General features: G+C 42.2%; 48 protein-coding genes (2 of these 48 cut by a window edge). 17 read left to right on the forward strand and 31 right to left on the reverse strand.

Annotation, left to right across the window (positions count from 1 at the left end; all coding sequences use genetic code 11):
- The 8 genes in view from AC4IFT_RS00945 to AC4IFT_RS00980 are tightly spaced (at most 27 nt apart) and all read left to right on the forward strand, a layout consistent with a single transcriptional unit that may run on beyond the window.
- A protein-coding gene (locus tag AC4IFT_RS00945) for a peptidase domain-containing ABC transporter (RefSeq protein WP_490750391.1) crosses the window boundary here: on the forward strand, positions 1-600 show its 3' end. It extends 1,593 nt beyond the left edge of the window; only the last 600 of its 2,193 coding nucleotides appear in the window; its start codon lies off the left edge, out of view; its stop codon occupies positions 598-600.
- 2 nt (positions 601-602) lie between these two features.
- The gene (locus AC4IFT_RS00950) at positions 603-1,781 is read left to right on the forward strand and encodes an efflux RND transporter periplasmic adaptor subunit (RefSeq protein WP_490735142.1); all 1,179 of its coding nucleotides are present in this window, start codon (positions 603-605) and stop codon (positions 1,779-1,781) included.
- Between the two features lie 2 nt (positions 1,782-1,783).
- Positions 1,784-3,757, forward strand: coding sequence for an ABC transporter permease (locus AC4IFT_RS00955; protein WP_490750392.1), 1,974 nt, complete (start codon positions 1,784-1,786; stop codon positions 3,755-3,757).
- Complete coding sequence (locus AC4IFT_RS00960; protein ID WP_490750394.1) at positions 3,754-5,184, forward strand: efflux transporter outer membrane subunit; 1,431 nt, start codon at positions 3,754-3,756, stop codon at positions 5,182-5,184. The genes AC4IFT_RS00955 and AC4IFT_RS00960 overlap by 4 nt, the downstream gene beginning before the upstream one ends.
- Entirely contained in the window at positions 5,181-6,434 is a 1,254-nt protein-coding gene (locus AC4IFT_RS00965; RefSeq protein ID WP_490750395.1) for a beta-ketoacyl-[acyl-carrier-protein] synthase family protein, read from the forward strand. Before AC4IFT_RS00960 ends, AC4IFT_RS00965 begins: the two co-directional genes overlap by 4 nt.
- On the forward strand, positions 6,431-7,231 hold the full coding sequence (locus AC4IFT_RS00970; RefSeq protein ID WP_490735134.1) for a MaoC family dehydratase: 801 nt from the start codon (positions 6,431-6,433) through the stop codon (positions 7,229-7,231). The genes AC4IFT_RS00965 and AC4IFT_RS00970 overlap by 4 nt, the downstream gene beginning before the upstream one ends.
- A gap of 27 nt (positions 7,232-7,258) precedes the next feature.
- Entirely contained in the window at positions 7,259-7,510 is a 252-nt protein-coding gene (locus AC4IFT_RS00975) for an acyl carrier protein (protein WP_353242109.1), read from the forward strand.
- Positions 7,511-8,251 (forward strand): SDR family oxidoreductase, encoded by a 741-nt coding sequence (locus tag AC4IFT_RS00980; protein WP_490735131.1) that lies wholly within the window; start codon positions 7,511-7,513, stop codon positions 8,249-8,251.
- Positions 8,252-8,346: 95 nt separating this feature from the next.
- On the opposite strand, the gene focA is transcribed toward AC4IFT_RS00980, so the two are convergent.
- Complete coding sequence (focA, locus tag AC4IFT_RS00985) at positions 8,347-9,204, reverse strand: formate transporter FocA (RefSeq protein ID WP_490735129.1); 858 nt, start codon at positions 9,202-9,204, stop codon at positions 8,347-8,349.
- A gap of 228 nt (positions 9,205-9,432) precedes the next feature.
- On the opposite strand from focA, the gene AC4IFT_RS00990 reads away from it, so the two are divergent.
- A complete protein-coding gene (locus tag AC4IFT_RS00990) occupies positions 9,433-10,410 on the forward strand; it encodes a LysR substrate-binding domain-containing protein (RefSeq protein ID WP_490735127.1) in 978 nt (325 codons plus the stop codon).
- Between the two features lie 60 nt (positions 10,411-10,470).
- On the opposite strand, the gene AC4IFT_RS00995 is transcribed toward AC4IFT_RS00990, so the two are convergent.
- From AC4IFT_RS00995 to AC4IFT_RS01025, 7 genes are all read right to left on the reverse strand, one after another.
- Positions 10,471-11,649: a M20 metallopeptidase family protein gene (locus AC4IFT_RS00995; protein ID WP_490735125.1), complete on the reverse strand. Its 1,179-nt coding sequence runs from the start codon at positions 11,647-11,649 to the stop codon at positions 10,471-10,473.
- Between the two features lie 574 nt (positions 11,650-12,223).
- On the reverse strand, positions 12,224-13,549 hold the full coding sequence (locus AC4IFT_RS01000) for an amidohydrolase (RefSeq protein WP_273827005.1): 1,326 nt from the start codon (positions 13,547-13,549) through the stop codon (positions 12,224-12,226).
- An 18-nt stretch (positions 13,550-13,567) separates the two neighbouring features.
- Positions 13,568-14,044: a hypothetical protein gene (locus AC4IFT_RS01005; protein ID WP_219246199.1), complete on the reverse strand. Its 477-nt coding sequence runs from the start codon at positions 14,042-14,044 to the stop codon at positions 13,568-13,570.
- A 12-nt stretch (positions 14,045-14,056) separates the two neighbouring features.
- Positions 14,057-14,845 (reverse strand): DUF3100 domain-containing protein, encoded by a 789-nt coding sequence (locus tag AC4IFT_RS01010; RefSeq protein ID WP_353242116.1) that lies wholly within the window; start codon positions 14,843-14,845, stop codon positions 14,057-14,059.
- A 728-nt stretch (positions 14,846-15,573) separates the two neighbouring features.
- Positions 15,574-18,537 carry a TonB-dependent receptor domain-containing protein gene (locus tag AC4IFT_RS01015; protein ID WP_490750398.1) on the reverse strand — a complete coding sequence of 988 codons (2,964 nt, stop codon included), beginning with the start codon at positions 18,535-18,537 and terminating at the stop codon, positions 15,574-15,576.
- Between the two features lie 24 nt (positions 18,538-18,561).
- Positions 18,562-20,013, reverse strand: a complete 1,452-nt coding sequence (locus tag AC4IFT_RS01020) for a surface lipoprotein assembly modifier (RefSeq protein WP_490735117.1) — start codon at positions 20,011-20,013, stop codon at positions 18,562-18,564.
- Between the two features lie 78 nt (positions 20,014-20,091).
- Entirely contained in the window at positions 20,092-20,838 is a 747-nt protein-coding gene (locus AC4IFT_RS01025; RefSeq protein ID WP_490735115.1) for a Slam-dependent surface lipoprotein, read from the reverse strand.
- Between the two features lie 499 nt (positions 20,839-21,337).
- Here AC4IFT_RS01025 and AC4IFT_RS01030 point away from each other — a divergent pair, with 499 nt between their 5' ends.
- Positions 21,338-21,964 carry an NAD(P)H-binding protein gene (locus AC4IFT_RS01030; protein ID WP_490750400.1) on the forward strand — a complete coding sequence of 209 codons (627 nt, stop codon included), beginning with the start codon at positions 21,338-21,340 and terminating at the stop codon, positions 21,962-21,964.
- A 36-nt stretch (positions 21,965-22,000) separates the two neighbouring features.
- Here AC4IFT_RS01030 and AC4IFT_RS01035 read toward each other — a convergent pair whose 3' ends face one another.
- The 4 genes from AC4IFT_RS01035 to torC all read right to left on the reverse strand — a co-directional run bounded on the left by AC4IFT_RS01035 (position 22,001) and on the right by torC (position 27,034).
- Positions 22,001-22,537: a GNAT family N-acetyltransferase gene (locus tag AC4IFT_RS01035; protein ID WP_490750402.1), complete on the reverse strand. Its 537-nt coding sequence runs from the start codon at positions 22,535-22,537 to the stop codon at positions 22,001-22,003.
- Positions 22,538-22,704: 167 nt separating this feature from the next.
- Positions 22,705-23,322 (reverse strand): molecular chaperone TorD, encoded by a 618-nt coding sequence (gene torD / locus AC4IFT_RS01040; protein WP_490750403.1) that lies wholly within the window; start codon positions 23,320-23,322, stop codon positions 22,705-22,707.
- Positions 23,319-25,865, reverse strand: coding sequence for a trimethylamine-N-oxide reductase TorA (gene torA, locus AC4IFT_RS01045; RefSeq protein ID WP_490735107.1), 2,547 nt, complete (start codon positions 25,863-25,865; stop codon positions 23,319-23,321). The genes torD and torA overlap by 4 nt, the downstream gene beginning before the upstream one ends.
- Positions 25,865-27,034: a pentaheme c-type cytochrome TorC gene (torC, locus tag AC4IFT_RS01050; protein WP_490750405.1), complete on the reverse strand. Its 1,170-nt coding sequence runs from the start codon at positions 27,032-27,034 to the stop codon at positions 25,865-25,867. Before torC ends, torA begins: the two co-directional genes overlap by 1 nt.
- A 136-nt stretch (positions 27,035-27,170) precedes the next feature.
- Here torC and torR point away from each other — a divergent pair, with 136 nt between their 5' ends.
- A complete protein-coding gene (torR, locus tag AC4IFT_RS01055; RefSeq protein ID WP_490735103.1) occupies positions 27,171-27,872 on the forward strand; it encodes a two-component system response regulator TorR in 702 nt (233 codons plus the stop codon).
- Here the strand turns inward: torR and torT are convergent.
- Positions 27,845-28,876, reverse strand: a complete 1,032-nt coding sequence (torT, locus tag AC4IFT_RS01060) for a TMAO reductase system periplasmic protein TorT (RefSeq protein ID WP_490750450.1) — start codon at positions 28,874-28,876, stop codon at positions 27,845-27,847. The genes torR and torT overlap by 28 nt on opposite strands.
- Positions 28,877-28,960: 84 nt before the next feature.
- On the opposite strand from torT, the gene torS reads away from it, so the two are divergent.
- On the forward strand, positions 28,961-31,717 hold the full coding sequence (gene torS, locus AC4IFT_RS01065; protein WP_490750407.1) for a TMAO reductase system sensor histidine kinase/response regulator TorS: 2,757 nt from the start codon (positions 28,961-28,963) through the stop codon (positions 31,715-31,717).
- A gap of 28 nt (positions 31,718-31,745) precedes the next feature.
- Here the strand turns inward: torS and cfa are convergent, their stop codons facing one another.
- From cfa to AC4IFT_RS01135, 14 genes are all read right to left on the reverse strand, one after another.
- Positions 31,746-32,909: a cyclopropane fatty acyl phospholipid synthase gene (gene cfa / locus AC4IFT_RS01070; protein ID WP_490750409.1), complete on the reverse strand. Its 1,164-nt coding sequence runs from the start codon at positions 32,907-32,909 to the stop codon at positions 31,746-31,748.
- Between the two features lie 444 nt (positions 32,910-33,353).
- Entirely contained in the window at positions 33,354-34,646 is a 1,293-nt protein-coding gene (locus AC4IFT_RS01075) for a cytosine deaminase (RefSeq protein WP_490733807.1), read from the reverse strand.
- A complete protein-coding gene (codB, locus tag AC4IFT_RS01080; RefSeq protein ID WP_490750411.1) occupies positions 34,639-35,886 on the reverse strand; it encodes a cytosine permease in 1,248 nt (415 codons plus the stop codon). Before codB ends, AC4IFT_RS01075 begins: the two co-directional genes overlap by 8 nt.
- Positions 35,887-36,020: 134 nt before the next feature.
- The gene (locus AC4IFT_RS01085) at positions 36,021-36,734 is read right to left on the reverse strand and encodes a substrate-binding domain-containing protein (RefSeq protein WP_490733803.1); all 714 of its coding nucleotides are present in this window, start codon (positions 36,732-36,734) and stop codon (positions 36,021-36,023) included.
- Positions 36,734-37,777: an ABC transporter substrate-binding protein gene (locus tag AC4IFT_RS01090; RefSeq protein ID WP_490750413.1), complete on the reverse strand. Its 1,044-nt coding sequence runs from the start codon at positions 37,775-37,777 to the stop codon at positions 36,734-36,736. Before AC4IFT_RS01090 ends, AC4IFT_RS01085 begins: the two co-directional genes overlap by 1 nt.
- Positions 37,778-37,943: 166 nt before the next feature.
- Complete coding sequence (gene dbpA / locus AC4IFT_RS01095) at positions 37,944-39,317, reverse strand: ATP-dependent RNA helicase DbpA (protein ID WP_490750415.1); 1,374 nt, start codon at positions 39,315-39,317, stop codon at positions 37,944-37,946.
- A gap of 163 nt (positions 39,318-39,480) precedes the next feature.
- Entirely contained in the window at positions 39,481-40,848 is a 1,368-nt protein-coding gene (locus AC4IFT_RS01100; protein ID WP_490750417.1) for a GntP family transporter, read from the reverse strand.
- A gap of 35 nt (positions 40,849-40,883) precedes the next feature.
- Entirely contained in the window at positions 40,884-41,651 is a 768-nt protein-coding gene (locus AC4IFT_RS01105; RefSeq protein WP_219246275.1) for a DeoR/GlpR family DNA-binding transcription regulator, read from the reverse strand.
- Between the two features lie 8 nt (positions 41,652-41,659).
- Positions 41,660-42,442: a 2-oxo-tetronate isomerase gene (gene otnI, locus AC4IFT_RS01110; protein ID WP_490733795.1), complete on the reverse strand. Its 783-nt coding sequence runs from the start codon at positions 42,440-42,442 to the stop codon at positions 41,660-41,662.
- Positions 42,443-42,463: 21 nt separating this feature from the next.
- On the reverse strand, positions 42,464-43,105 hold the full coding sequence (otnC, locus tag AC4IFT_RS01115) for a 3-oxo-tetronate 4-phosphate decarboxylase (RefSeq protein ID WP_490733793.1): 642 nt from the start codon (positions 43,103-43,105) through the stop codon (positions 42,464-42,466).
- A complete protein-coding gene (gene otnK, locus AC4IFT_RS01120; RefSeq protein ID WP_490750418.1) occupies positions 43,102-44,376 on the reverse strand; it encodes a 3-oxo-tetronate kinase in 1,275 nt (424 codons plus the stop codon). The genes otnC and otnK overlap by 4 nt, the downstream gene beginning before the upstream one ends.
- Positions 44,373-45,281, reverse strand: coding sequence for an L-threonate dehydrogenase (ltnD, locus tag AC4IFT_RS01125; RefSeq protein WP_490750420.1), 909 nt, complete (start codon positions 45,279-45,281; stop codon positions 44,373-44,375). Before ltnD ends, otnK begins: the two co-directional genes overlap by 4 nt.
- Positions 45,282-45,774: 493 nt before the next feature.
- On the reverse strand, positions 45,775-47,214 hold the full coding sequence (locus tag AC4IFT_RS01130) for a YfcC family protein (RefSeq protein ID WP_490750421.1): 1,440 nt from the start codon (positions 47,212-47,214) through the stop codon (positions 45,775-45,777).
- Between the two features lie 24 nt (positions 47,215-47,238).
- The gene (locus tag AC4IFT_RS01135; RefSeq protein ID WP_490733785.1) at positions 47,239-48,369 is read right to left on the reverse strand and encodes a M20 family metallopeptidase; all 1,131 of its coding nucleotides are present in this window, start codon (positions 48,367-48,369) and stop codon (positions 47,239-47,241) included.
- Between the two features lie 1,207 nt (positions 48,370-49,576).
- On the opposite strand from AC4IFT_RS01135, the gene AC4IFT_RS01140 reads away from it, so the two are divergent.
- Genes AC4IFT_RS01140 through AC4IFT_RS01155 form a run of 4 tightly spaced genes read left to right on the forward strand, consistent with a single transcriptional unit; the run spans position 49,577 to position 54,361 of the window.
- Positions 49,577-50,722, forward strand: a complete 1,146-nt coding sequence (locus tag AC4IFT_RS01140) for a trans-sulfuration enzyme family protein (protein WP_490750423.1) — start codon at positions 49,577-49,579, stop codon at positions 50,720-50,722.
- Between the two features lie 36 nt (positions 50,723-50,758).
- Positions 50,759-52,183: a Na+/H+ antiporter NhaC family protein gene (locus AC4IFT_RS01145; RefSeq protein WP_490750424.1), complete on the forward strand. Its 1,425-nt coding sequence runs from the start codon at positions 50,759-50,761 to the stop codon at positions 52,181-52,183.
- A 16-nt stretch (positions 52,184-52,199) separates the two neighbouring features.
- Positions 52,200-53,195, forward strand: coding sequence for a D-cysteine desulfhydrase (locus AC4IFT_RS01150; protein ID WP_490750426.1), 996 nt, complete (start codon positions 52,200-52,202; stop codon positions 53,193-53,195).
- A 26-nt stretch (positions 53,196-53,221) separates the two neighbouring features.
- Complete coding sequence (locus AC4IFT_RS01155) at positions 53,222-54,361, forward strand: trans-sulfuration enzyme family protein (protein ID WP_490750428.1); 1,140 nt, start codon at positions 53,222-53,224, stop codon at positions 54,359-54,361.
- A 91-nt stretch (positions 54,362-54,452) separates the two neighbouring features.
- Here the strand turns inward: AC4IFT_RS01155 and dmsD are convergent, their stop codons facing one another.
- The 4 genes from dmsD to AC4IFT_RS01175 form a co-directional block, all read right to left on the reverse strand.
- Positions 54,453-55,070, reverse strand: coding sequence for a Tat proofreading chaperone DmsD (dmsD, locus tag AC4IFT_RS01160; protein ID WP_490733775.1), 618 nt, complete (start codon positions 55,068-55,070; stop codon positions 54,453-54,455).
- Between the two features lie 279 nt (positions 55,071-55,349).
- The gene (locus tag AC4IFT_RS01165; protein WP_490733773.1) at positions 55,350-56,102 is read right to left on the reverse strand and encodes a TonB family protein; all 753 of its coding nucleotides are present in this window, start codon (positions 56,100-56,102) and stop codon (positions 55,350-55,352) included.
- Positions 56,103-56,329: 227 nt separating this feature from the next.
- On the reverse strand, positions 56,330-56,797 hold the full coding sequence (locus AC4IFT_RS01170) for a hypothetical protein (protein WP_490750429.1): 468 nt from the start codon (positions 56,795-56,797) through the stop codon (positions 56,330-56,332).
- A 251-nt stretch (positions 56,798-57,048) separates the two neighbouring features.
- The gene (locus AC4IFT_RS01175) at positions 57,049-57,519 is read right to left on the reverse strand and encodes a multidrug/biocide efflux PACE transporter (protein WP_490733769.1); all 471 of its coding nucleotides are present in this window, start codon (positions 57,517-57,519) and stop codon (positions 57,049-57,051) included.
- Between the two features lie 109 nt (positions 57,520-57,628).
- On the opposite strand from AC4IFT_RS01175, the gene AC4IFT_RS01180 reads away from it, so the two are divergent.
- A protein-coding gene (locus AC4IFT_RS01180) for a LysR family transcriptional regulator (RefSeq protein WP_490733767.1) crosses the window boundary here: on the forward strand, positions 57,629-57,671 show its 5' end (the start). Its footprint extends 818 nt past the window's final position; 43 of the gene's 861 nt are visible here — the first part of the coding sequence; it begins with the start codon at positions 57,629-57,631; its stop codon lies off the right edge, out of view.

The following is a 57,671-nucleotide window of genomic DNA, read 5'->3' on the forward strand; positions in this document are numbered from 1 at the left end:
ATTGCAGGGCTATTTAGTGCTCAGCAAGGAAAATGTTTGTCAAATGAAGAGGTTGTAAGCGTACAGCAGCTTACGCAACTTGTTTGCTTACAAAGCCAAGAGGATATTTTATTCAATGCAACTGTGTTAGATAACATCACGTTGTTTGACCCTAACTTCCGCGAAAAAGATCGCAAAACAATCGAAAACTTACTCAATAAATTGGCGTTAGGCTCAGTGGTGAGTCAGTTGCCAGGTGGTTTAAATGCGTTGATTAGGGAAAGCCACTCCGCACTTTCTCTTGGTCAACGTCAACGTTTGTTGCTAGCTCGTTCACTTTACAGTTCTCGGCCAATTCTTTTACTGGATGAACCTACCGCAAACTTAGATGAAGAAACGGCAAAAATCGTTATAGAAACAATTCAGGAACATTGCCTAAAAACAGGGAAAACCCTGATTGTTGTGACGCACAGTGAGGAAATCACGACAAGATTTGATTCAACTTATCGCATTGCTGAGGGGGAATTACATAAAAAAGGACTAATCAGAAACGATGGTGGTAATCGTGATGATGCACCTCAGCCTACAACGTCTTTGCTTGCCAGTGCAGGAGAGTTTTGATTATGACTTCTCCTCGCGTGAAACCGACAGTTTTACATTTATTTTTGCGAACTCGTGTTTGGATTGGTCTTATCGCGTTGTTGCTTGTCATTGTGTTGACGAGTCTTGTGTGGCAAGCACCGACAGAAAGCGCACAAAATCGAGTTATTCTTTCGGTTGATCGGGGTGATATTGAAAAAGTGGTCATGGTGACTGGTACGTTAAAGCCGTCTGTTCAAGTGAATGTGGGTGCTCAGGTTAATGGACAAATTAGAGAATTATTTGTAAAGCAAGGCGATAGGGTCAGTAAAGGACAATTATTAGCTGAAATAGACCCGACAATTCAGCAGTCTGAGCTTAAAAATGCGACGGCACGCTTATTGAGTGCACAAGCACAAAAGCGTGCAGCAGAAGCAACACTCATTCAATACATTAAAGCCTATCAACGCCAGATAATCATGCAGCGCGACGGTTCGGGTATTCGCAGTGAATATGAGCAAGCACAAGCACAATATGAAGCGCAATTACAGCAAGTTAGCGTTAATGAAGCATTAATCACACAATCAGAAATGGATGTGCAAACGGCTCAAGCTAACTTGAACTTTACCCGCATTGTGGCCCCAATTAGTGGTGAAGTATTGGGCATTGTTGCAAATGAGGGGCAAACTATCGTTTCTTCACAAACGGCACCTACGATATTAGTGCTGGCTAATTTAGATAAGATGCAAGTGCAGACCCGCATTTCAGAGGCAGATATTCAAAAAATTCAACCTGATCAGCCACTAACATTCTATGTAATTGCAAATCCTGAAAAACAATACGAAAGCACCATGGGTTACGTGCAACCTATCCCGCCTGAAGCCCTTGATGAGCGTAATAATAATTCGGCTGGGCAGCAAAATAGCGCGATTTATTACAATGGAACATTTGAGGTTGATAACACCGATCGCGCATTAAAAACCTCGATGACGGCACAGGTTTTTATTCGAGTTGCTCAAGCTAAAAACGCGTTGCGTTTACCTGTCAGTGCGTTAGGCCGCTCTCTGGGCCTTAATCAATATGAAGTCATTGTTATCAAAAATGAAGTTACAGAAGCTCGAACCGTCAAGGTAGGCATTAATGATCGCCATTTTGTTGAGATTCTGGAGGGTATCGCTGAAGGTGAGCAGGTTGTTGTTCAGCAAGAGAAAATAGCGAGTTAATCATGACGATAATAACACCAACGTTATCTTCATCTCGCCCTCTTATTGAGCTTCACCATGTTTATCGTGAGTTTTCGGCTGGAACACAAATTATTCCTGTGCTGAATGATATATCACTATCGATAAATCAAGGAGAAATGGTTGCCATTATTGGCGCTTCCGGCTCTGGTAAATCAACGTTGATGAATATTATCGGCTGTTTAGATAAACCGTCTCGTGGCGAAGTTTTTATCAATGGTATCCCTGTTCATGAGGCGAGCAGTGAGCAGCTTGCTGAGTTGCGAAGCCAATACCTTGGGTTTATTTTCCAGCGCTATCATTTGATGCCCTATCTCAGCGCTGAAGAAAACATTGCCATTCCAGCGCTGTATACCGCCATGCCTGAAGATGAGCGAGCGCACAGAATTCAGCTTTTAGCGGATAAGCTCGGTTTACAAGCTCGTTTGAACCATAAGCCATATCAATTATCTGGTGGGCAACAACAGCGGGTCAGTGTGTGTCGTGCATTAATTAATGGCGCGCAAGTCATTTTAGCGGATGAACCAACGGGCGCTTTGGATAGTTCGAGTGGCCATGCGTTAATGAATATTTTGCATCAACTTCATCAAGACGGCCATACCGTGGTGATTGTGACCCACGATAGAAATATTGCTGAGCAAACTCAACGTATTATCGAAATCAGCGATGGGCAAATTATCGCGGATAATCAAAACCTCTCACAAGCGCAAGCACGTGCTCAGCATAATCTTCCTTCTGTTAAAGATAATGGTCGGGCATCACTTTGGCGCGGTATTTATGAGTCTATTCGTATGGCTTGGCGTGCATTATTAGGGCACCGGATGCGCGCTTTTTTATCTATGTTGGGCATTATTATTGGCATTTCTTCTGTAGTGTCATCAATGGCGGTGGGGGAAGGCGCGAGACGTGCCATTATGGATGAAATTGGTAAGTTAGGCAGCACAACGCTTGAAATCCGTCCAGGCACAGGATGGGGGGCAAAGCGGCCAGATATGGAACGGGCATTATCATTAAATGATATTAAAAGCCTAAAACAGCTCCCATGGATTGAGTCTATTTCGCCTGTTGTCAGCAGCATGACAGTCGCTGTCAATAAAGGGCTCGATTACTCCATCATGTTAAATGGTGTTTCTGATGAATACTTTGCTGCTCAAGGTATTCAGATGTTGTCTGGAAATCAATTCAGTGTGTTAGATGTGAATGACAGTGAGCCTGTTATTGTGCTGGATGATGCCAGTCGGGATATTTTATTTGCACCCGATGAAGAGCCTTTAGGCCAAATTGTTCAAATTGGCAGTTCACCTTGGCGGATCATTGGGATTGCGCGCAAACCAGGCCCGAAAATGTCCAGCGGATATGTTATGGGGTGGGCACCTTACTCGGCTCTTCAGCAGCGAATTCTCGGTGATAAGCCCATTGAATATATCACATTACGTTTTCCTGAAACGTTAGCCACTAAACAAGTCGAAATACAGGTCGAAAAGCATTTACTGCGTGAACATGGAAAAAAAGACTTTTTTATTCAGTCTGATGACCAACTTGCTAGTGCGTTACAAAAAACCTCTGATTCTATGTCATTACTGATCACGTCGATTGCAGCCATCTCCTTATTAGTCGGGGGGGTGGGTGTTATGAATATTATGTTAGTTTCAGTCACGGAGCGAACCCATGAAATAGGCATCCGCCTTTCAGTGGGAGCGAGGCCTGCGGATATCATGAACCAATTTCTAATTGAAGCTGTCATGATCTGTTCGTTAGGGGGGCTCATTGGGATTATAGGCTCGTGGTTAGCAGGCGGCATTTTTGCGTATATCACGACTGAATTTACCATGGTATTCACACTGTTACCTGTGTTATTGGCTTGCGGCTTCTCTGCGTTAATTGGCTTAGTTTTTGGTTATTTCCCCGCTCGAAGGGCAGCCAAGCTTAACCCAACGGAGGCATTAGCACGGGAATGAAAATACAATCGCCTTATTTTGGCTCAGTGGTGCTTTTTATCTGTTTACTCAGTGGATGTGGGAGCTTTACCCGCACCGAGTACCAACGTCCTGAACTTATTTTACCTCATCAATGGGATGATAAAATTCAACACTCATCGAGTGCGAATGATGTTATGTCATCTGATAAGCAAAAAAATACCGCAGGACGTTGGTGGGAAAACTTTAATGATCCCAAGTTATCCCAACTGATTAATCAGGTTTTAGAAAATAATAATGACTTAGCATTAGCTGCAATTAAATTAAAGCAGGCTCGCAATACGGCAGGTTTAGCAAATACCAATATAACACCTGATTTTTCATTAGGGGGATCTGCGAGCAACACAAAATCAATTCGCCATGGCACCTCGCCACAAGAAAGTTATAGCGCAGACTTAACATTAAGTTATGAAATTGATTTATGGGGAAAGCTGGCTCGTATTCGTGAAAAAAATGCGTGGGAGGCTGTCGCCACCGAGCAAGATTACCATGCAACGACACTTGTGATAATCAACACAACGGCACAGCTATATTGGAATATTGCGCTATTAAATCAACAAATCAAGAACCTAACGGCAAGTCAGGAAATTGCCCAGAAAAGTCAGCAACTCATTCAGTCTTGGTACTTAGCCGGAAAAGTAAGCCAATTAGATTTATTGCAATCAGAGCAAACGATAATTAGCCGTAAGAATGAATTGCGTCGGCTTACCAAGGAACGTGAGAATTCACGTAATGCCTTAGCACTATTGTTAAATCGCCCAGCAGAGCAGCATGTGAGTGAATTATCTTCGCTTAATAGTGACCTGCGAGTTGAAATTCAGGGAATGACGCCTTTAGCGGTATTAGCTCAACGGCCAGATATTCAAGCCGCAGAGTCACGTTTGCGTTCTACACTGGCTAATTCAGATGCTGAGAAGCTGAGTTTCTATCCTACGCTGTCCCTTCAAGGTGCGCTTAATGCAGGAAGCCAGCTATTTTCTCAATGGTTTAGTGATCCTACTCGTGTTATTGGCAGCAGCCTCTCACTCCCCTTTATTCAATGGAATACCGTAAAACTGACTATTGAACAGTCAGATTTGCAGGTACAACATGCGGCAGTGTCATTTCGAAACACAGCTTATAGCGCACTCGCTGAAATCGATAATGCCATGGAGGCGCGTTTTACTGCGGATGAAATACGGACTCAGTTACAGCAGTCATTATCCCTTAGCCAGCAAAGATTAAAACTCACGGGAAACCGTTATCGCGCTGGCGCTGTTGACTATCAAACACTACTTAATGCGCAGGATGATTTGTTATCCATCGAAAACTCATTAGCGCAGAACCAATACGATTATCTTTATGCAACGTTGCAACTTTGGCTAGCACAAGGTGGTGGTAGCGTTCATCACGAGGACAACCAATCATGAACCAAAAGACCCAATTAAAACGCGTTGTTGTGACAGGATATGGTGCTGTCACTCCCCTTGGCGGAACTGCGCAGGCATGTTGGCAAGCAATCATGGATAAACAATTAGGGTACCGTTACGTTGATAAAACGGATAAAAATATCCACAGCCATTTTTTGGGGTTAATTGATGATGAACCCAATTTAAAAGGTGTACCTGCCGCTATTCGCCGTCGGTTACCAAGGCATACTCGCCTAACGTTAGGGGCAGCTCGAGAAGCTATGGAAATGGCGTTTTCTGGGCGCTCGCCATCTGAGTTTTATGACCCTCTTATGTGCGGCGCAATTATGGGGACAGGATGGGCAGGTTTAGACGAAAGCTATATGTCGGTAAGTGAGTTTGATGCAACAGGCATGACATCCCCATTCAACTGTTTTTATGCAATGCCAAATGTCACAACGGCAGCATGTAGCCAATTTTGGAATTTACGAGGATATCAAAATACGACAATAGCGGCTTGTGCTACAGGGACTATCGCAATTGGGGATGCGTTTGAAGTGATCCGTAATGGCAGGGCTTCTATGATGTTAGCGGGGGCGGGCGAATCATTACGTACAGATTGCGCTGTGTGGAATATTGACGTATTAGGTGCTTTAACACGAGAAAAAACAGACCCTACGCGTGCTAGTTGCCCATTTAGTGCGGATCGCAGTGGGTTTGTATTATCTGAAGGTGCAGCGGTCGTATGCTTAGAAGAGCGTGACAGTGCAATTGCCCGAGGGGCGGTGATATTGGGTGAAATTACTGGGTATGCAAATTATTCAGATGCATTTGATTTTACTTCACCCGCCGAAGACTGTGTAGCCCGTATTAAAACGATAGAAATGGCGTTACAGCAAGCGGGGCTAGCACCGGCTTCGTTAGATTATATCAACGCCCATGGTACTTCGACGGCGTTAAATGATTTGAATGAAACAAAATCGCTTAAAAAAGCCTTAGGGGCAGCCGCTTACGGTATTCCAATCTCCAGCACGAAATCATATAGCGGGCATTTAATTGCGGCAGCGGGGAGCTTTGAAACCATTATTTGCTTACAAGCGATGGAACATGGCGTGATGCCAGCAACCGCAAATCTTCATAACTCTGATCCACAATGTGACCTTGATTATATTCCGAATGACCACCGTTTCAAAAAAGTAGAAAGAGCGTTGAATCTCAGCTTTGGTTTCGGCGGTGCAAATGCGGCGCTGATATTGGAGAGCGCGAAATGAGAGCGCTGTATTACACATTAGCTGATGCAGCAGGGTGGGCTAAATTTTCTGGAGACTATAACCCGATTCACTTTGATCTTAAGTGGGTGCAAGCAGCAGGTGGAGAGCAACTAAGTGTCCATGGAATGCGGGCATTGCTTGATGCGAAACAATTTGCGAGTGAGCGGTTTCTTCACGACTCACAAGACGCTCAACAAAGAACAAAATCAGCGTTTATTAAATGTGCCGTACGGCTACGAAGCCCATTATGGAATGATAAATCCTATGATTTAGTTGCGCGTAATAAACTGGGTTCTGTCGCCGTTTTATCCACCGAAGAACAGCAAAATTGCCTAACTTGTCAATTATCTCCAGTTGATGGCTTAAATATGGATGTAGCGGACTGGGGGGGACATATTTCATCGGAGGATATGGCCAAATTACAGTTATCTTTTCCACTTTATCCAATGGAGATATATGAATGGCAATTTATGGATGCAATTTTATTTCAATATTTGATTGGTGATAATTCATTGTTAAAACAAAAAAGTATCTCAAAATGGCTGCCAGAAGGCGCAACCCTAAAAGATATTTTTTCCCGCTACCCCATCGTACAAACACATCAGGAAGTGATTTTTGATAGCGATCTTCTGAAAAAATGGTCCCCGATGAGTAAACCTAAACCGATGAAAATTCAAATTTTACCAGCACTAGTGATGGGGGATTTAGATAGCGGACTATTAATGAGCATCAATATTGTTGGTAGTTATGAAAATAAATTAATCAGTAATTCAATCACTTTAAAAGTGAATGCGTAAAATCGATAACAGTGAAAGGATAAAAAAATGAGCCAATATCAAACAATTTATAACAAAATTAGCGAAATGATTTGTGATGCAAAAGATTTAGAAAGTGAAGAGGTCAATGAGGATCTGACATTAGTCCAGTTAGAGTTTGATAGCTTAGATTATGTTGAATTAATGGTGCTAGTGAAACGTGATTTTAATGTTACGTTAGACGCCGATTTTTTCATTCAACACCCAAATCTTTCAATTAAAGAACTCTGTGAACATGTAGATAAGGAGTCTGAATCCTAAATGGAAAACCATAAGTGGGTGTTAGTCACTGGTGGAAGCCGGGGAATTGGTCAGGCATTAGTCGCTGAGTTATCACATAACTGGAATGTTATTTTCACTGGGCGTAGTACCGAAAGCATAGCGAGTACACTTTCTTCACTCGAAAATGGACGTCCAAATAGATGGATAAAAGGGTTTCAATGTGATGGTAAAGATGAAGAACAAGTCGAGGTGTTATCCCAATCTTTATTAGATAAGTTTGGCGCCCCTGCAGCCATTATACATAACGCGGGTATTGCTAGGGATGCATTACATATTCACCAGAATGCGGATATTTGGCGAGATGTTCTAGACAATAATTTGATTTCCATTGTGAATTGGAATCGAAAATTGGTACCTGCGATGTTAATGACAAATTCGGGTTCTATTGTATTAATGTCATCGGTTACTGGCTTAAAAGGGAATGTTGGACAAACGGCTTATGCGGCAAGTAAGGCGGCGATGATGGGAATGGCTCGCTCTTTAGCGCATGAGGTTGGGCGATTTGGTTTACGGGTAAATTGCCTTGCGCCTGGCTTGATTGAGAGTGATATGACGCGGGCGATGCCTGAAGCGAAATTAAAGTCGATGTGCAAAAATATTCCGTTACGTCGCTTAGGTCAGCCACAAGAAGTTGCCAAAATGGTAGAGTTTCTAATTGGTGATGGCAGCCAATATTTGACAGGGCAAACCTTGGTGCTTGATGGCGGCCTAACGGCATAATCAACAGAGAGTTAATGGGTCATAATATAAAATTAACTCTCTGTATTAATTCGGCCATAAATGGTGAATGTGTGTTGATGTTATTTTTAGTTTTATTAATGTTCACCTTTTTGATTTTTCAAATAAATCCACCAGTAGGTTATACCGACCAATACACCACCACCAATAATATTGCCAATGGTCACGGGGATCAGATTGTCAGTAATAAAATTACTGACAGTGAGGGCAGGGAAACTATCAGCGGAACTGTGGATTGCATCCCAAAATGTATCAGGGGCAAAGTTGCGTATGACAATGGCTAAGGGAATAAGAAACATATTGGCGATGCTATGCTCAAAGCCACTGGCGACAAACATGCCGATCGGCAGCGTCAAAGCGACAATTTTGTCGGTCAAAGAGTGACCAGAGTAACTTAACCAAACCGCAAGGCAGACCATCAAGTTACACAGTGTGCCAAGGCAAACTGCCTCAATAAACGTATGGTGCATTTTATGGTCGGCTGTTTGTAAAACATTTAGCCCCCACAGCCCATTGCTGTTCATCAACTGCCCTGAAAACCAGATAAGCGCAACAAAGAAAATTGCTCCAACAAAATTGCCAAGATAAACTAATATCCAATTACCAATCAATTGCTTATACGTAATTAAATTGCTGGCTTTTGCCATGACGGTCAGGACTGTTGAGGTAAAAAGGTCGGCACCACATACCACGACTAAAATCAGCCCTAATGAGAAGCAAAGCCCCCCAGCTAATTTAGTGAGGGAATTCGCGGGAACCGCGCCTGTTGTAACCGTGATATAGAACGTAAATGCGATAGAAATAAAGATACCGGCCATAATCGCCAAAAAAAAGCTAATATCCTTTTTTTTGCTGACTTTATAAAGGCCTGCTTGCTCTGCGACTTTAGCCATTTCCGCCGGGAGACGTAAGTCAAAGATATTATTGTCTTTCATGAGATGCTCCTTGGATAGTGCTATGGATAGAGGTAATTGCAAAATAAATGCATAACCTATGCCAAGGTTGAGCGAGTTTTATCATTAGAAAGGGCTAATGAATAGCCATTAATTTAGTGGGCTTATTTTTTTTGTGATACAATTATTGCGCGCAACAGGGTGCATGTTGTATAAAAATTATCTCTTTTTAATTCTTATTTTGATCCATTTAAACTGGATAAATCAGCAATGAACATTAGTCAGCTAAAAAGTTTTGTTGAGGTGGTAAGGAGTGATTTTAATATCACCAATGCCGCTGAAAAAATGTATACCTCGCAACCTACAGTGAGTAAGCAGCTTAAACTACTGGAAGATGAGCTGAATGTTTCTTTATTTAATCGGAAAAATAATAACTTACTTTCATTAAGCCCGATTGGAGAACAAGTTCATCAAGTGGCGTGCGATATTTTGGCGCAGTTTGATAAAATCAAAAATATCGTGTCCCACGAAGATACGACGATTAAACAAAACCTGCATATTGCGACAACACATACACAAATTCGTTATAAATTACCCAAAGTGATTGAGCGTTTTAATGCACGTTACCCCAATATTTCCCTGCATTTTCATCAAGGTGCGCCAGCGCAGTTAGCGGAAATGGTGAACAATGGCGATGTGGATTTTGCTATCGCGACGGAATCAATGCACCTTTATGATGACCTACTTGCATTGCCTTGCTATCAATGGTCGCGCAGCGTTATCGTTCCGCATGACCACCCACTTGCCCAGTGTGAAAAATTAACCATTGAGGAACTGGCTCAGTACCCGCTCATTACTTATGTATTTGGGTTTACGGGGCAATCAAAGCTGGACCAAGTTTTCTATCAAAATAAATTAACGCCAAATGTCGTATTAACGGCAGTTGATACAGAAATTATTAAATACTATGTGAAGCGCGGGGCAGGGGTAGGTATTATTTCGACAGTCGCCTTTGACCCTGAAGAAGACAGCGAGACATTACGCTGCATTGATATCAGTAATTTAGTGAAGCCGAGCTACACCCATGTGTGTATCAGTCGACATATGCACCTGAAAGACTATATGTATGACTTTATTTCCAGTTATGCTCCCCACCTTGATTTAAATTATATTCACCAATCCGCACAGTGGGTTCCAACAGATAAAAACGAGCGAGACGAGCTCTATCGTTCACTACCTGAACTCTAAGAAAAAAGCCGAATAATTTAGGTTATTCGGCTTTAGATTGCTGTGTGTATTATTTTCGTTTTAACGTGTCGCGATATTAATAAAAATCTGAGCGCCAATTAATAGGCAGTCATCGTCGACAAAATAAGGGTTTGCATGCAAGTAGTTATTAATCCCTTTCGCTTGGCTACCGCTGCCTAAAAAGTACATCGCGCCAAGCTTATCTTTTGTGGCATTGACCATAAAACTGAAGTCTTCACTTCCTGTCATTGGCTTACCATTTGGCTCAATGTTTTCAACGGGTAAGAATGCTGCTGCCGCATCATAAATAACTTTAGCCGCTTGAGGGTGGTTAACAACCGCAGGGTAGCCACTGCATTCAAGTGTCGTTTTAAAACCGCCCGCTTCACTGCGCTCAACAATCTCTTTAAAGCTCGCTTTTAAGATTTTGTCGGTTTCTTCATCCATTGAGCGAATGGTTCCACGCGCTTGGACGTGATCAGCTAATGCGTTTGGAATGGTTCCACCGTTAATCATGCCGCAGCCAAAGACCGCAGGGCTGAAAGGATCGGTTTTTTTCGCAACGATGTAATCCATATAATCGATAATACGCGTGGCTTCGCGAATGGCATCCAACCCTTTATGCGGTGTTGAACCGTGCGCAGAAACACCGTGCACATCCAGTGTCCAAGCGGAGCCATAAGAGGACATGACACCCGCGTTAAACTTGATATTGCCCGTTTCAAATGCCGCATCATTGTGTAAGCCATAAACCTCATCAACGCCGTCCATGCAGCCCATTTCAACCATTTTATTGGCACCGGGTACACGCATGTCTTCTTCCGCCATTTGGAAGATAAAACGCACGTTATGGGTTAGTTCATCACGGTTTTCACTGAGATATTTTGCCGCGGTCAGCGCGATTGTCATGTGGGTATCGTGACCACAGTTATGGGCACAACCTTCATGAACAGAGCTGTGTTCATTGCAGGTTAAATCAGGCATTTCAAGGCCATCGATATCAGTACGATAGGCAATTAAACGCTTCGAAGGGTCAATAATGAGATCTGCGGTAAAACCGGTATAACCTTCAAATAGGCGAATGTTGTAGCCAAAACTTTGCATCAGCTCGCGGCAGTATTGCGATGTTTTGAATTCTTGGCCTGATAACTCAGGAATTTTATGTAAGTCTTGGCGCGTTTTTTTGCTGAATGTCTCAAGCGCAAAGAGCTTTTCGCTAATATTGTACTTATTGGTCATTACATTATTTCCCGTATACAGAAAGCAATTTTCATGCTGTTAAAAGGGTCCCTGATGTAAGCGCGTTCGATTCGATATCGCACTGACGTAACATAACTGCATTTTATTTTCAAAATAAGCCGACTATCAGAAAAATATCTGTGGTGGTTATTGTTGATTATTATTGGTTGGATAGATTTTAACGTTAATATTCGCAAAGTATGCGTGACGGGGATCGTATTTATATCATATCAGTATTTCATGGCTCATGAAGAATAGGGATGGTGAGGGGGTGAAATAAAAATAGTAAATTTTAATTTTCATAAAATCATTAAAAATCAGTGCGTTAATTTTTTAAACTAAAAGGTGAATATTAACTTTTTTATATTCATTAAAGTTATTTGTGTTAAGGGTTTATGATTTTAATGCGTTATTTGAAATAAATTAATTGGTTTGGTAAATATAAAATTTTCAATAAGATTAAATATATTTAAAAATAAGCAGTGATAAATATAAATAAAAAGGGAGGCTAGTGGATATGTATAAGAAACACCCCTAAATACGATGCTAAAAACAGCATATTTAGGGGAGGGAATTAATTTTTAAAGGAGCTAATAAATGCGAGGTATTCCTCTTTGCTCATGAGTGGTTTGTAATTATCCATAAGGGCATCAGCGCCCGCCGCATCATCAAACAATAGGTCAATAATGGTCATCGCCATCATTTGAGCTGGGCGGATATACGCCATATCATCATCAAATACCACGTAATCTTTACCATGTAACCCACCACGTATTGCACCAATCCACGGGTGGCTCACCGGCATGATATGAGAAAGATCGCCAGTATCTGTGCTGCCTGTCATATGTTCAGCAACCCAAACATTGTCTTCACCAATTAAGTCATGCGCATTGTGTTGCAGTAAGTCATTGAGTGTGTCGTTGTTATAAAGTGGCAAGTAACCCGGTAAATCTTTTACTTCCACTTCTGCACCAACAGACATTGCCCCTGCAACCAGCGCACGAGTAATTCTTTCATTAGCATCAATCATCGCTGGGACATTTGAGGCTCTGACATAACTTTCCATACGCACATCACTTGGGGTGACATTCACCAAATCACCACCTTGGGTAATGATTGGGTGGAAACGGATATAATCTTTTTCTTGGAAGGTTTCGCGAATTGCATTTACCCCCATAATCCCCATCATGGCAGCATTGAGTGCGTTCACACCTAAATGTGGCGCAGCTGCGGCATGGGAAGATTTACCCTTGTAGTTAATCAGTTTGCCAATAAACCCGTTGGTGGTTGTCGACATCTCGATAAAACCGATATCGCGCTCAGGCTTAACACTGGTTAAGTGGATTTGCATTGCCATATCCACATCATCAAACTCACCGAGGGAAATGAGCTCGGGCTTGCCACCGATATAATTGATTTTTCCTTGCTCAATCAATTTATTACGGTAAGCAAGCTCGACATACTCCTCTGCGGGAACCGCGAAGGGAACCACGTCCCCCGCGAGGTATTCCATCGCACCTGACTTAACCAGACCAATTGTCACTGCCATCATATTGGCAATTTGCGCATTGTGACCGCAGCAGTGAGCCGCACCTGTCAGGTCATCGGCGTCTGGGTGTTCTGCACAAATGATGGCATCGAGTTCACCAATCACAGCAATACTGTGCTTGCTCCCTTTACCACCTTTCAATCGTGCTTTGACACCAGTCAAGGCCAGTTGATTACGGTAGTTGACACCTAACGCTGAAAACGCAGCTTCAACTTTTTTTGCCGTTTTGGTTTCTTTGTAACCCAGTTCAGGCTCTGCCCAAATATCATCTGCCAGCTTTTTGATAACGTCTTTGTTTGACGCGATAGCTTCGCAAACTTTGGCTTTCAATTGGTCTTTGGTCATTGTCATGGTTAATATTTCCTCTATTTAGATAACGCCACTCCATGAAAGAGTCACTTGACCAATAAGTGCAGCGAATAAGAACGTTCCCGTGAATACCGCCAGTGAGACTGGAATGATCCGCCAAGAGATGGCTTTAAATTTTTCGATATCTTTACCGAGTGAAAGACCTGCGAATGCCAGCACTGTGGTACTGATGACGGCAAGTGAAATTTTGCCTGTCATTGCGATCATTTCTTTATCGTAAGGGAATAGCGGTGAACACAGACCCGCAGCAATTAGGGATACCCAGAAAATAACGGGTAATTTACCTAATGGTGGAATTTGTGCGATTAAGTACGCCACAAATGACATACCGCCTAACAGTGCCATCGCAATCAGCGAGTCACTAAAGACTGCGCCAAAACTACCACGGCCATAGATTGAACCGCCTAGTGCATCACCCAGTGAAGTGAAGATGATAACTAATACGATGATTATTGCAATTTCTGCCATCTTTTTCATGATTTCGTATCCTTATTCTGTATCCGCTGATGCCGTTGCACGTTTTCTTTTCAGTTTGTTGTACAAGAAAGAGGCAAAAGGTAAGGAGAAGAAAATGTAGATGTACAGACCTAAAACGGAAGACATCAAGTTTGCGGATGATGAGAACGCTTGGATATCCGCAGCATGTTGTGGGTACAGTTCCAGTAATGGTGCAACAGACGCGGCTAACATCGAACCACTACCGACACCTGCACCCATGGCTAACGCGAGCGGGCTCATAATATCGAGTCCTGCAATAACGCTGGCAATAATCCCCATCCAAACAGCACCATATAACGTACCACAGATGTACATTGCCATGACGCCGCGGCCTTCTGGTGAGCTTAAACCGTATTTCGCTTCGATGATGGCGATGTTTGGTTCACGACCAATAGAGTAAGTTGCCCCGACGGCTTCACGTCCCATGCCTAACATGATGGCGAGTGGTAAACCGAGCAAAATAGTTCCGATAAAGTGGCCAACTTCCTGAAGGATCAGCGCGCCACCTGCTTGAATAATTTTTTCCCAAGATGCACCAACAGAGGTGCTTAATTTTGCAATTAAGATAACTAACGCGACACTCATAATTGAGCTAGCACGCGCCATGTTTTGTTCATTAAGAATTTTGAATTTTGGAAAACTGACAATACCACCCATCAACATGGAATAAAGCATTGGAAAAACCATCACAAGACTGATTTTAATTTGCCCTATTGCTTCCGAAAGAAGAATGATCAGTAAGCTAACCAAAAGCAACTTACTATCTTTTAATATACCCATAGTGTTACCTTTCATTGGAAATGTTTTTAAGAGTAATTCGTATATATTTATAATTAAAAAGCATTATTTGCGTATTCATACTATCCATGAAACTATTTTCCTGACAATATTCCGAAAAAGTCTCAGCCATGCCTAAAAGGCATGGTTAAAAGTCATAAATTAATATTCATTAATGAATTGAAATAAAGAGAATCATTCTCAATTTATTTTTTTATGAAATCTTCTTGTTTTTCATTAATATACAAAATTATTTTAATTTTTTAACATGTTGTTTCATAAGTGTTTTTGAATACTCACTGAATTTTAGTAAAAAACCGTTAATTCACGGAATAATGTGATTTTGTTCTTATTTTTCTATTTATTTTGAAAAAACAACCATCGATAAATTATTTATATAATGGCGGGAATTGAATTTTAAATAGTGCCAATTATAAACCTTTGGCATTTTAATTTTTATTTAAATCTGAAATGAATGTTATTTTTGGGATAATTAACTGGTGGTGATTTCGCTTATTTTTCTCAAATAAATTTGATAATTTAAAATATACCTACATTGATAGGGGTTTTTGATCAAGATCTCAAAATTGAACATTTGTTAATTGGAAAGCAAGAATAGGGTAGCACTTTAATAAATTTTCGATGAGAGGTGCTAGGTTTAGCCGTAAGAGAAAAAATATTATTAAAAGCGACTAGCCCTGCGGTTATGTAGGGCTAGTTGCGGTTAAGAGCTAAAATTGTGCATTAAGTCCTAGGCGGAAAGTTCTTCCTGGGGCTGGCATCATGCTGCGAGTTAATGGGTCAATATAGTAGCGGTCGGTGAGGTTGGTCACTAAAAATTCAACATTGACGTGTTTATCAATCTGATAGCTTGCATAGGCATCCGCGGTGAAATTAGGTGCCCAATGCATGGGGCTGTTATTCGCCATCGAATACTTGCCCGGATAACGCTGGATTAATTTCTTTTCGTCCTTGTTTTGTACACTGCTGGTGTAACGTAAGCGAGTGCCGACTTCGAGTGTTTCATCCATAAAACGCATGCCAAGGTTTGAGTTAATGGCATACTTTGGTTGAAGTTGCGTGCGCAAGAATCCTCCCGGGAAACCCGCAGTGGTACAGTGGGAGACGTTGTACTGGTTACCGATATCCAATTTGGCGGGTTCGGCATCATCACAAACTTCATTTTTTAAGCGATAATCCACGCCAACATCCATAAAGGCATTACCATTATCGTAACGAGCTTGAAGTTCAATCCCCGCCGTTTTATGTTCTTTTACTTGAATGAAATTTAGCCGTCCATCACGGTCAAAGGCATTCTCAATGACCGTATGGTAATAGCCAATTTTGACATCCGCAAAACGCTCAGCGCCGAGTAAATCTTGCAGATTACGAGAGTAACCAAATTCCATAGTTTTGCCGCGCTCAGGCTTAAAGGTCATTTTTTCTTTTCTAGCTTCACTTTCCCCTGCAAAACCAATGCTATTTTCGAAGATGCTAGGTAAGCGGATAGTCTCGATATAACGTGCATAAATACGGTCGTTATCAGTGAGGTAGATATTGGCACCAAAAGCCGGCGCCCAGCCATGGCTTTTTTGTTTCCCTGTAAATTTCCATTTTTCTTCTTCTGTTAGTTCCCGTGTTATTTCATCAGCAGGGTGCTCATAGGCATCGTTATAGACAAACACTTCTTTGCCTGTTGCTGGGTCAATTGCCCTAGCTTGTGAGTCAAATGTGCCGTTGTGGAAAGGATTAGTTTTTGTGGTATAGCGGCCATCGCTATCCGATTTCCATTTTGTTTGGAAGTTAACGTCTAAAACGCCATTTTCATCAGGTGATGAGCCATTTTCTCTCTTGGTAATGTAAACGGTATAGTTAGCATCATCTAACCCAAGTACAGAGGTTAAAATTAGGTCGTTACGATAGCCTCCAGCAAAGGGTTTATAACCCTTTGCAATGGCTTGGTCATACTCACTTTGTGTTAATATCCGCTTATAGTTGATATTTCGGGCTAGGCGTTGATCGGGGTTTTGGAAGCCTTTAACACGCTTTCGCATTTGCTCTTTTAAGTAATCATCCTCAGTCCAACCATCAATGTATTTTGCACCGGCATCCAGTTCTAACCAACTCGTTGGGCGGTAGTTGAAGTTAAAAGCGACACTGGTTTCTTGGCGGTGCCCTTTGCGGGGAAGGGCAATAAATGGGCTGGCAGTTTGTGAGGGAACCACGTCATTAGAGTCTAATTTTTCCTTTAGCATCGATCCCCGTAGGGTTAAATCAAGGTTCGATGTTAATGACATCGTATTGCTTAAGTTAAAGCCAATACGGTCATTTTCCGAGTTCGTTGCGGCGGTATTGATCAAGGAACCATCAATTTTAGGGTCTTTTCCTGGCCCATAGCCACCTTCAAATCCCCAATCCCGTTCTTTCGGCTCTCTAGGGTAGCCACCTGATGTATTGGTATCGCCAACGGAGTGAGTCATCCAGAGGTTAGCATTGAAGTCAATCCAAGGGTTATCATCAGGTTGCCACGCATATTCTGCATTGTAGGCATTCACAGTAAAGTGCGCTAAAGGCCATTGAGGAACAAGGTGTTTGCCCTCAAGTTCTTGAAAACCAATACGCGACGGCATAATTTCACCGTAAGTACTTTCACTACGGCGAAAACCAACGTGCAATGTTTGGTTTTCAGTGAGGTACAAATTGGTTTTAATTAAGTACGATTCCAACTCATTTGAGGTATTGGTGACCTCTTTACCGGGACGATAGATATTTGCAGCAAAGGGCATGTAAGGGTCTGGCCCAAGTTGTTGTTGTAAGGCTTGTTGTTCATTTAGCTGGACGGACTCTTTGTAACGGTGTGCGCCATTTTTACCCGCAAAATAATTACCTTGGCGCCGATATGCATAAGCAGCCATGACATCAAATTTTTCTTGCCGTGTTCCAACGGCAATTCGTCCTCCGTTATCTTTAAAGTTAAAAAACTGCGCATTACCACGGGATTTAGGGATGATATTGACGGCAGGATCTGAGAAAACATAGTTATTTTTTTTATAAATTTCGGGATGATCGCGGTAATCTTCGCCATAAGCAAAGTGTGAGATACGTTCTCTCGTGGAATTGCTGCTGGTTTCTAATTTTAAACTCACACCAAATTTTTCATCGGGGGCGACGACATCATCAATACCTAGAGTACGGATAGCAATACCACCGCCGACAGAGGTTTTAATATCGCCCGTTAAAGAACCACTTTTCTCAATCTCAATGCTACTGATTAAATTGGGGTCAACATAGTTACGGTTATTCGCCCCACTATAACCTCGCCAGACAGTTAAAGATTGTTCGGTACCATCGACGGTGACGGGCACGCGCTCTTGCCCTTGAATTCCGCGAACATTAGGGTCTAACGCGCCACTATTACGGGCATCTCCGCTGTAGACACCAATGGCGCTATTTAAGACATCGGCGGTACTGGTGCCCTTATAGCGTTCGACAAGATCTTTGCCTAAATAAACTTTAGATCCTTTGGAATCATATTGGTCGTCGTAGCCTTGTCTATCTCGTTCTTTGATGGTTTTTGCTGCATCTTCGACGGTGATCGTACCAAGGTGTTCTTGCTTTTCTGCAAAGGTGGTTGCAGGGAAGGTAAGTGTAGCGATGATTGCTGCTGCCACTGGGTTTAATGGGAATTTATACATTTTAGTTTCTCTATGCCATAACACTTAAAATCGGGTTTCAACCCCGACAGAAATTTCATGCTGGTGATAGGAGTAGATCCCATCAGCCGAACTGCGGTTATCACGAAAGCGGTAACTGGTATAAGGGGTAAATGTAAAAAGCGAATAGTTAGGGAAGTTGAGCCGTGCAAAATACATGGCTTCGCGGTCGTGGCGTTTCACATTCAACATGGCGTTAAAATCTTGGAACTGGCTTTCCCGATAGGTGGCTAAACCTAATAAATGGATATCAGGGGTTAATATGCTGAAAAAGCCTGCGCGAACGCCTAACTGATCATAATCATCGCTACGAACTTCTGTTCTAACGCGAGTTGCATCAGCGCCTAAAAACAAGGAGGTTTCTGCGGTTACGCCATAAATTCCCGTGAGATGTAAACTTGAACGGCTGCCATCTGCGCTGTCATAGGGCTTTTGGTAATGAAGTTGTTGGTAATCAGCCGATGCGGTGAGAATAACTTGGGGGGTAAATTGGTAGTCGCCGTCGATTCGCCCTCCTGTGCCAAGGTATCGGCGTTTCCCGTCCACGGTTTTAAGCTCAAGTTGTGGGCCTACAGAAAAGGTACTATTGGCATTATTAAACCGATATAAGGTAGCGAATGAAGTTGTATTTTCACTAAATTCCCCCTCATGAGGATAGCGGTCTCCATAAGCGGTACCTTTGATTTGTAGGGAATGGTGGCCTGCGATAGGGACAATTTTACTCAAGCTAGCATCAAGGGATAAGCCTGAAGCAGAAATAGGGTCGGCCATTTTCCATGTGCCTCCGGGCGTTTCCCACACTTTATTTTTATCAGGTACTTGGTTGATATTACTATTGTATTTATAACCAAGGGATAAACTTCCTGTCCATGAAGTTCGGTTTTCAATGGCAGCAATAAACTGTTGAATTGTTTGCTGGACACTTGCAGGTAACGCTAAATTTTCGTCATTAATTAGGTTAGTAAATAGAGCCAAAGACTCACTGTTTTGGTTATCTTCATAATAGGTGCGAGCCAGTTCCAATTTAATACGTAAAAAATGTGGGGAACGTTCTAGTATTTGCTGGTAATAATCAATTGCTTGGGCATACTTTTTTTGTGATTTTGCGACTTCAGCTTTAGCAAACAGCACCAACAATGGATCCGCATCAGATAAAGTTTGATAACGTGGTAATAAACGTTGCACGTCCTGAAATTGGCGATGATTTATCGCAAGGTAAATGGCTTGTCCAAGATCTTGGGCATTATTTTTGAGGGAGTAAGTTTGCCCATTAAGGTTGATGGACATGCCATCAAGTAACATAGGCTGGCTATCATCGGGGGCCGCTGCGCTTTTATCACGGTAACTCTGCCTATCTTTTTGCCATAATAATTGTTCGCGATCGGTATCGAGGTTGGCAGAGAATGCAGATAAAGAGGCCGTTACGAGGGTGAACGGTAATAAAAAAGAATATCGCATAGGTCAGTTTCGATGTTGAAAGTTTGCTATCAACGGCAAAATCCATTTCGCCGTTGATAGCAGAGTGTGAATTAGGGATTATTGCGCGATATTTCCACGGCTTCCGCCAAACGCCATATCTTTACTGTGATCGCTAAACTCGGTCACACCCGCAATATGTTTGGCCTGATCGCCAAAGAAGTGACCACGAGTTTTACCTACCGCTTCATTCAGGGTGGCTTCACCAGCAAAGGTGGCATTATTTTTAATTGTGGCATCAATGTTGGTTGCACCAATATTCCCAGCTAATGATTTGGTGCCAAAGTTTGCCGTAAGGGTACCCGCCGCCATTGCACCACCGTTATATTGGCTAATTCCTTTAACCGAATACTCTGCAGTACCTGCTGTTGGCATGTTTGTGGTGACATCTTTACCGGAGTAATAGGTGGTATGTGTTGTGTCAGTTGCTGCGCCCGTTGATGACCACTCGCCAAAATAGACTTCAGCATCAGCGACTTGGGCAAAGTTAAACACGCCCATTTTGTCATGTGAGGTTGATGTGTTAGGCATGGAGATAACATAAGCCTCATTGCCAGGTTGTTTTGGCGCCATTCTGGTCAAGCCTGAGAATGAAATGATTTTTCCACTGTATACCGATTGGACACCGATTCCTGGGTCGCCTACTGCGCCACCATGACCACCTGCGGTGCCTTCAGTTGGCCCAACTTTAATGGAAGGCGAATTGGGCTTGAACGGCTGGCTTTGATCAGAACCTAGCGCAGCAAAAGCACCAAAAGACATTCCGCAGGTAACGAAGGCTAGAGCGATAACATTTAACTTTTTCATCTAAATACTCCATTTTTATTAAAGGAAATAATGATGTTACGGTTTTTGAAATCATCATGATGGCTATACATTTCGCGAATCATTAAATCAAATAAAAATATAAAAGCAAATGATAATTATTCGTATTAACAATAATATAACTAGGGGTATCAATGAGATAGTATTTTGATTTGAAGCGTTAGTTGTTGATATTAAGTTGGTTTTTTTATTGTCTTTTGTTAATGGTTATTATGGTTAAGCTAAAGTTTTTTTAATGAAAAGGTTAAATTGATCACATTTTAATAATTTTAAAATGAATCATTTGTTTGAGTTAATCATTAGAGTTGCTGATATTTATTTGTTTTTAACAAGTGTGGTTATTGCGCCAGCTGTACTCCTGTTTACATAAAAATTACCGAACTTCAACGGGATTGGAGATATTCCCACAATGAATGGTTTTTATATTTCAATTAGTCTGGTAGCGTGAGGCATAATTTCAGTGAATAACTAAGGTGAATTTATGGCTCAGTGGCTACTTTTTGGTGCAGGTGGGAAAGGGGTTGGGAATATGATAGCTCAGCTTGCGATTGCAAATCAGCAGCAACTGGTGGCAGTGGTACGCAATACCGAAGCCGTTGAAAAGTTGTCATTGCAGGGTGTGCGTGTATTTGTGGGGGATGCTTGCGATGAGGCGGTTGTGACTGCGGCGTGCGAAGCGGCAGGTGCTGGTGCTACAGTGATTTCCACCATGGGGGGCTCGCAAGACTATTTGGCAAACCGTACCGTTATTGATTGTGCAGAGCAAGCGGGGATCTCCCGGATGGTATTAGTAACCTCTTTGGGGTGTGGAGATTCATGGCAGCATCTCTCTTTACGGTCAAAAGCCGCTTTCGGCCAAGCCGTAAGAGAAAAATCGCTGGCGGAATCATGGTTACAAACCAGCTCCCTTGATTTTGCCATTGTACGACCTGGCGGGTTACTCCATGGAGAGGCGACAGGAAAGTCCATTTTGCAGCAAAATATTGAAGCGCATGGGTTAGTGATGCGTGCTGATGTTGCTGCGCAGGTTTATCAACTTGCGAGACAACCCGAATTAAAAAAGCAAATTTTTAGCCTTATTCAGCCAGACCTAACTATCAGTAAATAAGGCTAGGTTATGGTTATTGGCCTGATATTCAGGCCATTACCACTGATCGCCACCGCGAAAGTCGCAGTACAGGGATTCAGTAAATTCAACCGAATTATCTTTAGACCAGCCCATCACGCCACCTTCTTCACCTTCAGAGCGAACATAAGCGCCTTGGCGTAACTCAAACAAGGCGCCTTTCCACACTTTCCAACCGAGGGCTTGATACAGGTGGAACCCTTCGTCAGAGGCTGACAGCAAGCCAAGTTGATAGCAATTGCCGATGATGGTATTGGTCATAGACATCAATTCACGGCCAATACCTTGACGGCGATAACTTTCCAGTACCGCCATCGCTTCGACATACCCCACTGAAATCGGCTTATCATTAATGGCCATATGGCGCTGAATAATCGCTACGTGACCCACGATACGATGTTGGTCATAGGCAAACACGTGCATTCCCCCCAAGGTGTGCTCAAAATCATCTCGTGTGAAATCCCCTTCAAACCCGACAAATAACATATCGAATAAAGCGTCTTTTTCGTCATCAGTGAGCTGTGAAGTGTGGTATTGCCTGTATTGAATAGTCATAAAATACCTTTGGGGAAGCGGAAAACAGAATAGGTAGTATAGGAGGGGGGGGCCGTTTTGAATAAAGTTTTGAATGCGATTAAGCGGGTATTTGCGGGATATGTAGTTAGTAGTAACCAAAAGGCCGTTTATTTAGAAAGGCAAATAAAATGGCCTTTTGGTTGAGTTTAGCTGTCTTGCTCATCCAACTGAACTAATGTAAGCAACAGTTGGCTTAATGCACCATAAAAACCGAATTCATCATAACGTTGGCAATTGTGGCTAAATGTGGGGAGCCACGACAATAAAATCGATAAGGTTTGCTGGCGTAACTGCCTGACTTTTTCATGATCAACACTGGGGTCATTTAATGAAAAATGCAGGTGACTGAGTAATTCCAAAAAGATGGAAAGATGGTCTGATGGTTCATTAAATACATCACTGGTTTCCATTCCTGCTTCTAATAACAAACACGCAATTTGTGCGTTATTTTGCCCATTACTTGGGTAAACCGAGGCATAAGGCAAGGCGGATTGTTTGTCCGACATTAAAAATAGGCTGCAAAAATCCGCAGCCAATTCTAATTGGGCATCTGGTCGATGTGCAAGGGCATCAATTTTTGCTTTTAACTCATGGGTTGTTGCATTCAATGACGGTTCTTGCTCAAGAATGGCAAACCAGCCCACCATATCGGTGGACTGAAGTTGTTCCAATTGACTGTTAGCCAATTCACGTGAGAATAGCTGTGCTAGCCATGCATAAATACAGGCTATCTGTTCTGCGGTTAACTTGCTGTTCTTGGTCATTTGTTCACCTGTGATGCAGGCACATATTCACATTGTGCCACCATTTCAATTGGTCCATCAAATGCACTGACGCTATCGATTTGCCCAGTGAATTTTTCAATTTCCACTAAGGTCGTATGCGCGCTGGTGGCTTGGGCTAATTGTGATGTACCAATATCTAACGTTAATACGTTAGGGTTGCCATATTTACACAGCGCATTGATTTCACCGCCTTTAGTGGGGTCATACCAAGCACCTTCGTGAATACGGGCAACACCTTGGGTATACAAGTCAGAAACCACGGCACCCGCTAAGACTTGCCCTCGGTCATTAAAGACTCGAACAACATCACCGTTATGAATTCCACGAGCTTTGGCATCTTGAGGGCTGATGAATACGGGTTCTTTACCACTCACGGAATAATATTGGCGTAACGCTGGCGATTCACATAATTGCGAGTGCAAGCGAAAATCAGGGTGGGCAGATTGCAAATGCAGAGGCCATTGCTTTGAACCTGGACCACCGTGGGAGCGTTCAACTTTTTCAAACCACATCGGGTGACCTTGGCAGTCATCGTACTGCATATCTGCGATGGTTTTTGAGTAAATCTCAATCAAGCCGCTTGGCGTACCCAGCGGTTCTAAATCAGGATCTTCCCTAAAGGCTTGGTGGCGAACAAACATTTGCGGATGTTCAAATTCCACATAACCGTCTTTTTCCCAAAATGCATCAAAAGCAGGTAAATGGATCCCGCGGCCTTTTCCTTGCTGGCTGCCTTCTTGCCAAATCCGTTTGAGCCAGCCCATTTGGTCTAAGCCTTCGGTGAATGCGTCTTCACGTCCAAAACGACGGCATAAGTCACGGAAAATATCAAAATCGTTGCGCGATTCAAACTGCGGCTCAACTAACTGTTTCATCGCAATAATGCCGCGATTAGAGTGGTTACCGTATTGGTCGAGGTCATTACGCTCAAATTGCGTTGTGGCAGGCAAGACAATATCGGCAAAACGGCAGGTAGATGTCCATTGATTATCAATCGAAACCACCGTTTCAAGCTTACGCCACCCCTCAATAATACGGTTAATTTGCTGGTGGCGATGGAACGGGTTAGTCCCTGCAAACACGCACATTTTTAATGGCGGTAGTTTGACGGATTTACCGTTCCAATTAATGGTTTTACCCGGCTCTAAAATCGCATCGATAAAACGCGCGATTGGAATGGTACTGCTATAGCCCTTGTAATCATTGCTGTCGTGAATTGGAGGGACTTTGGTTGAACCAGAAAAACCACTTAAAATAATTCCTTGGCGGCTAGGTGTGCCTGCGCCGTTATAGTGCCAACCGAAGCCAAACCCGCCTCCCGGCAAACCAATTTGCCCTAGCATTGCCGCTAAGACGACAATCATCCACGACCATTGCTCGCCATGTTGCATGCGCTGTACGCACCAGCCCGCAATAATTTGCGTGCGGTTGGCCGCCATTTGGCGTGCAAGCGTGCGGATGGTTTCGGCATCAATCCCACAAATTTTGGCTGCCCATTGTGCATCTTTGGGTTGCCCATCTTTTTCCCCGAGTAAATAAGGCACAAACAGGTCAAAACCAACACAGTAATCTTTGAGGAAGTTTTTATCGTGTAATCCTTCCGTATACAGCGTGTGGGCTAAAGCAAGTTGCAATGGCACGTCAGCTTGCGGGTTAATAGCAATATGCTGAACATTATCACGCCCAAGGTAATCATGGGTGGAGGTGATGATGGGGTCAATACTGATCACGTTTATTTCGCCGCTCGCCGCTTTTTCTTTGAGCTGCTCGTAATAGGCGTACACATCGTGGTCTGGGCACCACCAGTTAGCTTGCTGGTTTTTAATTAGGTCAGAGCCCCACAACACGATGGTTTTACTGTTCTCCAATACCAGTGGCCATGAGGTCTGCTGTTCGTAGACCTCCATCGAACCCACGACGCGAGGTAAAATAACCTGCGCAGCCCCTGTGGAGTAGTCCCCCCCCGTGCTGACGCTGTTACCGTGCAGGGCGATGGCACGGGCAAGCATCCCCGACGCATTATGGAACATGCCTGTTGATTGCCAGCCGCTTGCGGTTAATAATCCACTTGGGCCATAAGTTGTCTGAATACGTTCAAGCTCTTGATAGAATAAATCTAAGGCTTCATCCCACGAAACACGTACAAAACGGTTATCGCCCCGTTGGGTGGTATCGCTTAAATGGCGTTTACGCAGCCAATCAACCCGTACCATGGGGTAGCGAATGCGTGCAGTGCCATGTACGTGGTCAGGTAAACCTGCGATCATTTTGGATGGAAATTTATCACGTTCAAAGGCTTTCGCCTCGATAAACCGACCATCGACAACGGTGGCTCGAATAGCACCCCAGTGCGACCCCGTTAAAATGCCTTCTTGTACCACGGCGGTTTGCTCTGTCGCCGTTGCTGCACTGGCTTTTCGTGGGGTTAGTAATGAGGGGCCTAGCATCCCCGCCACTGTTAGCCCGCCGAGTTGGGCAAGAAAACGTCGACGAGAAGCTTGAAATGTCGGATTATTTTTCATTATTTTTCTCCGTTGTCACCGTGTGCAGCACCACCGGTATCAGATGCATTCATTTGCAGGTATTTCAATAAGGTACGTTCTTCGCGTTTATCTAAACTGGTAAAGCCAATCATGCCATTTAAGGTGCCTATCCAGCCATTAGCGTCGAAGTGGGCGATATCAGGTGCCCCGTGGCACTGATTGCATGAACCGTTATATAAAGAGTCCGCATAAGCCCAAATGGGTTTGATATCATTGACCATATCCCCTTGTTGCATCCACGCAGTGGCTTGCAATTTGCTCCATGAGGTATCTGTTGCCTCGACGGTCGTACTTTCGAGGTTTTTTACATTTTCTTGAACATCACCACGGATAGAGGCAACGAAAATACGCTTACCCGGTAATTCAGAAAGTACACGGCGGCGGCCATCAGTTTCTGTCCAACCTGTGATTTCCACTTGTAGCCAATCCCCATCGCGCTTTAACACTTTCACTTCAGATGCTGGCAGCAATGAACCTGCTGGGTCTTTATCACCTTTTTGCGAGTAAAGCGGTTTGATATCAAGGGAATATAACGTATCGCCATCGTCATTTGCTTTGGCACGTAATTCGTCAAATTGCTTACGGAAACCACTACTCATATCCGGTAATTGGTGGGCAATGCCTTTGTGGCAATCGATACAAGATTGGTTGTCTTTCGCTGCAATTTGCATTTGGCGCGCGGCTTCTGGGTTTTGTTTTGCGTGATCCATCGAATCGTAATCATGGCAGGAGCGGCATGTCGCGGAGTTATTTTCTTTCATGCGAGCCCACTCGCGTTCTGCAAGTTCAGCGCGTTTCGCTTCAAATTTTTCTGGGGTGTCGATCGAGTGAGCGATAAATGTTTGATAAATATCATTGCTCGCTTCGAGTTTACGTTTAATCATGCCGGGGAGATCGTTAGGTATGTGGCAGTCGTGGCACTCAGCGCGAACACCGGAAGCGTTTTGGAAATGAACAGATTGTTTATATTCTTCGTAAACGGTTTCCATGCTGTGACAGCTAACACAGAATTCCGTTGTGCTGGTGACTTTCATCCCCACATGAGGAACAACGATGAGTGCAACGCCGACAACAATACCGGCGATAAGTAGTGTGAGCATTGACCAACGCGCACTTGGCCTTAATAACGCTCTCCAGAGTTTCCGCATAATATCCCCTAAAATAATATGGTTTAATACAGAGGATCTTATTCAGTAAATATGAATAGCGGTACTGGTCAGGATGAACAACTTACGGCAAGATATGAACAAATATGAACAGATATGAACAGAAGAGACGAAATCGATGACATCGCATCACATTGTGGTTGTTGAAGACGAGCCCGTTACTCAAGCAAGACTACAAGCCTATTTTGAGCAAGAAGGGTATCGTGTCTCAGTCACGGGTAGTGGTGCGGGGTTACGTGAAATTATGGAGCTTCAGCCTGTTGACTTGATTTTATTGGATATTAACTTACCCGATGAAAACGGTTTAATGCTCACAAGGGCGCTGCGAGAGCGTTTTACTGTCGGGATTATTTTAGTCACAGGGCGGAGCGACCAAATTGACCGCATTGTTGGCTTAGAAATGGGCGCGGATGATTATGTGACGAAACCGCTGGAATTGCGTGAGCTCGTCGTGCGTGTGAAAAACCTGTTATGGCGCATCGACTTAGCAAACCAAGCACACCCGCAACCTATTTCCCAAGATAATTGCTACCAATTTGCTGGTTATTGCCTCAATGTTTCCATGCACACATTAGAATTTAACCAAGAAACCATTAAATTAACGCGTGCTGAATATGAAATGCTAGTCGCCTTTGTGACGAACCCAAGGGAAATTCTAAGTCGTGAGCGGTTATTACGCATGTTATCAGCCCGCCGTGTGGATAACCCCGATTTGCGTACCGTCGATGTGCTAATCCGCCGTTTGCGCCACAAATTAAAGGCGGATTTACTGGTCACTCAGCACGGGGAAGGTTACTTTTTAGCGGCGGATGTATATTGATAAACAGGGCGAAATCCCCCCGGAGAAAGTGAACAACGTAAGTGCTCACTATCCGCATTTTGCTGGGTTAAAACTAAAATCGGTGGGCTGATGTTATCCGGTACGCCATGACCTTCGAGTACATTAATCGCTTGCTCAATAACAAGTTCCCCTTGCCAAACCATTTGGTCACTGGCTGCCATGATAATTCGGCCACGTTTTAAGCCACGGTAGACTTGGTGAGATAAATAAAAAGACACAATATTGAGTGGTTTTGCAAGGTTACGTTTTTCTCCCATTGCTGCCTCCGCTGCAATGGCCGTGCCGACCACGACATCGATATCTGGGTGGCGCTCTAACATTTCATGCAATAAATTACGTTGGATTTCAAGGTCGTTATCACCATGAGCAATATCAACAATAGTCACATTACTCCCAGCTATGGCTTGTTGAAAACCATCTTCCATTTCTTGGCTGCCGCCTGCATCACGAGGGCCGGGCATTAACAAAACTTTCAATGGGTTGCCTTTGCTCCATTGAACAAGGTAACGACCAGGTTGATAACCCATTTGGAACCATGGCACACCAACGCGAGTTTTGACCATGTTATCGTGCGTGGCATTAACCACTTCAATCACAGGTAAATCACCTACTTGTTGGCGTAAGTTAGGAAATGATGTCGTGCTGCTCCCGAGCAACAATGCATCGGCCCCCCATTGTTGGCATTGGGTGATTTGTTTTTGCTGAGTGGCGAGTTGATTATAGCCGCCAGCTTCTAAAACTTTTAAATCGACGCCATAAGTTTGAGCCGCTTTTTGCATACCGTAATTGATGGATAACCAATAGGAATCTTTTAAACTTGGATAAAGGGCACATAACTTCCAGACCTTAGTAGCATGGGAAGTTTGGTGCTTTTGATGACCAAAAGATAAGTTATCTTGCCAACGTAATAGCGCTTTATCTTTATCCGCAGCATAACCCAGCACTGCGTAAAACGTGACGAACAGTAAAATAAATGCGCGCATGATAGCCTCACTGGTCATAAACCTTTATCCTAAATGCTTTCGTAAGACGAACTCAACCTTTATTAACCGCTAGGTACGTAAACCGTGAACTTATCACTGACTCGACGATTATGGATGGGCTTTGCCTTAATGGCCGCATTGACGTTCATAAGTACCCTTGTGGGTTGGTATAATCTCCGCTTTGTGAGTCAGGTTGAGCAAGATAATACTCAAGCCTTGATCCCAACCATGAATATGGCGCGTCAATTAAGTGAAGCCAGCGCATGGGAGCTTTTTTCTGCGCAAAACCTGACCAATGCCGATAATGAAAACAGCTGGCTTGCGCAAGGGCGAATGTTAACCGCACAAAGCTTAAAAATTACTAACCTATTGAAAACTCTTCGCCAACAAGGCTTTGACACCTCCGCTATCGAGCAACAAGAAAAAGAAATCGCTCAATCGTTAAGCCAACAAGGGGAGTTAGTTGGTCAACGGCTTACTCTACGAAATACACAACGACAACTGCGGCAGCGTATCATTTCAGCGGCAGGGGAAATTGCACAGCTAGCCCATGGGCAGGCAAACAATGCCGCGACCTCTGCGGGGGCAACGCAAGTCAGTTTATATGATTTGATTGAAGGGAAACGTACTTCACAAGCCCAGGCCGCACTTGACCGTTTGATTGATATCGACCTTGAATATGTTAGCCAAATGAATGAGTTACGCCTTAGTGCAATGCGTGTTCAGCAGATGGTATTAAATTTAAGTACCTTGCCATTAAATCCCAATGCAGCGGAATTAGATAACCAACTCAATCAGGCAGTGAAAATCCTCCAACGTCGGCAAAAATATATTGAAGATCCCGCTGTGCGTAACCAAGTGGCGAGTGCGTTGGAGGTTGTTAGCCGTTATGTGGAGCTGATTGCGCTGTATCGCCAAGAAAACGATATCACCACGCGTTTACAGATTTTATCGCAAAATAATATTGACCAATTCGCCCGTTTTAGCAGTGAAGTTACCCAACTGGTTGATACCATTGAACAACGTAACAAAACTGCGCTTGCGCAACTCAAGCAAGCCAGTGAGCGGGGGCAAAACTGGTTATTGTTACTCAGTATTGCGTCACTTTTTTCATTTGTTTTGATTTTATGGCGTGTGGTTTATCGACTAGTGACTAAACCGTTAGAACAACAAACTCAAGCACTTCAACGGCTACTGGAGGGGGATATTGATTCCGCATTTCCTGAAACCGCAGGGGTGAAGGAATTGGACACCATCGGGCGTTTAATGGATGCATTTCGCTCAAGTGTTCATGCGCTGAATAGTCAGCGTGAACAACTCGCCGACCAAGTCAAAGCACGGACGGCGGAATTACGGGTATTGGTGGTAGAACACCGAAAAGCACGCGCGGAAGCGGAGAAAGCCAACCAAGCCAAATCTGCCTTTTTGGCTGCGATGAGCCATGAAATTCGTACGCCATTATATGGCATTTTAGGGACAGCTCAGTTGTTATTAGAAAAGCCACCACTCAAGCAATATCGTGAAGATTTACATGCAATAACAGATTCAGGTGAGTCTTTACTGGCTATTTTAAATGATATTTTAGATTACTCAGCTATCGAAGCGGGTGGGCAGAATGTTTCTATTAGCGATGAACCTTTTGAACCTAAACCGTTATTAGAAAGCACATTATATTTAATGAATGCGAGTAATAAAAACCGCACTATCAAGATGATAGCAGATATTGCAGATGACTTACCTGCGACACTACAGGGTGACCCGTTACGCATTCGGCAGATTATTACTAACTTATTGAGCAATGCGCTGCGCTTTACACAGAGAGGGCAAATTACTCTGCGCAGTTGCCGTTTTGGTAAATATTGGTTTATTGAAGTTGAAGACACAGGGTGTGGCATAGAAAGCTCGCGTTTGGCGGATATTTTTAAACCGTTTGTGCAAGTCGATAGCCAGCGCGGTGGAACCGGCCTTGGGCTAACCATTAGTGCCAGTTTGGCTGAGGCGATGGGCGGGGAGCTTACGGTCAATAGCGAGTTGGGTATGGGAAGCTGTTTTCGCTTAACCTTGCCCCTTTGTCTTGCGTCTAAACCGATTGATAAGCCCTCTGGCTTACCAGTTAACATGAACGGCGTGAATTTATTGCTGATAGAAGATAACCCGCTGACACAAAAGATTAGCAGTGAAATGCTCATTTCGAGCGGGGCGAAGGTGACGATTGCGGGCTCTGCCGCAGAAGCGTTAGCGATACTCTCACAACAACCTTCCTTTACCGCTGCGCTGGTGGATTTTGGCTTGCCTGATATTGATGGTATTACACTGGCAAAACAGTTATCAGAGCAATATCCGCTGTTGATCCTAATAGGTTTTAGTGCCCATGTGATTGATGAAACGCTGCGACAGCGTACCAATAAAATTTTCCGCGGGATCATTCAAAAACCCGTTCCACGGGATACGCTAAATCAATTAATTACTAAATATATTTCAGGTGGTGAATACCTTGCTCCTACCACTTCAGAGAGTCCACAACAGGTCAATTTATCTCAACTGGAAAATGATGCACAATTGATGGGGTATCCTAAAATTCAAGAGTGGATAACTATCTTTAAGCAGCATTCTTTCCCATTATTGGCCGATATTGAGGGTGCTTATCAACAACAAGATGCCGAGCGTATTAAACGGTTGGCACACCAGTTAAAAAGCAGCTGTGCCAGCTTAGGGATGCAAACAGCAGCGACGATATGTGCTATTTTAGAGAAGGACCCTTTACAACCCACAGAGTTACGAAAAGAAATCGAAAATGGGGTGCAGGTGATTGAGCGATGGTTAGATAATCAATCGGCTTGATCTCATCGTCACTTCACTGCACCAAGATTTACCTTGCAACTCGTAGGCCACCTTCGACACCTTGCGGGCTCCATAAAATTTGCCATAACTGGATGTCTCGGGCTCGAAAAGCACCTGCACAGGCATTTAAGTAATAAGAAAACATTCGTTTAAAACGCGGTGTATAGTTTGCTTCTAGTTCAGGCCAAGCGGCTTGGAAACGTGAATGCCACGCCATCAGCGTTTTATCGTAGTCAGCGCCAAAGTTATGCCAATCTTCCATCACTAATTTATTTTCACTGCTTTCACCAATATTTTGCAGTGAAGGTAGGCAACCATTTGGAAATATATATTTATTGATCCATGCATCGACATTGACCTTATTTCGGTTGGAACCTATGGTGTGCAATAAAAATAGCCCATTTGGTTTTAAATTGCGTTTTACTACATCAAAATAGGTTGCATAGTTTTTTGGGCCGACATGCTCAAACATGCCAACGGAAACAATGCGATCGAATTGGTCATTAAGATTACGGTAATCGTCTAATCGAATTTGTACGTTCAGTTCAGCACATCGTGCTTGTGCGTACTTTTGCTGCTCAGCGGAAATCGTTACACCCGTTACTGACACTGAATAATGTTTTGCAGCAAAAGCCGCAAGGCCTCCCCAACCGCAACCGATATCAAGTAAGCGCATTCCCGGTTTTAATTGCAGTTTTTCGCAAATCAGTTTTAATTTTTGTTCTTGCGCCAAAGGTAAGTTTTCGGGAGTATTTTCTAACTCTTTCCAATAACCGCAGGAATATTGCATATAAGGGTCAAGCATCCGTGAAAATAAATCGTTGCCAAGGTCGTAATGTTCTTCACCAACCATGCGCGCACGTTTTGGTGTTTGTAAATTACGAATGCGTGCAATGGCAATTTTCAGTGTATCGCTGAAATTATGTGGCAGTTTTTTATCGAGCCCATGACGGAGTGCGTGGTGGAAAAAGATATCTAAACGCTCGCAATCCCACCAACCGTCCATATAGCTTTCGCCAAGCCCAATGGAGCCCTGTTGCAAGACTCGTTTATAAAATTGGTCATTATGGACGTGAATATCAAAAGGTTGGGAGCCATTAATTTCAATGCCAGCCTCGCTTAATAGCTCGCTAACAATGCGCTTCCAAGAGTCGACAGAGGTTTTTTGATTAACAGCATGTTCAGTACTCATCTGATCTCCAATTTTTAGCAAAGTGGGATTCAGAGAACTTTATTTGTGACGTATTCGCGGTACAGCAAAACAGGAATATTGACCACCACTGCATGGCAGACAGTGTATTAGCGTTATTGTTGCTATAAATAAAGCTCAAATCCAGTTTCAGATAACTCTCTAAAAAATATAAAACCTTCAGCGTGAATTTCAATCAAAATCATAATTAAACAACATAAAAGGCACTTATCACCAAAAATTAAGGTGAAATAAGGGAATATTGCCTTTATATCATTAGATTTTAGTATGGCATAGGTGAGTGACAAAATGATGAAAGATATTTTTATAAGAAAGTTTAGGGAGTTACAGGTGGGTTAATGGCTGCTTTGTTTGCAGATAATCTTAGTGGATAAAAAAGCGCCCAATTATTTATTGAGCGCTTTTAATCAGTTTAATTATTGATAATTAAACTAGCGGGGAATATCCGTAACGAACAGTTTCAGTTTCTTCGAGGTGAATCTGGGTTACCGCAGGCTGGGTATTGGCAATCACTCGGCCATCACGAATAGAGTAACGCACTGGAACTTGACGGCGAACTGCATCGAAACCATTTTCAGCGGGCAAAATTAACAGACTTGCGCGTTTGCCTTCGCTGACACCATAGTCTTGCAAGTTCAAGGTGCGTGCGCTGTATTCGCTAATCAGTTTCAGCCCATCGTTGATTTGCTGATAACCCATTAATTGGCAAACATGTAACCCCATATGCAGGACTTGCAGCATATTGGCTGTGCCAAGTGGGTACCAAGGGTCGAAAACGTCATCGTGCCCAAAGCACACATTAATATCCGCGGCCAGCATCTCTTTCACACGCGTGATCCCACGGCGCTTTGGATAGGTGTCGAAGCGGCCTTGTAAGTGAATGTTCACTAACGGGTTGGCGACAAAGTTAATTTTCGACATTTTCAGTAAGCGGAACAAACGGGACGTATACGCACCGTTATAAGAGTGCATCGCCGTAGTATGGCTAGCTGTCACACGGGAGCCCATGCCTTTCGCGTGTGCTAACGCAGCGACGGTTTCCACAAAGCGCGATTGCTCGTCATCAATTTCATCGCAGTGAACATCAATTAAACGGTCATACTTTTCGGCTAGAGCAAAGGTTTTATGGAGGGATTCCACTCCGTATTCACGGGTAAATTCAAAGTGAGGAATTGCACCAACGACGTCAGCACCAAGGCGCAGTGCTTCTTCAAGGAGTTCTTCACCATTTGGGTAAGACATAATGCCTTCTTGTGGAAAGGCGACAATTTGCAAATCAACCCATGGCGCCACTTCTTGCTTAACTTCAAGCATCGCTTTCAATGCTGTTAACGTAGGATCAGACACATCAACATGGGTACGAACGTGTTGAATTCCGTTAGCAATTTGCCATTTCAAGGTCTGCCATGCGCGGTTTTTCACATCATCGTGCGTGAGCATGGCTTTGCGCTCAGCCCAACGTTCAATCCCTTCGAATAAGGTACCAGACTGATTCCAGCTAGGTTGTCCCGCAGTTTGGGTGGTATCTAAATGAATGTGTGGCTCAACAAAAGGCGCTGAAACTAACCCACCTTCCCCGTTTAAGCTTTCTGGCAAAATTTCGCCATCCACTTGCGGGGTAATTGCAGTGATTTTTTGGTTGTCGATATCGATGCGCCATAAGCCATCACGCTCAGGTAAGCGGACATTATGGATATGTTTAATAGTTTGATTATGCACGAGTTAGCTCCGAATCCGTGGCACGGCGGCGATTGAATAAAGGGTTAAGGACAGCGTAACACAAAGCGCCACCAAGAACGGCATTAACTGGGACAATTCCGGGTAACCAATTTCCCGCAATCACGCCCGCTGCAACAGCGATTAACGCACTGACATTCACATCACGCATTTTGCTGCGATCGAATGTTTCATAACGATGACGATACATCAAATAGTCAGCAATGATTATCCCACCTATCGGCGGAATGGCGGCAGATAAGAAGGTTAGCCAGCCGACAAAGTTGTTGTATAGCCATAATGCACACAGAGTACCGACTAACCCATTCACTATGGATAAAGTTTTGCTGGATAACCCGGTGATGTTGGCAAAACCTAAACCAGAAGCGTAAAGGGCATTGTCATTAGTTGTCCAAATATTTAGGCCTAAAACGATAATTGCAGGTAATAACAAACCTTGAGCAATCATGACATCTGAAATATCGGCCATTCCCAGTGAGGCAGCGCCTGCGGCACCAAAGATAAACATCAATGAGTTACCAAGGAAGAAAGCGACTAGCGCGACTAAAACGGCAACTTTCGGTTTACGACCAAAGCGAACAAAATCCGCGGTTAGGGTACCCGCGCTGACGAATGAGCCGACTACCATGGCAAGCGCCAAATTAAAATCAATCGGTTTTGCTGGGACAACAGCTTGCAGTGCGCTCATACCCCCCATATCGGTGATCGCGAGGTAGACTGAGTAACTCCCTAATATGGCAATAGCAGGAACGGCGACGATAGAAAGGACGGTTAACGCAGAAATACCAAAAAATACGGTGACAGTCATTAAAATACCTGAAATCCCAATCAACCAGTTAATGTCCCAGCCAGTGGCTTTACCAACGGGAATAGCAAACATCGCCACACCCACACCAAACCAGCCGACTTGTGTGCCGCCAAGTAAAAATGAAGGGAGCCATGAGCCTTTAATACCGAAGGAGTAACGTGCGAGGAGGTGAGTTGTTAAGCCAGTTTTCGAACCGATAAAACCAAGAAATGCGGTGTAGATACCAAGAAGAAGATTACCAATAAAAACTGCGAGGAAGAAATCATGAAAACTAAGACCGGTACCGAGAGCGCCTCCGGTCCACATACTGGCTGAAAAGAACGTTAAGCCTAGCATCACAAAGGTTAATGCTAGTCCGCCTTTTCGCGCGGATATGGGCACGGGGCCATGGCTATAATTTTTATCTTCAGGCACGATTGTCTCCAGTTATTTTTCTCAGGCCAAAAAAATCCGACGCATTTTATAGCCAGCAAAATAAAAAGCAAACGTTTTCGTATATTGTTAAATATTTTTAATTTATCGAATCAAAAAGTATTTTCCTGAACGATTTATTGAAAGCCAGTGAAACCATGCTCAATAAAAAATTGTTGTGATTCAAACTGTAATAGGTAATTTGCGAAAATTTCAGCTTTTTTTGTTATGAGCGCCATCGCGTAAATTGCTTGGATATTATCGTGATTTGGGATTGGAAGCGTGGCGAGGTTTGGCAGTTTAGCAATTTTTTGTTGATAGTGATGATAGCCAATAAATAAGTCTGCCTGATGGGATTCGATAAGCCATTGGGATGCTAATTGGCCTGAAGGGATCGCCGGGGAGTTTTTTCCACCAACTAAGTGACGGGTGCGAGCTTGAATATCATTAGCAAGTTGAGGATGATTCAGGCGAATTTTGTCATAGAGTTGGGCAACATAATCCCCACAAGGGTCATCGTGGGGCGTGGACGTACCAATGACAACCTCTGGTGCGCTGAGTAATTGCAGCCAATTAGGGTACTTTTCGGCGAGTTGTGCCGTTGTGGTAATACCTAAACAGTTGGCAATAAAGGGCAAAGTGGCATAGGCGATATTTTGTTGCATTAACGCAAAGGGATGTGACTCATTGGCAGAAAGAAATAAATCACAATGTTCACCCGTTTCAATTTTTTGTCGTAATAAACCTGCGGGGCCAAACTCGCAGGTGATTACCGACTTATTAGTTTGCTGAAAACGTGTTAAAATGGCAGTCAACGCACCACGTAGACTGCCCGCTGCCATAATGTGCATTAATTGCTGCCTTGGTATTGAATTCGATAGAATTTTTGATACCAATCATTCACTTTTGCATCAACGTCGACATCCGCAAATTTTTGTGGGTAGAGCTTACTTGCCATCCATAATTCACCCAGCGCCATTGCTTCAGGCATTGGGTAACCCCATGCTTTTGCATATTCAGGCATTAAAAATACGCGTTTATTTTTAACAGCGTCAATCACTTGCCAACGCGGGTCATTGTTGATTTCATCGACGACGCTTGGGTAGCGGTCTTGAATGAAAATCACCTCTGGGTTCCAGCTAATCACTTGCTCTAAGGAAACTTGTTTGTAGCCTTTGATGGTGGTTGCGGCAACGTTCATTGCCCCTGCATGTTGCATCATTAAGCCTGTATATTTCCCCGAACCATAGGTGGTGAGCTCGGGATTCGCCATATAGGCACGAATACGTTGATTTTCAGGGATATTCTTTAAGTGTTGAGCCACAACATCGCGACTATCAAAGGTTTCTTTAATCAGTGTTTTTGCGTTGTCAGGTTTATTGACGATATCCCCAATCAGCGCAATACCTTCTTTTAAACCGTCATTGTAGGCTTGTTCTTCGTTGATAAGCTCAGGATTAACATTGTTTTTTGCATTGCTGCTGTTTTCTTTTTGCAACGAAATTGCCACAACAGGGATACCCATTTGGGATATTTTATCGATCATTTCTTGTGGGGCGTAATTTGTCACAAAGACCACTTGGGGTTTCAATTGGACCAAACTTTCCAGATTGACACTTTTGAGATCGCCAACGTTGGGAACCTTGACCAATTCAGGGGCAAGTCGCTCATAACTTGGCCCAAGTTGTTCACGCCAATTCCCCATGACGCCGACGATTTTATCGGTAGCATCCAGTTGAACCAGTAAATTTAATGTTTGGTGTTGGAGAACAGCTACGCGTTCAACTTGGTCGTCAATGATGACTTTTCGACCTAATTGGTCAGTAAACTCTCGTTCAGCGAAGCTGGCAAATGAGCAAGATAAAGCCAAAAAACCAATAAGATATTTTTTCATTGTTATATAACCTAATATTTCGATGTGAATTGAGTTATATAACGATTGATTTCAAGGGTCAACTATCATTTGCTGAATTAATGAGCTTAAACTTGATGTTAAATAAGAAATAAAAAGAAAATTTAGCGCCTAAATACGGTTAGACGCTAAATAAGTACTGAAAGGGCTATTTTAGTAATCGCGCTTTAACGGATTTACCTTTGATTTTACCTTGTTGCAGGTGTTTCCACGCTTGTTGAGCGACGGAACGTTTTACTGCCACATAAGCGTGAGTTGGGTGAATGGCAATTTTACCAATGTCTGCCCCATCAAGGCCGACATCCCCTGTAAGTGCCCCTAAAATATCACCTGGGCGCATTTTGGCTTTTTTGCCACCATCAAGGCATAACGTCACCATTGTAGCTTCAAGCGGTGTAATACGCAGGCCTGTGGGCTCAGGTTGCCAGTTCAGTTTCATGTTCAGCATTTCTTCGAGGGCATTTGCGCGTTGCGCCTCTTCTGGTGCGCATAAGCTAATGGCTAAGCCACTTTCCCCTGCACGGGCTGTACGGCCGATGCGGTGCACGTGAACTTCAGGATCCCATGATAATTCATAGTTAATGACCATTTCGAGGGCTTTAATATCTAGCCCGCGTGAAGCGACATCAGTTGCAACCAATACGCGGCTGCTACCATTTGCAAAACGTACCAATGTTTGGTCACGGTCACGTTGCTCTAAGTCACCATGTAGCACTAAAACGCTTTGCTTGCTGTCACTCAGTGCGTCATACACTGCTTGGCAATCTTTTTTGGTATTACAGAAAACCACGCAAGATGCGGGTTGTTCACGGCTTAATAATTTTTGTAGTAATTCGATTTTACCATGGCGTGAAACTTCATAAAATTGCTGCTCAACCGCAGGTAATTCATCAACACTATTGATTTCAATTGTTTGCGGTTCGTTCTGGATTTGCTGGCTAATACGGGCGATTTCTTCTGGCCAAGTCGCGGAAAACAGTAAAGTTTGTCGGCTCATCGGCGCATAATCTATTACAGTTTCAATGTCAGGCATAAAACCCATATCTAACATTCTGTCCGCTTCATCCAGCACTAACGTTTGCAACTCATCAAGTTGAACGGTTTCGCGGTTTAAGTGGTCAAGTAAGCGGCCTGGCGTTGCGACAATAATATGGGCAGCGTGAGCAAGGGAATCACGTTGCACGCTAAAAGGCACACCACCACATAAGGTGAGAATTTTAAGATTCGGAATTGCTCGGGCTAAGCGGCGCAATTCGTTGGCGACTTGCTCTGCGAGTTCGCGAGTCGGGCATAAAACAAGTGATTGGGTTTTAAATAATTTGGCATCAATACGTTGTAATAAACCCAAACCGAATGCGGCTGTTTTGCCACTGCCTGTTTTGGCTTGCGCACGAACATCTTTCCCGGCAAGGATAGCTGGAAGTGCGGCTGCTTGGATCGGGGTCATACTGAGGTAACCTAACTCTTGTAGGTTAGACAGTTGTTCTGCGCTCAGCGCGTTGAGGTCAGCAAATGAAGTCACAATAAAATCTCAAATAATAAAAAGGAGCTAATGGCGCCAATGATACTACCCCTGCATGGCGCTGTCTGTTTTTAATTTTTTGAAAGGGATGAGATTTAGAGTGCTAAGCAGGCTAACAAGAAAAAGCTTCCTTTACGCTAAAGGAAGCTTTGAGTTCGAATGATTACACCATCATCCAAATTAACCCTGTAAACAAGAACCCGAGTAACCCTAACAGGGTGGTTAATACGGTCCATGTTTTTAAGCCATCGCTAACAGATAACCCTAGGTAGCGGGTGACAATCCAGAAGCCAGAGTCATTCACGTGGGATAAACCTAAGCCACCGAAACAAGAAGCGAGGGTGACTAATACCAGTTGTGTGCCACTTAACCCCATAACGGCTTCACTTAATAACCCACCCGTGGTCAGAATGGCAACGGTTGCTGAGCCTTGCGAAGCACGTAAAACCAGTGAAATAATAAATGCAGCGACAATAATTGGCATATCAATCATGGCTAAAGCATCTGAGAGGGCTTTTCCTACACCTGATTCTACCAAGACCTTACCAAATACGCCCCCCGCACCAGTGATCATAATGACGACAGCGGCCGCAGGAATAGCATCACCAATAATATTGTTAGTATGCTGTAAGGTCCAATTACGTCGTAATGCTAAGAAATAGACTGCCAGAATTAGTGCAATTAATAAGGCAATAATGGGAGAGCCAATAAAGGTAAAGAACGTTCTTATTGGGTCGTCTTTTTCTAATAATGTCGATGAAACAGTTCCCAACATAATAATGAGAATTGGGATGACAATCATCGCAATAACCGTTCCCGGTTTTGGCGGGTTGGCTCTATCCGTATAAACAATATCCCCTTTACTTGGTTCATCTTTAGCTAATTGCAATTGCTCTAATACTTCAACAGATAAATGGTAGTTTTTTCGATTAATATATTTTGCAATGTAATAACCAATAATGGCGACAGGAATACAAATAACAAAACCAATTAACGTTAATAAACCCACGTCGGCGTGTAAAATACCGGCTGCTGCAACAGGGCCTGGGTGAGGCGGTAGTGCAACGTGCACGGTTAACATTACACCTGCAATAGGTAAACCGTATTTTAATGGTGATATTTTAGCGACTTTTGCAAAGCCATAAATAATTGGCGCTAAAATAATAAAGCCAACATCAAAGAAAACGGGAATACCTAAAATAAAACCTGCAATCGTTAAGGCGGCAATAGTTTTTTTCGCCCCAAGGGACTTACCGGTTTTAATCGCTAAGTTTTCTGCGCCGCCAGAGCGTTCAATTAATTGCCCGAGCATTGCCCCCAAACCAATAATAATAGCGACAGAGCCAAGAACACCACCAAGACCATCCGTCACGACTTTAACGACGTTATCTAATGGAATACCGGTGGCAATGGCAACAAATAAACTGACAATTAATAAAGCAACAAAAGGGTGAATTTTAAATTTAATTATCATTAATAGGAGTATAAGAATCCCTATTAATGCTATCATTAATAAAGAAAAAGTTGTCATATTGTGTTCTCTATCTAGGGTCTATTTTATTTTTTCTACACGTCAATCGGATAGAAATTTATATTTGTTTCTTCTAATTTTTTAATGATGTTTTCTGGCAAATGGTTGTCACAAATAATGTCATCCAATTGTTCCAAAGCACATACGCGAAACATGCCATATTTACCAAATTTACTGCTGTCTGAAACTAAAACACTCCGGCGAGATATCTCTAATAATGTTTGTTTTAACAGAACTTTTTCTTCATGAGGAGTAGAGACACCGTGCTCAAAATCCCATGAACTGGTACTGATAAACGCCACATCAATATTAAGACTTTTTAGCATCATAACGGCGATATTGCCGGCGCTGGAGTGGTTGCGCTTATCAACTTTTCCTCCAGTGTGGAATAAATTCAATTGAGGCTTATTAATCAAATACTGGACGATAGAAAAATCATTGGTCACGATGGTTAAATTAAACCGTTCCCCAAGCACACGGGCAATTTCGAATGTTGTCGTGCCTGCATCAAGGTAAACAACTTGGCCATCTTCTACGAGAGACGCAGCAAAACGGCCAATTTCACGTTTACTTTGGTAATGAAGGCGGGCTTTTTCATTCCACGGTAATTCTTGGTGTAAGGCATTGTTTAACCTCACACCACCACTGATACTGACGACTTTTCCCTCTTCCTCCAGAGCGCTGATATCACGGCGAACCGTCATATGTGAGACGTTCATTAGCTCCACCAAACTGCTAATAGAAACAGTTTGATATTCATGAAGATAACGATAAATAAAGTCTCTGCGCTCTGATGGGATCATCTTAATTCCTATTTAACCTGTATTTTCTTAAACCAAGCCAGCCCATCTTCTGTTTTACCTGCGGGGATGTATTCGCACCCTAACCAGCCCGGATAGCCCATTTCGTCTAATTTATCGAAAATCCATGGATAATTGACTTCCCCAGTATCGGGTTCATGGCGAAATGGCACAGAAGCAATTTGAATGTGGTTGAATTTACCCCATAGCCGCTCAATCGTTTTCAGTAAATCACCTTCCATGATTTGGCAGTGATAGAGATCTAACTGAATGAATACATTATCACGATTTATTTCTGGGAGCAGTGCTTCGGCTTGTTTTTGTGTTGTCAGAAAGTAGCCCGGCATATCGCGAGTATTGATAGGTTCAATCAATACTTTAATGCCATGTTCTGCCATCACATCCGCCGCGTACTGAATGTTCTGAATAAAACACGCTTTTTGTTGCTCTGGGGTAAATTGGCTATTGGTTTTTCCTGCCATCGCATGAACTTGTTTGCAGTTCAGTGCGAGGGCATATTCCAACGCTTTATGAACACCTTGTTGAAACTCATTTTCGCGCCCTGGTATTGACGCCATACCGCGTTCGCCTTCAGCCCAATTACCGGCTGGCATGTTAAACAGCACTTGCGTTAAGTTATGTTTAGTGAGCTGCTCAACAATCGCCGCGGGTTGTTCTTCATAAGGAAATAAATATTCAACACCTTGAAATCCCGCATTGGCTGCACGTCCAAAACGTTCAATAAACGGAACTTCGTTAAACATCATACTGAGATTTGCTGCAAACTTTGCCATTCTATGTTCCTCGTTATAACGTTATTTTTGTGGATAACGGTCTTTGAGTTCTTGTACATCGGCATCGGTCAGCGTTTTAAACCCAAGAGGTAATAGGGTGAGATATAAACGCGCCGTATCTTCGAGTTCTTCGGCATTAAAAAATGCTTGTCTTAGGGTCTTCCCGCCAACAACAGGGCCGTGGTTTGATAACAAAACGGCAGAATGTGTTTTGGCTAATTTGGCGATTTCCTCCCCAATTTTGGGGTCGCCTGGCGGTAAATATTCCACTAAAGGTAACTGCCCAACTCGCATCACGTAATAGGGTGTGATAGGGGGTAAGCAATTGGTTTTATCTGCATTTTCCAAGCAAGACAACGCTGTTAACCACGGTGAATGTAAATGAACGACTGCTTGGCAATCAGGGCGCTGTTCATACATTGCCATGTGCATGGAGACTTCTTTGGTCGGTTTGTCGCCATCAATCCAATTGCCTTTTGCATCTAATTTACTTAAACGCTCAGGGACAAGGTCGCCGAAACTGGAGTTAGTCGGTGTCACAATGATTGTGCCGTCTGGCAGTTTGGCGCTGATATTGCCTGCGCCGCCGCTGCTGTAGCCCCGCATGAACATCGATTTTGCCCATTCGCATAATTCAACACGCAGTGCTTGTTCTGCACTCATAAATACATCTCCTGCGCTTCTTGGAAGAAGTTTTCTTGGCCAAAATTACCTGATTTCAGCGCCAACCAATCACCGCTTAAGCGGTCTTTTACCCATGGCACGCCGGGAACAATCGGGGCACCAATACTAAGCTGTTGTGTACCAAGGCTTTGAACGACTTTCCCAGAGGTTTCCCCCCCTGCAATAATGAAGGTATTAAAGCCTTGCTGCTTTAACAGCGAAACAACTTCGCCGAACAGTTTTTCCACGCTTTCACTGGATTGTTGCATGCCGTACTGCTGTTGAACTTGCTTCAGTTTGTCCGCAGGCAATGTGGCATACAGCATAGGTGCTAGCGGGTTAGACTGATGTTCAACCACCCACGCAGATAACGTTTTGGCGTAATCTGGGTTCGATAAACATTCGCCTACATCTACTTGATGGCTTGGTGCAATGGCGGCGTAAGTATTGACTTGCGCATTCGTCATTTGCGAGCAGCTACCTGATAAAATAACGGCCTTACGCTGCGTTGCTGCTGGTTTTTCCCCTAATGCGGTATCACGTTGCCAAGCGATGCCTGTTTGCACGGTAGCGATAGCAGCGCCTAAACCAGAGCCCCCCGTTAATAACGGCAAATCTTTTGCGGCTTGGGCAATCGGTAATAGGTTTTCCATGGTGATGGCATCGGTAATGGCATAGCGTACACCTTGGTTTTGCAATGTGATTAACTGTGATTTAATGGCATCAGCCCCTTGCAAAACCGTGACTAAATCGACTAATCCTGCTTGCCCTTGGGATTGCTTTTCCATCACACGCAACAAGTTTGCGTCAGCCATTGGAGTGACGGGGTGGTCTTGCATTCCACTCTCATTAAGCAATTTACCATTCACAAACAAGTGGCCGTGGATGACTGTGCGGCCATTTACAGGCAGAGCAGGGGTGACTACCGTGATCTCCGCTTTTAGTGCCTGCATAAGGGCATCGGTCACCGGGCCAATATTGCCTTTTTCTGTGGAATCAAAGGTTGAGCAATATTTAAAAAATATTTGGTGGCAACCCGCTTGGTTTTTGAGCCATTGGCAGGTATTTAGTGAGGCGCTAATCGCTTCATCTACAGGGCATGAACGGCTTTTAAGGCTGACGACAATGGCGTCAACATCTTTTGGGATCACGGTATTTTCATCAGGTTCATTCAGTAGTTGCACCACTTTCCAACCGCTTTGCACCATAAACCCCGCGATGTCTGTTGCACCTGTAAAGTCATCTGCAATTACACCAAGTTGAATACTCATTTATCCCCCTTCTCAGGTAATTGAATGCCTTTAAAGGTTTTGATCACCGCGCTATCATCTTCACCACCAAAACCTTCATTGCTTGCTGCGGTAAACATTTGCAGTGCCGTTGAGGCCAGTGGAAGTGGGAAATTCAGTGCTTTTGCCGTTTCCATTACAAGGCCAAGGTCTTTAACGAAAATATTCACGGAGGATTTTGGTGAATAATCGCCATCTAGCACGTGCTGCATGCGATTTTCAAACATCCATGAATTGCCCGCTGCGTGGGTGACAACGTCGTACATGAGGTTTAAATCAATACCTGCTTTTGCGGCGAGCGCCATACTTTCAGCGGCAACGGCAATGTGAACACCGGCTAATAGCTGGTGAATGGTTTTCACGGTTGAGCCCATGCCGATGTCTTCACCAACTTGGTATAAGCGCTCTGTAGTTGCATCGAAAACAGGTTTGAGCGCAGTAAATAACTCAGGTTTTCCAGATGCCATTACGGTAAGTTTGCCATCGTTGGCCTTAATTGCACCGCCAGAGATTGGCGCATCCAGCATTTGAATTTGATATTGTTCGAGTTTTTGCTCAATTTGCTTGGCTTGTTCGGCGGCGAGTGTGCTATGTAAAACGACAATCGTTCCCGGGCGCAGCGCTGCTGCTAATGGGGTTTCCCCATTAAATAAAATTTGCTCAACTTGTTTCCCATTAACAACCACGAGTAAAACAGCATCTATCTCATTGGTATACTCAGCCGCATTTTTACCGACTTGTTTTGCACCGCAGGCTTTTAATTCGTCGCATGCGGCGGTGTTAATGTCAAAGCCGTAGGTTGGTACGTTATTTCTAATCAGGGATTTTGCAATACCCATCCCCATTGAACCGAGTCCAATAACGGCAACATGATTAATCGATTTCATCGTACTCTCCTGATGTTGTGAATCTTTGTTATTGTGATACATGATTACACGATAAAATTCACATTCGAATGATGGTAATCACATAAATTTTATTTTTATTGATAAGGGTTTTTATATTAATTTGTTGTTTTTATTTAATTTATTTATTTTTTGATTGTTTTTTTACTTCACATTTAAATGTGAAAAAAATTGTGATGATTATCACTTTATTCACAAAATGGCACAGTTGTTACTTTAATTAAACTGCTTTCTTTATTGATTTGTTTGTTTATTAATCAATAATGATTTTTCCTAATTAGATGATAATTAAGAAAAAATTAAAGTAATGTTTTTGAAAGAGGTAATCGGGTAGGTTAAGAAATGGTGGAGGGTTCTGTCATATTAGCGCATCACACCCTAATGGTAATCTCGGGCTTTTCCTTGCTACGCTGAAAAAATAACACCACCGCGAAGGGTGGTGTTAAATCAGTTTATTGTGGGATGGCTTTAGGGATTAAATCGGCCCTAAATTGGTCATGACGGCATAAACCAGAGCCACAATAGAAATGACAATCCATGTAAACACCAATGGCCAAATAAATTTCACCCACGTGGTATACGGGATTTTCGCTGTTGCTAACACGGCCATTAAGATGCCAGATGTCGGGTTAATACAGTTCACCACACCTTCACCTAACAGGACTGTTTGCACTGTCGTTTGGCGGGTAATTTCTAACAGGTCACCCATTGGGGTAAAGATTGGCACTAATACAGCGGCCTCACCTGAACCAGACGAAATAAAGAAGTGCATAATCGCGGCGGTTGCAAACATCGAGAGTGCAGAAAGGGTTTTTGGCAAGCCATCCATCATTGAAATAATGGCATTGACGATGGTGTCTAAGATCATGCCATCAGATAACACAATCGCAATGGCGCGTGCCATACCAACGATAAATGCACCGCCAACCATCCCCGCACAGCCTTTTAAAAAGCCCGTTGCGATACTGTTTGGTGACATACGGTTGAGTACACCGACACCCACGCCTAAGATGATAAACATGGCCATCATCTCTTTTTCACCCCAACCCCACTCGACAGCGCCAAAAATAAAACCGACTAAGCAGAATGCACTATATGATAGGGTGATGATGTGCAGCGCCGAAATTTTTGACGTTTGGTGATCAGCATCATCGGCAGCAATTTCTGGGCGCACCATACCTTGCTTGCGGCATTTTTTGGTATAGAAAGTTAAAAATAGGATACCTGCGATGACGAAGGCGATATAAATTACCATACGAAAACCAAGGCCAGATAGCAGTGGAACGTCAGCTAAGCCTTGGGATAAACCAACGGTCATCGGTGCCATAATTGAGGCGTTAAAGCCAGCGTAGGCTGCAACATAAACCAATGCCGCACCAAATTTATCATCCATTCCAACGGATTTTGCGACAAGCAACCCGATAGGAACAAATGCAATAATTGAGTTAACGACGATGCCTGTGGTGCCTAAAATAGAAAATACGACAAAGAAAATCGTAATTAACAGGAAATCATTGAGCTTCTTACTGCGCGAAATATTATTCAGTACTTTTTTGATAGCGCCAGTTTCTTCAAGAAGATGTAACGCGCCACCCGTAAAAATAATTAAAAAGATAATTGGTGCAGCTTTAACTAAACCATCGGCAATAGAGGTGAAAATTTGCCCTGGCAAAATACCGTGTTGTTCTGGTAAACGCTCATAACTGCCTGGTATGGTGTAAGAGCTAGATACTTTCGTTTCAATACCATCTTTGACCATGGTAATGACTTTGGTTTCTGATGCATATTGCCCTGCGGGAACGATCCATGTCGCAATACCCGCGATGACTAAAATGAAAAACAATAAAACGTAAGGGTTTAAACCTTCTGAGCGTTTTTTTGTTGGTGTTGGTGTGGTTGTTGACGTTGTTGCCATATTATTATCCTGTTGGATTATTATTTATTGTGTAATACGTTGTAATACATTGAAAAATAACTGCGCTCGTTCAGTTAAAGATGGAATTTCTAAATATTCTTTATCGCTGTGTTGGTAGCCACCAATTGGGCCTAAACCATCGACAGTAGCTGTGCCTACACCCGCAGTAAAAGATGCGTCAGAACCACCACCAGTTGAAACATCGATTAACTCGATATTTAAATTCGTCGCTTCTTGCTTGATGATGTCGATAAGTACGGTGCTTTCATCTGTTTTCGCCATTGGAGGGCGATTAATACCGCCAGTTAAGGTGAGTTTGATACCGTCTAATACAGGTTTGCTGCACACTTCTCTGACTTTTTTGTCGATCTCTACACCTTGTTCTTCAGAGGAAATTCGCACATCGATTTCTGCTCGTGCATTAGGTGCAACTGTATTGACTGATGTTCCACCTGAAATAAGGCCAACGTTAACGGATAAGCCTTGGTCATGGGCACTGAGAGCATGTAAGCTTTGGATTTTGTAGGATAATTCTTGAATAGCACTGATACCTGCTTCCGGGGCTATACCCGAGTGAGAGGCCTTCCCTTCGATGTTTAGCACATAAGTACCCACACCACGGCGTGCGCTGACAATGGCACCATTGGCACGAGCAGGTTCCATGACAAGGGCATAACGCTTACCTAATGCGCATTTTTCAATCACGCCACGGGATGAAATAGAACCAATTTCTTCATCGCAATTGAGTAGGATTTCGATATTTTTATAGCGTGCGTCTTGGTTGTCATACAGTTGCTTCATGACTTGGTACACCATGACATGACTGCCTTTCATGTCAATCACGCCCGGGCCGTAAGCTCTGTCACCTTCAATGCTAAATGGGCGCTCTGCAACAGTGCCTTTAGGGAAAACAGTATCTAAGTGCAGTAAAATTAAGATATCGGCCTTCACAGATGGGTAATAAATGCGGTAGTTGTTGCCTAATGACTCATTTTCAATGACTTCAACTTCAAACCCCATTGCTTGGTATTTTTCGCACCACACAGCGGCATGGTTATCGACGCCAGCCTTGTCGTAAGAGCCTGATTCGATATTGACGACCTGTTCCAGCAGTTTTAGCATGGCGGGTTCGTGCACTAAAAAATGATTAGTCATAATGGGTTCCTAATAGTGTGTTTGTCGTTAGTAAGGCTATTTTTATTGTGTTCTACGTGAGTTATTACATCTAAAAATAAAGGTTGGAATAAGTGCAATATACACAGCTTCATTTTTCTTTAAATTAAATAAATATGTGCAGCACTAGATAAAAAACTTAACCGTAATTATCCAATTAAAATAAATTAATAATTTTTGTAAGTGTTTTTTACTCTCTCCGTTATTTTCTTATGTCACAAATTAACTTAACCGAATTTAATTGTTCGATATATAACTTCACTATAGTGTGAAAGGTTAATACGCAGGATACCTATATTTGTAGGTACTTTTCGACTCTATCATACTAAATAATTTAGATACAAGTGATTGTTTGATTCTTGCTTATCTAATTGAAATTAAATGGGTATTTTAAAATTATAAAATAAATTTAATCATTTAATATAAATAATTACGGTTTTTTTTATTTTGGTTTTTTGTTTTACATGGCTGGTGTTTTTGTTTGGTTTTATTCGATTTTTCTATATAAAATATAATTCTGGGTATAAATAAACCAATGTTTTAATTCAAAGGTTGATTTTGAATTTAATAAACATAATAAACTTTATGGTTTTTAATATACAAGTTGTATGAGTATTGATCAGGTTATTTTGTGTGCATTCCTACTATTCATCATTTTTATTACGAATATAGATATTAGTGTGTGTTTTTTGTTCGTGATTTTTTAGTTGGTCGTTGGTAGACGTAGATAACGGATTAGGTTGCAAGAGAAATAGCGAAACAGTAGAAGAGAATAAATTTCTACCATATCAGTATTAAAGAGTAAGTCAGTGGAGATGATAGGTGAAATTGCAGATAAAAGTATTATTCTAATTATGATTTTTATAATAATCAGTTACATTACTCGATAATATAATTAACCTTTAATCTACAATTATTCTTTAGTTTTAATAAGTTAACGATAGTTTTCTATAGGTTTAGACGATGTTGATAAACTAAATAATGATATTGTGACGGCACACTCATTTCACTTTAATTAATCAACCTATTGTATTTTAAGGTTATTAATTTGTTTTTAGAAAAATTTTCTCTAAATTTGTATAAAGTCATCGATTTTTAGAAAAAATTTTCTATTTCCCTATGGCATATTCCTTTTAGCAACAAATATAAATAAACATTTCGTTATCTTTCTATGATTGGGTTTTTAATAATGACTAAGAATATTGCTACAGTTTTAATTCATGGTGGGAAACAGCAAGATACCGTCAATCATGCTATTTTTCCTGCAATCACAACCGCAAGTACCTTTGTTCAACAGAGTTTAACGGAGCATGGAGAATATTGTTATTCCCGTTGCAGTAATCCTACACGTTATGCTTATGAAACGTTATTGGCTGAAATTGAAGGAGGAACCTATGCAACAGCAACCGCTTCTGGAGTTGCTGCTTCAAGTTTAGTTTTGAACTTATTACCAAAAGACTCCCACATTATTGCCATGAAAGGCGTTTATGGCGGGACCTTTCGCTTATTTGAGCGTGTTGCAACCGAAAATTGTGGCCACGAAATTGATTATGTTGACTTAAATAACCTTGATGAGGTTAAAGCTAAAATAAAAGATAACACTCGCTTAATTTGGATTGAAAGCCCAACTAATCCATTATTAGAGTTAGTGGATATAACAGCGGTTTGTGCATTAGCGAAAACGCATAATATATTAACGTGTGTGGATAATACATTTGCAACTGCATGGAACCAAAAACCGTTAGAATTAGGTGCTGATTTAGTGATGTTATCAGCAAGCAAATATATCGGTGGTCACTCAGATTTAATTGGCGGAGCCGTTATCACTCAGTGTGAAGATATTGCGAGCCGACTTGATTTTCTAAAAACCACACTTGGTGCGATTGCTTCCCCGTTTGATTCATACCTCGCATTACGTGGCTTAAAAACATTGGCATTACGCATGTCAGCACAATGCAGCAATGCACAACAAGTTGCAGAATATTTAGCCACACATCCGAAAATTGAACACGTTTATTACCCAGGGCTACCATCACACCCACAACACCAGCTATGTAAAACGCAGATGCGAACTGGTGGGGCTGTTGTGACGATAAAACTTAAAGGGGATATCGAGGACACCAAAAATTTCTTATCTAAAGTGACTTATTTTGTGTTAGCTGAATCTCTTGGTGGTGTGGAAAGTATGGTAAACCACTCAGCAACGATGTCTCATGGTTCAATGACGAAAGAAGAAAGAGAAAGTATTCATGTTTACGATACGACATTGCGTTTATCGGTAGGTATTGAAGATATTAATGACTTATTAAATGATTTAGAAAAAGCATTATCTTAATTAAAAACACAATAAACTATAATAAGAGAGCATCCCATGAATGATTATGGAATCTGGACCATTGTCACTCCACTGGTCACGATACTTTTAGCTATTTTTACACGCCAAGTTATTTTATCTTTATTATTGGGAATATTAGTCGGGTTTACTGTTATTAATGATCATAATATTTTATTAGGGGTTAACGGTACGCTTGATGGGATTATTAATACTTTTGCCTCACCAGGAAATACAAAAACAATTCTATTTATGGTTATGATAGGCGGTATTATGCGGCTTGTCGTGGTTACAGGTGGTGTTAGGTCACTTGTTAGGTTATTAACCAATAAAACTAAATTAATTAAAAATAGAAAAGCCGTCCAATTAATAGCAATGATTATTACGTCATTAATTTTTATTGAAAGTTCAATTAACCAATTAATTGCGGGCGCTTCAACAAAAACACTCGCGAAAAATTATGGTGTATCACCAGAGAAAATGTCTTATATCGTGCAAACATCCTGCGTGTCGGTGTGTTCATCAGCGATGATAAACGGCTGGGGTGCAGCGATGATGGGGGTGATTGGCGTGCAAATTTCAAAAGGGTTTATTACTGGTGAACCCTTTGAGATTTTAGCCAGCTCGATGGTGTTTAATATCATGGCATGGTTCTCTTTAGCTTCAGTGTTGTTTTATATTTTCTCCAACTTTTCATGGGGACCAATGAAAAAGGCTGAACTGCGTGCTCATGAAGAGTCGTTAAATATCTTATCTGCCGAAAATATAGAGCAAGATGACGACGATATTATTGAACATCCTAATTGCCATACATCTTTAAATTTCTTTATCCCAATTTTATCTACAGTCTTAATGGTGCCAGTGGCTTTATATATCACGGGTAATGGTGACTTTAGTAAAGGTAGCGGCTCAACATCCGTTTATTGGGGCGTAATGTTTGGAACGCTAGTTTCCTTTGTCTGGTTCTTAGCGCGTCGCGTATTAAATATTGAGAGTTTCTTTAAAGAATTATATATCGGTTATGCGAGTATGGTGAAAATCAGCTCAGTTATGATCTTAGCTTTCTTAATGGGTACGGTTTCTTCTGATTTAAATACCGGAGCTTATATTGCAGAAGTGACTTCAGGTGTTATTTCTCCTGGATTCTCAATTGGTTTTATTTTCTTAATTAGCGCCGTGATGTCATTAGCGACAGGCACATCATGGGGAACATTTGCCATTATGATCCCAATCGGCGTGCAATTAGGTATTTCAGTAGGTATGCCAGTGGAATATATGATTGGTGCAGCTATCGCTGGGTCTATTTATGGTGATATGACTTCCCCAATTTCCAGTGATGCGATTGTGGCTTCTATGGCAACGGATTGCGACCATATTGAACATATTCGAACACAAATGCCTTATGCCACGGTTACCGCCGCATTTGCGCTGATGGTTTACCTCTATTTAGGTTTCACATATTAATCGGGATAATATTCAAATGAATATACAAGAAAGGCTTTCAGCAATAGCAAAAATTGACTTATTACATACAGCAACGCCATTGATGAAACTGAATAATATATCTGAATATCTTGGTCGTGAAATTTATATTAAACGTGATGATATGACCCCCCTTGCCATGGGGGGCAACAAACTGCGTAAGTTAGAGTTTATTATTGCTGATGCACTACAGAAAAAAGCCAAAGTATTAGTCACGGCGGGGGCTATACAATCTAACCATGTTCGCCAAACGGCAGCCGTTGCCGCAATGTACGGTTTAGAATGTGTCGCATTATTGGAAAACCCGCTGCAAAGCGGCAATTCCTTATTTTTAAATAATGGCAATAAACTCCTGACGGATTTGTTTAATACCCGCTGCTACTTTTGTGAAGAATTAACTGACCCTAATATGCAGATGAAAGCATTAATTGAATCATTGGGGTTAGAAAATGCTTATGTAGTGCCTGTTGGTGGGTCGAATGCACTAGGTTCACTGGGGTATGTGAGTTGTGCTTTGGAAATTGCACAGCAAAAACCACAAGAGATTGATTTTGCCGCGATGATTGTTGCTTCAGGCAGTGCGGGGACTCATGCAGGATTGGCGATGGGGTTACAGGCCGTGTTACCGCAAACGCCGGTTATTGGTGTGACCGTTTCACGCACGGTTGAACAGCAACAGCCAAAAGTTGAAAGGCTACAACATGAAATTGGTGAGTTATTAAACATTGCTGATTTTCCGAATGTGCTGTTATGGGATCAATACTTTTCACCTGCTTATGGGGCTCCAAATAACAAAGGGCAGCAAGCCATTGAGTTATTAGCGCAAAAGGAAGGTATTTTACTCGACCCTGTTTATACGGGGAAAGCCATGGCAGGGGTAATCGATAATATTTTAAAAGAAACCATTGAGGGGAGTCAGCCGCTTTTGTTTATTCATACTGGCGGTTCACCTGCTTTATTTGCTTATTCTGAAATCAATGTAGCAAGTATTTAAACCTATATTAAAAATGTGATGTACCTATGAAGATTAATACTAAAGTTATACACGGTTACCCAATGACGGATAAATACACGGGAAGCTCATCTATTCCGTTGTATCAATCGTCAACGTATTCGCAAAGTAATATTGAAGAAAATTATGCGTATATTTATTCGCGTTTTTCAAACCCAACTCGTGATGCACTAAGCGAAGCAATTTGCTCCATTGAAAATGCACAATTTGCTGAGGTTTTCTCATCAGGAATGGCGGCGATTAGTGCCGTTTTATTGGGGTTTAGTCAGGGAGATCATATCGTTGCTTGCAAAAATATTTATGGCGGCACTTTCCAGCTAATGACTGAATTTTTACCTCGCTATGGCATTTCAGTGACATTTGTTGATGCGACCGACCCTAAAAACTACGCAGAAGCAATACAAAAAAATACCAAGGCATTCTATATTGAGACGCCATCTAACCCGACACTGCAAGTCACAGACTTAAATGCAGTTATCGGTTTGGCAAAAAAGAATAATTTAATTACGGTATGTGATAACACATTTATGACGCCGTTATTATCTGATGTGATTTCATTAGGTATTGATTTTTCTATTAACAGTGCCACCAAATTTATTAATGGGCACAGTGACGTTATTTTAGGAACCGTTGCGACAAATAACGCCGAATATGCAAAATGGTTACACAAATCAGCGGTGGCTATTGGCAGTATTGCTGCGCCATTTGATAGTTGGTTGACCATGCGCGGTTTAAAATCAATGGCAATGCGGGTTGAACGATCCAGTGAGAATGCACAGAAACTTGCAGAATATCTGAACCAGCATTCGAAAGTAAAAACGGTGTTTTATCCAGGCTTGGTTTCACACCCAAATCACCATATTCATATGCAACAATCTAAAAATGGGGGAATGGTTGTTTCCTTTGATTTAGGTAATGAAAAGAATGTGAAATTATTTTTAGATGCGATTCGTATTCCATTAGTTGCAGTGAGCTTAGGGGGGATTGAGTCAATTATTTCTTATCCTAAGATTATGTCCCATGCTTGTATCCCTGAAGAGGAACGAATTGCACAAGGTGTAACTGATGGGTTGCTGCGTTTTTCGGTTGGTTGTGAAGATATTAGTGATTTATTGGCGGATTTAGATAACGCTTTATCGACGCTATAGTTAGTGGATGCTTACCATATTCCTAAGCAACATCCATAATAAAAAAAGCGCCCTAATATGTTATAGGGTGCTTTCAATTGAAGAAATAATATTATAAATAGAGTTCTTTATTTACTGGTGTTAATTGAGCTTCTTTTTGCAAATATTTTAAGGTTTCTGTTGCCAATAAGGCTGTGGCTTCATAAAAAGCACTACCGCCTTCTAATTGCACTTTTTCCAAGTAGCGATATACCCAAGGTAAGAAATGAATTTCCAATAAGTCATTCAATAATTCGGGTTTATTTTGAATAACCCACGCCGTTAATAAAAATAATAACCCAACATGGTCTTCTGGCTCGTTGGCACTTAATTCAATATTAACTTGGTTATTACGTAACCACGCTCTTAATTCAAGAGTAGAAATACCAAATAGAACATTTTCTTTGTCGAGATAGACAGACCCCCAAGGCGGAGCAGGGAGGGCATTAGAGCCAATAAATAACCGCTCATAAGCCTCTTTTAGTGATTCAGATTGATTTGCTTGGCCTTGGAATAACTGATCAATCCGTTGGCAATTATAATGCACAGTGAAAGGCCATTCAGTTAGCCATTCACTAGAGCTAAACAACGCAATCAATTTGCTAACACGAGAGTCTGAGGGGTCATAGGAAAACAGTGCACCTAACGTTTGGATGCACAGTGAAAAATCATCTAATTGTTTTTGTTCCATACTGATTCGCTTCGTCTTTTAATATTACTAAAATGGATTAACTATTTGAATTTAAAATGTAATTGAAGGATTTGGCTTGTTTGTGTTTATGCCAATATATTGATTTCTTCATTATTTTTATCATCGTAACGAATCACCAGATACTTGTCGACGAGAAGAGGGGGAAAATATCCCACTAATGAAAGATATTTAACCCACTACGACCATACCAACAGTCATATGTAAGGCATGGAAATCCCTCGACTAATGAGTTAATTGATTTTATCGTTAGGCTAAAAACTAATGAAATTCAATATTGAGTGTAATGGACTGTGCAAAACCTGCTGGTGGTTTACCGACCGAGTTACTTTTTTGTACCGCTAATAGAGCTGCATTATCTAATAGCTCATTTCCAGAGCTACTCTCTAAACGAATTAAGCTAATTTCGCCATTATGGTTTAGTTGAAACTGAACCTTAGCTATACCACGATTTTTCATTTTTTTAGCTCGGCGTGGATATTGTTTATTACGTTCGACTTCTTGACGTAGTTTTTCACGATAAGCATTGATTAATTGATTATCTTCGGAGCCTGAAACTTGTTGTGTTATTGGGCTTTTACTTCCTAATGATTGGGAAGATACACGACTGCCATCTTTTTGTTGTTGTGCAAGACTGGTTTGGGGGACTGTTTTTTTCTCTAAAGGTTTTTTAGGATTTTCAGCATTTTTTACAATCTTGGTTTCTTTAGGTTTTATGGGATCTTCAGTCTTTTTTTCAACTTTATTCTGTTTTTTAGGCACAGCAATTGCGGCTTTCTCGACGAAAGTCTCTGAATTTATTTTTATTTCTTCAGGTGCTGAATCCGTTGGTATTGCTTCTTCAGAGGCATTTTTTTGCTCAGCTTGAGTGAGTGCAATTGAAATAGTTGGAGATTCCCACTGTGCTTGATTTTTTGGCGTTAAAGACGTTGTTGTGGCATAAATCAGAGAGCCAACAACCAAAACATGCAGTGCAATTGATAAAGTAAGCATCAAGATTTTTCGATTTATCATAGAGCCTCGGGATCTTTTCAGATTTATTGTTCTTTTCATAATCATAAATAAAAATGATAAATCGGATTATATGTAAATAATTATCAATTGCAAATGGTAGTTATTATCAATTGAATGTGGTAGATGAAAGGTGAATTACTTAATATAAAGGCTTAGGATAACTCTCCTAAGCCTTAAACATATTGAGTGTGTGATAAATCAAGATAGAGAAATAATAATGAATTTTCTTATTTTTTTTGGCTCCGAATTAAATGTTGTTCTATTGCATAGAGAGTCGAAGGGGACTGGTTGTTGTGGGTAAAACTTAATGCCACCGCTGCTTTTTCATGGCTATCCATTTCGGAAATAGGTTTGCTAATACCCGAAATATTATCAGCAGGGAGTTGGCCTGCTTGGATATGTGACGCCATGATGCGCAAAATGGAAGGAGACATATTATTTTCAGTGAAACTTAATGTGGTTATGGCTTTTTCATGAACATTCATTTGTGAAAAAGGCTTAGCCACTCCATTGATTTCACTCTTGGGTAAATTAGCTGCCTTTGCATGGGCTACAATTGCGGCTTCGTTTGCATAAGACGTGTTATTTTCATTGAACTTTAGCGAAATAATTGCATTTTCATGTGCGCGAGTATCGGCTTGTGCACTCATATTACAGAACAATAAAAATGCAGATGAAATAAATAAGATTTTCATTTAAATACCTTTAAACAGTTTAGCCCGTCAAAATGGCTTGTGACTTTAAGTGTTTGTTTCTTTAATGCGCTAAATATAAGTGATGAGAGATAAAGGGAAAATTGACATTTCTGCAAATGTTGAATGCAAAAAACGCATCTATTAATAAATTAACGAAAGTTTTTTGCAATAATAGGGCGGATGACTTGATAAAATTGACGGGAGAATAAAGATAACACCGAATGTATTGATATTCGGTGTTACTGAGAAAATTAGGTGCGTTTTGTTATTGGCTTAATGGTTTTCGCTTGCATTTCCTGGCGTGCAAACCAACGTACACGTAAAATATCGTATACCAGATTAAATGCATAAGTATAAAATAAGAAAAAGGCAAAAAAGCCAACTTCTAAAATAAACGCATCCCAGAGCGTCATCTTTAATAATAAAGCCAACATTGGGACACCTAAGATAACGAAACTTAATTCGAAGCCAACGGCATGGGCTACACGTACTTTTGCGGGCCTTGGGCCTTTTGATAAAGGCCAAAAACGGTCAAATAGCATGTTATAAAATAGGTTTAATAACATCGCGAGCGTGGAAAGTACGATAGCCACTGTTCCCATCTGGAAAATTGAGCGCCCTAAAATCCATGCACTGACCGGTGCAGTTATTGCAATCGCAATGACTTCAAATGAAACTGCATGAAAAATTCGTTCAGTTAATGTTTTTGTATGCTTGCTCATAACAACCTCAAACTTATAGCAAAATAGTGTATTAGTAAAAAACAGGTGCAATTATTGGCAATTTTTACTATATATACAAAATGGCAGCCATCGATAAAACCGATACCTTATGAATTATTCCATTGAAACATTGCGTACCTTTGTAGAGGCGG

The organism is Providencia sp. UF-183, assembly GCF_058246155.1.

What these genes read in the sequence shown, in the direction of transcription:
- AC4IFT_RS00950 (WP_490735142.1), top strand. Translation starts at nt 603, where the DNA reads ATGACTTCTCCTCGCGTGAAACCGACAGTTTTACATTTATTTTTGCGA.
- AC4IFT_RS00955 (WP_490750392.1), top strand. Translation starts at nt 1,784, where the DNA reads ATGACGATAATAACACCAACGTTATCTTCATCTCGCCCTCTTATTGAG.
- AC4IFT_RS00960 (WP_490750394.1), top strand. Translation starts at nt 3,754, where the DNA reads ATGAAAATACAATCGCCTTATTTTGGCTCAGTGGTGCTTTTTATCTGT.
- AC4IFT_RS00965 (WP_490750395.1), top strand. Translation starts at nt 5,181, where the DNA reads ATGAACCAAAAGACCCAATTAAAACGCGTTGTTGTGACAGGATATGGT.
- AC4IFT_RS00970 (WP_490735134.1), top strand. Translation starts at nt 6,431, where the DNA reads ATGAGAGCGCTGTATTACACATTAGCTGATGCAGCAGGGTGGGCTAAA.
- AC4IFT_RS00975 (WP_353242109.1), top strand. Translation starts at nt 7,259, where the DNA reads ATGAGCCAATATCAAACAATTTATAACAAAATTAGCGAAATGATTTGT.
- AC4IFT_RS00980 (WP_490735131.1), top strand. Translation starts at nt 7,511, where the DNA reads ATGGAAAACCATAAGTGGGTGTTAGTCACTGGTGGAAGCCGGGGAATT.
- focA (WP_490735129.1), bottom strand. Translation starts at nt 9,204, where the DNA reads ATGAAAGACAATAATATCTTTGACTTACGTCTCCCGGCGGAAATGGCT.
- AC4IFT_RS00990 (WP_490735127.1), top strand. Translation starts at nt 9,433, where the DNA reads ATGAACATTAGTCAGCTAAAAAGTTTTGTTGAGGTGGTAAGGAGTGAT.
- AC4IFT_RS00995 (WP_490735125.1), bottom strand. Translation starts at nt 11,649, where the DNA reads ATGACCAATAAGTACAATATTAGCGAAAAGCTCTTTGCGCTTGAGACA.
- AC4IFT_RS01000 (WP_273827005.1), bottom strand. Translation starts at nt 13,549, where the DNA reads ATGACAATGACCAAAGACCAATTGAAAGCCAAAGTTTGCGAAGCTATC.
- AC4IFT_RS01005 (WP_219246199.1), bottom strand. Translation starts at nt 14,044, where the DNA reads ATGAAAAAGATGGCAGAAATTGCAATAATCATCGTATTAGTTATCATC.
- AC4IFT_RS01010 (WP_353242116.1), bottom strand. Translation starts at nt 14,845, where the DNA reads ATGGGTATATTAAAAGATAGTAAGTTGCTTTTGGTTAGCTTACTGATC.
- AC4IFT_RS01015 (WP_490750398.1), bottom strand. Translation starts at nt 18,537, where the DNA reads ATGTATAAATTCCCATTAAACCCAGTGGCAGCAGCAATCATCGCTACA.
- AC4IFT_RS01020 (WP_490735117.1), bottom strand. Translation starts at nt 20,013, where the DNA reads ATGCGATATTCTTTTTTATTACCGTTCACCCTCGTAACGGCCTCTTTA.
- AC4IFT_RS01025 (WP_490735115.1), bottom strand. Translation starts at nt 20,838, where the DNA reads ATGAAAAAGTTAAATGTTATCGCTCTAGCCTTCGTTACCTGCGGAATG.
- AC4IFT_RS01030 (WP_490750400.1), top strand. Translation starts at nt 21,338, where the DNA reads ATGGCTCAGTGGCTACTTTTTGGTGCAGGTGGGAAAGGGGTTGGGAAT.
- AC4IFT_RS01035 (WP_490750402.1), bottom strand. Translation starts at nt 22,537, where the DNA reads ATGACTATTCAATACAGGCAATACCACACTTCACAGCTCACTGATGAC.
- torD (WP_490750403.1), bottom strand. Translation starts at nt 23,322, where the DNA reads ATGACCAAGAACAGCAAGTTAACCGCAGAACAGATAGCCTGTATTTAT.
- torA (WP_490735107.1), bottom strand. Translation starts at nt 25,865, where the DNA reads ATGAAAAATAATCCGACATTTCAAGCTTCTCGTCGACGTTTTCTTGCC.
- torC (WP_490750405.1), bottom strand. Translation starts at nt 27,034, where the DNA reads ATGCGGAAACTCTGGAGAGCGTTATTAAGGCCAAGTGCGCGTTGGTCA.
- torR (WP_490735103.1), top strand. Translation starts at nt 27,171, where the DNA reads ATGACATCGCATCACATTGTGGTTGTTGAAGACGAGCCCGTTACTCAA.
- torT (WP_490750450.1), bottom strand. Translation starts at nt 28,876, where the DNA reads ATGCGCGCATTTATTTTACTGTTCGTCACGTTTTACGCAGTGCTGGGT.
- cfa (WP_490750409.1), bottom strand. Translation starts at nt 32,909, where the DNA reads ATGAGTACTGAACATGCTGTTAATCAAAAAACCTCTGTCGACTCTTGG.
- AC4IFT_RS01085 (WP_490733803.1), bottom strand. Translation starts at nt 36,734, where the DNA reads ATGCACATTATGGCAGCGGGCAGTCTACGTGGTGCGTTGACTGCCATT.
- AC4IFT_RS01090 (WP_490750413.1), bottom strand. Translation starts at nt 37,777, where the DNA reads ATGAAAAAATATCTTATTGGTTTTTTGGCTTTATCTTGCTCATTTGCC.
- AC4IFT_RS01100 (WP_490750417.1), bottom strand. Translation starts at nt 40,848, where the DNA reads ATGACAACTTTTTCTTTATTAATGATAGCATTAATAGGGATTCTTATA.
- AC4IFT_RS01105 (WP_219246275.1), bottom strand. Translation starts at nt 41,651, where the DNA reads ATGATCCCATCAGAGCGCAGAGACTTTATTTATCGTTATCTTCATGAA.
- otnI (WP_490733795.1), bottom strand. Translation starts at nt 42,442, where the DNA reads ATGGCAAAGTTTGCAGCAAATCTCAGTATGATGTTTAACGAAGTTCCG.
- otnC (WP_490733793.1), bottom strand. Translation starts at nt 43,105, where the DNA reads ATGAGTGCAGAACAAGCACTGCGTGTTGAATTATGCGAATGGGCAAAA.
- otnK (WP_490750418.1), bottom strand. Translation starts at nt 44,376, where the DNA reads ATGAGTATTCAACTTGGTGTAATTGCAGATGACTTTACAGGTGCAACA.
- ltnD (WP_490750420.1), bottom strand. Translation starts at nt 45,281, where the DNA reads ATGAAATCGATTAATCATGTTGCCGTTATTGGACTCGGTTCAATGGGG.
- AC4IFT_RS01130 (WP_490750421.1), bottom strand. Translation starts at nt 47,214, where the DNA reads ATGGCAACAACGTCAACAACCACACCAACACCAACAAAAAAACGCTCA.
- AC4IFT_RS01135 (WP_490733785.1), bottom strand. Translation starts at nt 48,369, where the DNA reads ATGACTAATCATTTTTTAGTGCACGAACCCGCCATGCTAAAACTGCTG.
- AC4IFT_RS01140 (WP_490750423.1), top strand. Translation starts at nt 49,577, where the DNA reads ATGACTAAGAATATTGCTACAGTTTTAATTCATGGTGGGAAACAGCAA.
- AC4IFT_RS01145 (WP_490750424.1), top strand. Translation starts at nt 50,759, where the DNA reads ATGAATGATTATGGAATCTGGACCATTGTCACTCCACTGGTCACGATA.
- AC4IFT_RS01150 (WP_490750426.1), top strand. Translation starts at nt 52,200, where the DNA reads ATGAATATACAAGAAAGGCTTTCAGCAATAGCAAAAATTGACTTATTA.
- AC4IFT_RS01155 (WP_490750428.1), top strand. Translation starts at nt 53,222, where the DNA reads ATGAAGATTAATACTAAAGTTATACACGGTTACCCAATGACGGATAAA.
- dmsD (WP_490733775.1), bottom strand. Translation starts at nt 55,070, where the DNA reads ATGGAACAAAAACAATTAGATGATTTTTCACTGTGCATCCAAACGTTA.
- AC4IFT_RS01165 (WP_490733773.1), bottom strand. Translation starts at nt 56,102, where the DNA reads ATGATAAATCGAAAAATCTTGATGCTTACTTTATCAATTGCACTGCAT.
- AC4IFT_RS01170 (WP_490750429.1), bottom strand. Translation starts at nt 56,797, where the DNA reads ATGAAAATCTTATTTATTTCATCTGCATTTTTATTGTTCTGTAATATG.
- AC4IFT_RS01175 (WP_490733769.1), bottom strand. Translation starts at nt 57,519, where the DNA reads ATGAGCAAGCATACAAAAACATTAACTGAACGAATTTTTCATGCAGTT.